The organism is Pseudonocardia kunmingensis, assembly GCF_006716445.1.
In the GTDB taxonomy this organism is placed as follows: Bacteria; Actinomycetota; Actinomycetes; order Mycobacteriales; family Pseudonocardiaceae; genus Pseudonocardia; species Pseudonocardia kunmingensis.
Genome location: NZ_VFPA01000003.1, coordinates 854,949 through 911,254, shown reverse-complemented (window position 1 = coordinate 911,254; position 56,306 = coordinate 854,949). Strand labels below are relative to the sequence as shown.

The window sequence follows — 56,306 nt, the reverse complement described above, 5'->3', positions numbered from 1 at the left end:
CCGGAACCCGCGCGCCGCTAAGCTCGTTCGCGGTAAAGGGCGGGTAATGGAGCCGGTCGTGGCGCGGGTCGGTCGATGCGGAGGAACGAGTGCTCGAGATCAGCACGCTCACCTGGCTGGTGACGATCGGGATCATCGTGGCGCTCCTCGCGCTCGACCTGATCCTCGCGGCGGCGCGCCCGCACCGGGTCGGCTTCAAGGAAGCCACGGCGTGGTCGGTGTTCTACATCCTGGTGGCGGTCGCGTTCGGCGTCTGGTTCGCCATGGCCTACGGCGGTGACTTCGGCACCCAGTACTTCGCCGGCTACATCGTCGAGAAGAGCCTCTCGGTCGACAACCTGTTCGTCTTCGTGATCATCATGACGACGTTCGCGGTGCCCGAGGAGCACCAGCACAAGGTGCTGACCTTCGGCATCATCCTGGCGCTGATCATGCGCGCGATCTTCATCGTGCTCGGCGCCACGCTGCTGTCGCTGTTCTCGTTCATGTTCCTGCTGTTCGGCCTGCTGCTGATCTACACCGCCGTGCAGCTGTTCCGGCACCGCGACGAGGACCCCGACGTCGAGGACAACCCGGTCGTGCGCACCGCGCGCCGGGTGCTGCCGATCACCGACGAGTACGTCGGCGGGAAGCTCGTCACCCGGGTCGACGGGCGCCGGATGGTCACGCCGCTGCTCATCGTGCTGATCGCGATCGGCAGCATCGACCTGCTGTTCGCCCTCGACTCGATCCCCGCGGTCTTCGGCGTCACCGCGGAGCCCTACATCGTCTTCGTGGCCAACGCGTTCGCGCTGCTCGGCCTGCGGGCGCTGTACTTCCTGGTGAAGGGCCTGCTGGACCGGCTCGTCTACCTCTCGACGGGCCTGGCGATCATCCTCGCGTTCATCGGGGTCAAGCTGATCCTGCACTGGGCGCACGTGGACATCTCCCCGGCGGTCCCGGAGATCTCCACCACGGTCAGCCTCGGGGTGATCATCGGCATCCTGGTGATCGTCACGGTCGCGAGCCTCGTGAAGACCCGCAACGACCCCACGGCCACCGCGCACGCGGGCTCGCTGAAGGCCCACAAGCCCAGGCCCGCGGAGCAGGAGCGCGACTGAGATTCGCATGACGAACGGCACTCTCGTCGGCTAGGTCCCGACGAGAGTGCCGTTCGTCGGGTGGGAGCCTGGCGATCACGCGGTCGGCAGGCCCACCCCGCCGAGCGGGCGCACCGCGATCAGCTCCGGCGGCGCCGCGAGGTGGGCGACGACGTCCTCGAGGCCGACCTGACCCAGCTCGCCGCCGAGCGCGCGGTCCGACGACTGCTCGTCGGACCACAGCTCGGTGACCCACACGACGTCGGGTTCGTCGGCGGACAGGTTCACGAGGTACATCTCGCACCCGGGCGCCTCGCGCATGTTGGCGGCGACGTGCAGGAGGGCGTCCGCCAGCGCGGCGCCCTCACCGGGGTGGGCGGCCATCCGGACGTAGCGGCCGACGCGCTCCTCGTCGGTGCCCGGCTGCTCGCGGCCCGCTCCGTCGATGCTCATCGGGAAACCCTCGCACAACCCTCATCAACCCGCCCCAAGGCGTCATGATCGTCGGTTGAGTGTGCTGAGCGTGGTCGGCGGTGCAGTGAGCGCACTGAAACGGCGATCATGGGCGCGGATTCGTGGCCGTCCGCCGACCGGTGATCGACAGATCCCGCTCGGAGGGCCAAGCTGGGCGCCGGCCGCCAACGCGCGAGGAGGGGCGTGGACGGATCGAGTGCCGGGCAGCCGCTGCTGCAGGCCCGGGAGCTGCGCAAGAGCTACGGCTCCGTCGAGGCGCTGCGCGGGGCGTCGTTCGACCTGGCGGCGGGCGAGGTCGTCGCGCTGATCGGGGACAACGGGGCCGGCAAGTCCACGCTCGTCAAGTGCCTCAGCGGGGTGGAGGTCCCGGACTCGGGGGAGATCCGCATCGAGGGCAGGCCCGTCGTGCTGGACTCGCCGACCGCCGCCCGCGCCCACGGCATCGAGACCGCCTACCAGGACCTCGCCGTCGCGCCCGACCTCGACCCGGCCGCCAACCTGTTCCTCGGCCGCGAGCTGCGCAGGCCCGGCCTGCTCGGCGCGCTCGGCATGCTGGACAAGGCCGGGATGCGCCGCCAGGCAGCCGAGCAGTTCGCCCGGCTCGGCGTCACGCTGCAGGACCTGGACGTGCCGATCGGGTCGCTGTCGGGCGGGCAGCGCCAGAGCGTCGCGGTGGCCCGCTCGGTGGTGTGGGCCAGCCGCGTCGTGTTCCTCGACGAGCCGACGGCCGCGCTCGGCGTCGTCCAGCGCGAGCGGGTGCTCGACGTCGTGCGCCGCGTCCGCGACACCGGCGTCGCCGTCGTGCTGATCAGCCACAACATGCCCGAGGTGCTGGCCGTCGCCGACCGGATCGAGGTGCTGCGCCTCGGGGCGCGGGTGGCCCGCTTCGCGGCTGCCGACGCCACGCTCGAGCAGCTCGTCGGCGCGATGACCGGCGCGCTCACCCCCGAGGAGGAGGACCGGTGACCGGGACCGACGTCCGGGCTGCCGCCCCGCGGACGACCGTGCAGCGGATCGCCGGAGCCTCGACGTTCTGGATCGCGCTGGTGCTGGTGGCCCTGTGCGTGCTGTTCAGCGCGCTGCGCCCGGACGCGTTCCCCACGCTGTTCACGCTCCAGACGCTGCTCATCGAGGCGTCCGTGCTGCTGGTGCTGGCGGTCGGGATGACCTTCGTCATCATCACCGCCGGGATCGACCTGTCGGTCGGGTCGGTGCTGGTGTTCTCCGGCGTCATCGGGGCCACCGTGATGGAGGCGCTGAGCCCCGGCGGCGACGCCACCGGCGCCGGCCCGGGCGTGGTGCTGCTGGGGCTGCTCGGCGCGCTGGTCGGCGGTGGCGCGTGGGGCCTGCTCAACGGGCTGCTCGTCGCCGTGGCGCGGCTCCCGCCGCTCATCGTCACGCTGGCCTCGTTCGGCGCCGCGCTCGGGGCCGCCCAGCTGATCACCGACGGCGTCGACGTCCGGACGGTGCCGCAGCTGCTGCGCGACGGGCTCGGCTTCGGCCAGACCGCGCAGGTACCGCACATGGTGGCGCTCGCCGCCGTCGTCACGCTGGCGGGCGCGTGGCTGCTGCACACCACGCGTTTCGGGCGCCGCACGTACGCGGTGGGATCGAGCGCGGAGGCCGCGCGGCGCGCGGGCATCCCGGTGCGCGGGCACCTCGTGCGCGTCTACACCGGCGTGGGGCTGCTGGCCGGGCTCGCGGGCTTCATGTCGCTCGCCTACTTCGGCACCACCACGATCAGCGGGCACTCCACCGACAACCTGAACGCGATCGCCGCCGTCGTGCTCGGCGGCACCAGCCTCTTCGGGGGTGTCGGCTCGGTGTTCGGCTCGGTGATCGGGGTGTTCATCCCGGCGGTGCTCACGAAGGGGTTCGTGATCATCGGCGTGCAGCAGTTCTGGCAGCCGGTGGCGATCAGCGCGGTGCTGGTGGCGGCCGTGTGGTTCGACCAGGTCCGGCGGCGGTCGCGGGACCGCCGGTGAGGAGGAGCGCGATGGGGCGCACACGGGTGGGCAGCGTGGCGGCGGCCGCGGCACTGGCGGTGCTCGCCGCCGGCTGCGGGGGCGGCACGATCGGGCAGGGCGCGGGCGGGGACCCCGCCGCGCCACCGGAGAACAAGAACCTGGTGCTCATGCCGGGGGTCAAGGCCGAGCCGTTCTACATCTCGATGCAGTGCGGGGCGCAGGAGGAGGCGGCGAACCTCGGCTACCAGCTCACCACGCAGGCGCCCGACCGGTTCGAGGCCGCGCTGCAGACCCCCATCGTCACCGGCGTGCTGGCCACGCGGCCGGCGGGCGTGCTGATCGCGCCGACCGACGACGTCGCGATGGCCAACCCGATGTCGCAGCTGAAGGACGCGGGCATCAAGGTCGTGGAGGTCGACACCCGGCTGCAGGACGAGTCGATCGCCCTCTCGACCGTCTCCTCGGACAACGAGCAGGGCGGGGTGCTCGCCGCGCGGACGGTGGCGGAGCTCGTCGGCGGACAGGGCGAGGTACTGGTCCTCAACACCAAGGCGGGCACGTCCACCACCGACGCACGCGCGCGCGGCTTCGAGCAGGAGATCGCCAACCACCCCGGCATCACCTACCTGGGCCAGGAGTACACCGAGAACGAGCCCGCGGTGGCGGCCCAGAAGGTGTCGGCGACCCTGGCCGCCCACCCGGATCTCGCCGCCGTCTTCGCCACCAACCTCAACTCGGGCGAGGGCGCGGCCACCGGCCTGCGCAACGCCGGCAAGACCGAGCAGGTGCGCCTGGTCGGCTTCGACGCCAGCCCCAACCAGGTGGAGGACCTGCGCACGGGCGAGGTGTCGGCGCTGATCGCGCAGGACCCGGCGACGATCGGCAGGCAGGGCGTGCAGCAGGTGGTGGCGGCGATCGAGGGCAGGCCGGTCGAGCGGGAGATCGAGACCGACCTGGTGGCGATCACGCAGGCCGACATGGAGTCGAAGGCGCAGTACTTCTACCGCACGGAGTGCTGATGCTGCTGGTGATCGGGCGGTCGTGATCCGCTCTGACGATCCTCGATGGCTCACGGCCGTCGAGGAAGCGCGGAGCTTCACAGACCGGCTCGGGCGCGGTATGGATCCCGGGATCGTTCCCGTGGTCGCCGCGCTCCGCCTGGGCGGACTGTCCACGTCGGCCAGCTGCTGGGGCCACGCGCACCGGGCATGTCCCGGCCCCTGGGTCCACGTGGGCCCGGGAGGGGGGTTCCCGGAGCTGTGGGATCGCGTCGAGGGTTTGCTGAACGGTTTCAACGCCGGCCGGGCGCGAGTCCGGACCGAGCGCCGGCTGGCGGCGTCCGTGGTGCACGGCCACATGACACTCCAGCCGGAGATCGCGCGCATCGAGGCCGCGAGCACCCGCCAGGTGTGGGTGGAGGGCCGCGTCCCGCGTCCCGCCGACCTGCGCGCAGCGCGCCGCGAGATGCGTGCGTTCGCCTCGTACCTGCTCGCGTCCTGGTGAGGTTGCTTCTATTAGTGCAACTTGCAATACTGCGTCCTGCACTAGGAGGTGGAGAGATGGCTCTGCGGCGCTCGGACCGGGACCTGCCGGCGCTCACGGTGCTCGCGCTGCTGCTGGGCGGGCCGCGCCACACCTACGAGATGCACCGGCTCATGGTCGACACGCACAAGGACTTCGTGACCGGCCTGCCGCGCAGCATGTACCACGCCGTGGACCGGCTGCTGCGCGACGAGCTGATCCGCGTGGTCGGCACCGACCGGGAAGGCGGGCGTCCCGAGCGCACCGTGTACGCGCTCACCGACGCGGGGCGCGCGGAGCTGGGGGAGCGGGTGCGGCGGCTGCTCGCGCACCCCGAGCCGGACGCCACGCTGTTCGTCGCGGCCCTGTCGTTCCTGGGGTGCCTGCCGGTGGCGGAGGCCCGGGCCGCGCTCGACGCGCGCCGTTCCGCGCTCGCCCACCGGGCCGACGCCACCCGCGCCGGGATCGCCGAGGTGACGGGCCTGCCGCGGCTGCTGCTCGTGGAGGCCGAGTACGAGATCGCGCGCCTGACCGCCGAGCACGACTGGGTGGTGGCGCTGCTCGCCGACCTCGACACGGGGCGGCTCACCTGGCTCACCGAGGAGCTGTGGGACCTGGAGGGACCGCCGATGACCTGACCGCAGCGGCCCGGGCGGCGGCGTTGCCGCGCCCCCGCCCGGGCCGGAACCGCTTCGGCGACGGCCGTCGCGCTCCACGGGAACTGCACCGGTGAGCGTACGGCGTCCGTCGCGCCACACCCACTCACCGGAAGGATCTGTCATGCCCGCGTCCGTCCCCATGTCCGTCGAGGACGTCCTGACCCGGCTCGCCGCCGCCTGGAACGACAGCGACGCCACCGCCTACGCCGACCTGTTCACCGACGATGCCAGCTACGTGATGTTCAACGGGGCGGTCGCCCGTGGCCGGGCGGCCATCGAGGACGGGCACCGGGTGCTGTTCGCGGGCCCGCTGCGCGGGTTCCGGATGGAGTCGCCCGCCGCGCCCGTCCCCGCCCGGTACCTGCGTCCCGACGTGGCGCACGTCGTGCTCGAGGGCGGCACCCGGCCGCCGGGCGGGGACGAGGTGCCGGCCGACCGCGCGTCGGTCGTCTCGTTCCTGCTGGTCCGCGACGACGACGGCGGCTGGCGCATCGCGGCGTTCCAGAACACCCGCGCGCAGGTTCGGTCGTGATCAGACCGGTGTGACGGTCCCCGGGTCCGTCCGCTGCGGGCGGCGACGCCGCTGCCCCTAGCGGCTGCGGCCCGCCGCGGAGGATGGAGGGTGCCCCGGCTGCATCGCGGAGGGCACGAGGCGCAGTACTTCTACCGCACGGAGTGCTGACGCACGGCCCGACTGGGGCGCCAGAGGACCTCGGCGGATGTTGTCCGGCCCCGGCCGCGGTCCTACGATGCCGCGGCACGGCGAGCCCAGCTCGTCTGGCCCTGGTCGAGCACGCTCGGACGCGATGGGGGAACCGCCATGACTCCGTACCGACTCGACCGCGGCGAGGGCGAGGCCCTGTGGATGTTCGACTCGCTCGATGTGATCAAGGCGGGTGCGGCGGAGACCGGCGGGGCGTTCACCCTTGTCGAGTTCCGCGAGTCCGAGGGCTCGGCCGTGCCGGTGCACGTCAACGAGCGCTCCGACACAGGGTTCTACGTCGTGGACGGGGAGTTCGATTTCGTCGTCGGTGACGAGCGGATGCGGCAGACCGCGGGGAGTTGGCTGTTCGTCCCCCGCGGCACCGGGCACGGGTGGCGGTGCCGGTCGGCGGAGGGCCGGGCGCTGCATCTCAGCGTGCCGGGCGGGCGCGACGGGTTCTACCGGGAGGTCGGCGAGGCGGTGCCTGCAGGTGCGCCGCTGCCCCGTCGCCAGGAGCCGGACGTCGAGGCGCTGGCAGCCACGGCGGCGCGGCACGGAATCGTGATCGTCGGCCCTCCTCCCGAGGCGTGACGGGTCGTCCCCTGGTCGACAGGATCGGGGCGTCAACAGGGTCGCGGTCGCTCGTGCCGCCGGAGCGTGGAGGGTGCCCCGGCCGGGAGGGCCACCAGTTCGCCCGGCCGAGCAGCTGCATCGCGGAGGGCACGATGATCGAGCGGACCACGGTGGCGTCGACCACCACCGACAGCGTCAGCCCGATTCCGATGGTCATGACGAACAGCGATGTGGCGCTGGCGCCCATCGCGGCGAGCACGACGACCATGAGCAGCCCGGCCCGGGTGATGACGGAGCCGGTGCTCCGCAGGCCGACGACGACGGCACGCTGGTTGTCGCCGGTGGCCCGGTACTCCTCGTGGACGCGGCTCACCAGGAACATCTCGTAGTCGGTGACCAGGCCGAACGCGATGGTGATGATGACCGCCAGGGCCCACACGTCGGTCGTGCCGACGGGGTGGAACTCCAGCAGGCCCTGGAACCCGCCCTCCTGGAACCCCCAGACGACGAGGCCGAGCGAGGCGCCCAGCGAGAGGAAGGCGACGAGTACGGCCTTGACCGGCACGAGCACGGACCGGAAGCAGACGACCAGCAGGAGCAGGGTCGCCAGGCCGACGAAGGTGAGTGCCCACGGGAGTGCGGCCGTCGTCGCCTCGTTGTTGTCGAGGCTGGTCGGCGGGCTGCCGTCACCGCCGACGAGGACCTCGTGGGCGCCGGCCGGGGTGTCGAGGGCCCGGATCTCGCGCACCATCTCCAGGTTGTGGGGGTCGTCGACCTCGCCCCGGTAGCCGACGGCCACCCACGTCAGCTCGTCGTCGGCGCGGTGGACGACGGGATCGAACGCCCCGTCCACACCGTCGACGGCCCGCAGGTAGACCGCGAGGTCCTGCGGCGGCACCGGGCCGGAGACGGCGATGTCGAACCGCCCTTCGCCCGCATGGCCCGCGGCGAACTCCTCGTCCAGCATCCTCGGCACCACCTGGGCCTCGTTGTCCTCGGGCAGGTAGCGGTGGTTGGTCAGGCCCGGCTCGAGGGAGAGCAGCGGGACCGCGGCGACCAGGAGCGCCAGCAGGCCGCCGGTCAGCCACGGCACGGGCCGCCGGGTGACCGAGCGGGCCAGCGCAGCCCACGCCCGGTCCTCCCGGGTGACGGTGCCGGGCCGGCGCCGCAGCCGGCGAGGGCTGAGCGCGTTGATCCGGGGGCCGAGCGCTGCCAGCGTGGCAGGCATCACCACGAGCGCGGCGAGGATGGTGAACCCGACCACCGTGATGCCGGCCCAGCCGAACGAGCGGGAGATCGGCTGCGGGAAGAACAGCAGCCCGCAGAGTCCGATGATGACGACCAGACCGGAGAAGGCGACCGTGCGTCCGGCCGTGTTCATCGTCGCGGCGAGCGCCGCGCCCACGTCGCCGTCCCGGTGGTCCAGTTCGTCGCGGAACCGGGTGACCACGAAGAGCCCGTAGTCGATGGCGAGGCCGAGGCCGAGCAGCGTGGTGATCTCCAGGGCGAAGATCGAGATGTCGGTGACGTAGGTCAGGCAGCGCAGCAGCACGAGCGAGCCGAGGATCGCCAGGATCCCCATGGCGACGGGGATGGCGGCAGCCACGAGGCCGCGGAAGGTGATCAGGAGCAGGACCAGCAGGATCGGCAGCGAGACCAGCTGCGCGGCCGCGAGGCTTCGCTGGGCTTCCTGCTGCAGGTGGTACACGCTGGTGGGCCCACCCGCGAGGTAGGTCTCCAGCCGGCCGTCGTCGGCTCGGGCCAGGCCCTCGACCCCGCGGTAGGACTCGAGGCGCTCGACGGTGCCCGCACCGCTCAGGGTGAGCGTGGCGATCGTGGAGGACCGGTCCAGGGAGACGTGCTCGGCGCGCTCCTGTTCCGTGAGCTCCGGGCTCCAGTAGCTGGTCCAGGAGAGGACCTCGGACGCCGGGAGCCTGTCGAGGGCCGCCGTCACCGCCTGTCCGAAGGCCGGGTCGTCGACCGTCAGCTCGCCGGTCGGGTCGGTGTAGACCGCCACCACGTCCCGGTCACCGGGCTGGTGCCCGAAGTGGTCCTCCAGCAGTTCGGTGGCGCGCGTGGACTCCGCGTCCGGGGGCGCCAGCCCGTCCGTGGTCATCACGCCGAAGACCCCACTGCCCCAGGCGGCGGCGAGCACCACGAACAGAGCGGTCGCGATGAGGAGCATGCGCCTGCGCACGTAGGCGAAGCGTCCCAGCCGGGAGAACATGACGGGTCAGACCTCGACGGTCATGTCGGCGGGGAGGCCGACGAGCGCGGCGCTCGCGTCCCACAGGCGATCGGTGCGGGCGGGGTCGGTCGTGTGCGGCGCGGTGTCCACCGCCGCGCGCTCGACGAAGAAGCGCCCGGTGACCCCCTCGACCTCGGGCGCCGTGGCGAGCCACGCCGGCGTGTCGGCGCCCGCGTCCGGGCCGGGCAGGGTGGCGGGGTCGAGCCGGTACCGCTGCGCGACGACCAGTTCGGCGACGACCTCGGCGACCCCGGGCGCCTCGTCGCCGAGTCCGGTGCCACCGATGATGCCCGGATGGGCCCCGGTGACCGTGATGCCGGTGCCCGCGAGGCGGCGGGCGAGCGCCGACAGGAACATCATGTTCATGTTCTTCGTGTGCGCGTAGGCGACGAACGGGCGCAGGGCCGCGGGCTCGCCGAGGCGCTCGGGGTGGTCGAAGACCAGGTCCTCGAGGTCGACGGGCATCCGGGCGAGCCCCACCGGGTCGGCACCGACCACGACGAACCGCGCCCTGCGGCCGCGGCAGGCCTCGGTCAGGCGGCGGAGCAGCAGGTAGGGCGCGAGGTGGTTCACGGCCACCACCCGCGGCAGGCCGTCGGGCGTGCGCCGGTCCAGCGGCGCGACGAGCGCGGCGTTGCTGATCACTGCGTCCGGCGGGGGTCCCGCGACGAGCCGGTCGGCAAGCGCACGCACCTCGTCCAGCAGGGCGAAGTCGGCTCGCTCCAGCACCAGGTCGGCGCCGGGGACCGCTGCGGTGATGCGGTCGTGCGCCGCCTCCAGCCGGGCGTCGACCCGACCCACGAGCACGACGGTGTGGCCTTCCGCTGCCAGCCTGCGCGCGATCGCCTCCCCGATCCCGTTGGTCGCCCCGGTCACGATCGTCCTCATTCCAGCCTCCTGTGGTTGACGCCGTCAACCTAGAGACTGAGGTTGGCGGCGTCAACCGGCTGTAAGGTGCGGGAATGCCCTCAGGAACGCGCGACGCGCTGCTCGACGCCAGCGAGGAGCTGCTCGACGCCGGTGGGGTCGAGGCCGTGACGTTGCGCGAGGTCGGGCGCCGCGCCGGGGTCTCCCACAACGCGCCGTACAAGCACTTCGCCAGCAAGGAGGCGCTCCTCGCCGCCATCGCGGCGCGGGAGCTGCGGCGCATGCGGGACACCCTCCTGGGTGGGCCGGCGCCCGACGTGCCCCCCGAGGTCGCCCTGCGCGCGGCGTTCGAGGGGTACGCGCGGTGGGCCCTCGCCCACCCGCGGCGGTTCAGGCTGATCTTCGGGCCGTGGAGCACCGGTTCTGACGAGCTCACCCGGGCCGCCGACGCGACGAAGAGCCGGCTCCTGGACGTCGTCCGGGCGGCCCAGGAGCGCGGCGCCCTGCCCGCGGGCCCGCCGGAGCGCCTCACCGCCCTGTTGCAGGCCGTGGCACACGGCGCCGCCGACCTGGAGACGGCGGGCCACCTCGCACCGGACGGCAAGGGCGGCACGGACGCCGCGGGCCTCGTGGCCGACCTCCTGGACCACCTCGCGGGCCGACCCGGGCAAGCATGATCATGTCGACGTGGTGGGTCCCCGCGAGCCGGCCGGGACCCGCCACGTCGATGTGGAGCGCACCGGGGGCGTCGCGGGGCCTCCCGCCCTCGTCACCCGATCAGGGACTCGACCACGTCGGCGGCGGCCGAGGCCCCGCCCGCGGCCCTGGCGATCTTCTTCTGCTCGGCGCACCGATCCGCGACGTCCTGCGACGAGGCGACCCGCAGCACGGCCGCGCGCAACCGCTCCGGGGTGACCTCCTCGGCCGGCAGGTGCTCCCCGACACCGAGCTCGGCGAGCCGTGGGCCGTTGACGAACTGGTCGGCCGCCTGCGGCACGGCGACCATCGGGACGCCGTGCCAGAGGCCCTCCGCGCAGCCGCCCATCCCTGCGTGCGTGACGAACGCCGACGCGTGCGCGAGCACCGCGAGCTGCGGCACCCACTCCCGGACGACCACGTCGTCGGGGATGTCGCCGAGCCCGGCCACGTCGACGTACGGGCCCACGGCCAGCACGGTCGTCCAACCGGTGCCGTGCATGGCGGTGATGCAGTCCCGCCAGAACGTTGGCCGGTCGGTGTAGGCCGATCCGAGCGAGACCAGCAGCAGCGGCCGGTCCGGGCTCGTTCCGAGGTCGGCGATCGACCCCTGGTGGGAGCGGTCGCCGATCACCGGCCCGACGAACGTGTAGCGGGTCCGGTCGACGCGGTCGAGGTTCGGCTGCATCGCCTCGGGGATCAGCACCACCGACCGGTCCGGCGGGCCGAGGAACTCCCGGTTCCCGAGCCCGACGCCGACCTCGTCCAGCCAGGCGTCCATCTCGGCCTGCCAGGCCAGGCCCTCCGGGGTCTCGTAGAACGCGTAGGCCTCGGCGAAGTCCTCCTCGAAGGTGTCCCAGGCGACCATGTGCGGGGCGAGCTCGACCCGTGGCAGCCCGTGCACCCGGGACAGCGCGTGCCCGGCCCAGCCGCTGCCGTCGTAGCAGACGATGTCGGGCAGGTCGCCGGCCAGCGCCGCGGTGGTCTGCGCGTACGCCGAGCGCGCCTCGTCCGAGAACAGCCGCATCGCCGCGACCCCGCCCTCGGGCCACTGCTCGCCCTTCGCCGGGTCGGGCAGGTCGGTGTGGATCAGCAGCGGGGTCGCGCCGGTGGCGGCGACGGCGTCGGCGAACCGGTCCGGGACGGGGTAGGTCACGCGGTGGCCGCGGCCGACCAGCTCGGCCATGACCGGGAGGTTGGGGTGCACGTGGCCGTGGGCGGCGGAGGTGGACATGAGGATGTGGCTCATCGGAACTCCTGGTTCGGAACGGGCAGCACGGAGACCCGCGCGCCCTGCGGCGGCGGTGGGGATGCGCCTCGATCAGGCGTACAGGAGTTCGAGCACCACGCAGGCGATCATGCCGTGCCCGCCGCCCGGCCGCATCCGACTTCCGGCCCCGGGCGGGTGACGTCGCCCGCAGGTGCGGCGGAACGTCTGTGACGACGCCGTCCGGTGGATGTCATGTCCGGATCATGGCGATGCTGCAGGTGATGATCCAGGCCGCCCATCCGAGCCGGCCGGCCAGGCCGACGATCGCGATCCGGTTCGTCCCGTCGGCGTTGAACGGGCTGGCCGATGACGAGAGGAAGAGGAGCGCAGCACTGACGAAGGCCGCAGTGACCTCGTCGAGTTGCATTCCCGACACCGGCAACGGCAGCCGGGCGCGGACGAGGACGATGCTGATGGCGACGCCCACCAGTACGAACCCGAAACCGGCCAGTCCCGCCAGTGCGGTGAAGCTCACGGTGCGCCCTCCGTGACGCGGGTGCCCTGCTCGCGACGTCGATCAGATGCCGTGGCTCGGGTACGGGCTGGCGCCGGTCGCGATCGTGCGGAGCGCCGCGTCGAGGTGGCCCTGCACCAGGCGGAACAGCCCGGGGCCGAAGCTGATCCGGGCCACCCCGGCCGCGGCGAGCTCGGCGAGCGACGGGCCGCCCGGCAGGAAGGCGAGGTTGACCGGAAGGCCGATGCCGTCGACGAGCACCCGCACCTCGGCGAGGTCCAGCCGGTCGGCGATCAGCGGGTAGACGCAGTCGGCGCCCGCCGCGGCGTAGGCACGCCCGCGCCGTACCGCGTCCTGGATCCGCTCCTCCCGCGAACCGGAACCGTGGATCAGCGCGTCCACCCGGGCGTTGATCACCAGCTCGGGGGCGGCCGCCCGGACGTCGGCGAGGAGCCGGGCCTGTTCCTCGACCGGGACCAGCTCGCCGGTACGGGCGTCGGAGTCCTCCAGGTTGCACCCGACCGCACCGGCGCTGATCAGCCGACCGGCGATCTCCCCGGCGGGCAGCCCGTAACCGCGCTCGATGTCGGCCGTCACCGGAACCTCGACGGCACGGGCGATCCGGGCGACGGCGGCGAACATCTCGTCCGGCGGCGTGCGCTCGTGGTCGTCGTAGCCGAGGGAGGGCGCCACCGCGGCGCTCGCGGTGGCGACGGCCGGGAACCCGGCCGCCACGACCGCGTGCGCCGTGGCGGCGTCCCACGCGTTCGGAAGGATCAGCGGCCGCCCCGGCACGTGCAGCGTGCGCAGCCGGCCGGCCTTCTCGAGTGCCACTGCGGTCGCGGTCGTGAGCTGTCCCTGTTCTGGCTGGGCTTCGGTCGTCATGCTCCGACCGTAGAACCTGTTGGATCAGCTGCTATGGTCCAATTCCGTGGCTTCACAGTGGGCCAATCGGCCGGCGATCGCGCGCTCCGGCAACCCGGCGGGCGCCCCGGTCTCCACCGCTCCCGACCGCGGCGGCCTCGATCTCCACCTCGACTTCGACCCGGTCGGAGCGGGCGGCCGCCGCAACGGGTTGGAACGCGCGATCCGCGAGGCGATCCAGCGCGGCCGGCTGGCTCCCGGCACGCGCCTGCCGGCCACCCGGACCTTCGCCCGCGAGCTCGGCGTGGCCCGCGGCACGGTGTCCGCGGCCTACGACCAGCTGGTCGCGGAGGGCTACCTGTCCGCGCGCCGCGGCGCGGGCACGGTGGTCGCCGACGTGCCCACCGAATCGCCCCGGCCCACCGAATCGCCCCGGCCCGCCGAGCGGCGGACCCGGACACCCCCGCCGCTCACCGGGCCGACGCGAGCGCCGGGGGTCCGGCACGACCTGACGCCGGGGCGGCCGGACGTGTCGGCGTTCCCGGTGCAGGCGTGGCTGCGCGCAGCACGTACCGTGCTCCCGCAGGTGGAACGACAAGCGTTCGCGCTCGGGGACCCGAGGGGGCGACCGGAGCTGCGCTCGGCTCTCGCGGGCTACCTGGGGCGGGCCCGAGGCGTCATGGCCGACCCGGACAGGATCATCATCACCTCGGGCTTCATGCAGGCACTCGGACTGGTCGCGAGAGTGCTGCACGACAAGGGCTGCGCGGCGATCGCGATGGAGGACCCGTGCGCGCCCTTCCACCGGGAGGTGGTGCGCCGCGCCGGTCCGAGGGTGGTTCCGCTCGCCGTCGACGAGGTGGGCGCCAGCGGTGAGGTACCGGCCGACGCCGGAGCGGTCGTCCTGACACCCGCGCACCAGTCCGCGCTCGGCGTCGTCCTCGGTCCGGAGCGGCGGCGGACGCTGGTCGACTGGGCGAGGACCACCGGCGGGATCCTGGTCGAGGACGACTACGACGGCGAGTTCCGGTACGACCGGCAGCCGGTCGGTGCGCTCCACGGCATGGCCCCGGAGCACATCGTGTACGCCGGAACCGCGTCCAAGGCGCTCGGCCCGGCGGTCCGGCTCGGCTGGCTGGTGGTTCCGGAGCACCTGGTCGGCGCGGTCACGGAGGCCAAGTACTACGCCGACGCGCAGACCGAGTCGATCGGCCAGCTCGTGCTCTCCGAACTCATCCGCAGCCACGACTACGACCGGCACGTGCGAGCGCAGCGGCTGAAGTACCGGCGCCGCAGGGACGACCTCCTGCGACGCCTCGCCCGGGACCTGCCGACGGTCCGCGTGCGCGGTGCGGCGGCCGGCCTCCAACTGGTGCTGGAGCTGCCCGCCGACGGGCCGAGCGAGGACGACGTCGCGCGGGTGGCCGACAGGCACGGCCTGCGGATCGCCACGCTCGGCTCGGCGTGGCAGGGCGACCGGTCGACCAGGCCGTCCCTCATCGTGGTCGGCTACGCCAGCCCGGCCGACCACGCCTGGTCGGGCGCCCTGGACGCACTGGCCGACGTGCTGCGCACCTGCCTCGGGGCTCCGAAATCGGGATCCGCGTGACGAACGGCACTTTCGTCGGCTAGGTACCGACGAGAGTGCCGTTCGTCCGGGTGGGAGCCTGCTAGGGCACGGGGCGGTAGCGGACGTCGAGCTCCGCGTTCGGGGCGCCGTCGTGCACGCGGGCGAGGCGCACGGGCGCGCCGCCGGGGTCGTCGAACAGCCGGACGCCGTCGCCGAGCAGGACCGGCGCGATGTGCAGGTCGATCTCGTCGATCAGGCCGCGCCGGATCAGCTGTGCCCCGATCGACGCCGAGAGCACCTCGACGTTCTTGCCGTCCGCCGCCTCCAGCGCGATCTGCACGGCCTCGGCGACGTCGCAGGTGAGGAACGTGACGTCGGCCGCAGGCGTGGCGTCTTCGGGGTGGTGGGTGAGGACGAAGACCCGGCCCTGCCATTCGTCGCTGTACGGGCGGGATCCGGAGAACGCGTCCCACCCGGCCCGGCCGCCGAGCACGGCGCCGGTGGTCGCGATGTACTCCTCCTCCACGCCGGGCCTGCCCGTGATCCCGGACATCCAGTCCATCGCGTGGTTCGGCCCGGCGACGAAGCCGTCGAGCGACATCGTGAAGTGCCAGAGCACCTTGCCGGCCGCGGTCTGGGGGTCGGGGTGTGGGGTGGTGTTCATGCACGGTGAGACCGCAATGGGCAGCGGGACTCATCGGAGCGACGGTGACCACCAGCTCCGCGGAGCACGAGCACGAGCACGGGGCGTGCTGGAGGTGACCGGATGCATGGACCTGCGCAGTCTCCTTGACCTCTACCTCGATTGAAGTATGAGCATGGGGCGAGCCGGCACGGTGCCGTCACGCTTCCCTGGAGGACTTCATGATCGACATCCGGATCGGCGTCGGGCTGCCCACCATGAACGAGATCAGCGCACTGGGACCATCTGGCGTGGCGACTGTCGCACGGCACGCCGAGGCGCTCGGCATCGACACGGTAGCCGCGCCGATGTGCTGATCGGCGACGGTACCCATGCCCTGGAGCCGATCACCGCGCTTTCGGTGGCCGCCGCGGTCACGGAGCGGATCCGGCTCGAGTTCGGTGTGCTGGCCCTACCGACCCGCCCGGTCGCCATGCTGGCCGCGCAGATCCAGACCCTGCAGTATCTGTCTGGCAATCGGGTCCAGCTCGGCGTCGGGATCGGCGGATTCCCCGGCTCGCCCTTCTGGCAGGCCGTCGGTGCCCCGTCGACAGGACGGGCGCGCCTCGCCGACGAGGCACTCAAGGTGCTGCCGGGCCTCATCGCCGGTGAGCGCGCCGAACTGTCCGACCTGCCAGGACGGCCGGTGGTCAGCCTGGCCCCCGCCACCCCGGTACCGCCGATCCCGATCGGCGGTAGTGCCTCCGAGGCCGTACTGCGCCGCACAGCCACCTACGGCGATGGCTGGTTGCCCTCCGCGCTGACGCCTTCTGAAGTGTCCTCGGCCGCGGCACGCCTGCGCGAGCTGGCCACCGAACGCGGACGCCCGATGCCCGGCGTTCACCTCGGTCTGCATGCGGTACTCGGCGATGGCGTCGCGACGCGTTCCGCCCGCGACGCCATGCTCAAGCAGCTCGGCGAGGCCTTTGCCATGCCACCGGAGAAGGTCACGGAGGTGACCATCACCGGTGGGCCCGAACAGGCCGCCGAGCGGATCGCCGCGTTCGCCGCGGCCGGGGTCACCGAACTCGGCTTCGGCCTGGACGGGCCGGACCACCTGCGCCAGATCGACCTGATCGTCGAGGCCCGCGATCTACTGCACCAGTGACCTGGGTCCGCGACTCCCCCGGGTCCGGTCAGGCGTCACCGGCGGCCGCGGACCAGGCCTGCAGGTCATAGTGGGAACGGAACGGGGCTCACCTGCAGGGGGCTCCGGATGGAATTCCGTGGGGGAGGCGTAGCGCCGGCGGGCTCGGCGTGCCGACGGGACCACGGGGTGGGGGTCCGGGGGCGAAGCTTGCCGGGCGGGGGCTCAGGGGCACCGGATGGGGGTTGCGTGGGGAGGCGTAGCGCCGGCGGGCTCGGAGTGGCGAACGGGACCACGGGGGTGGGGGTCCGGGGGCGAAGCCCGCCGGGCGGGGACTCAGGGGCACCGGATGGGGGTTGCGTGGGGAGGCGAAGCGTCGGCGAGCGCGGCGTGCGAACGGGACCACGGGGGTGGGGGTCCGGGGGCGAAGCCTGCCGGGCGGGGACTCAGGGGACCGGATGGGGGTTGCGTGGGGAGGCGAAGCGCCGGTGAGCTCGGCGTGCGAACGGGACCACGGGGGTGGGGGTCCGGGGGCGAAGCCCGCCGGGCGGGGTCTGGGGGCTGCGCCCCCAGAAAAACGACGAGCGAGGTATGCACGCGCTTTCCGCGTGCACACCTCGCCCAGAGCGAGTGCGCCGCCAGGGACTCGAACCCCGAACCCGCTGGTTAAGAGCCAGCTGCTCTGCCAATTGAGCTAGCGGCGCCCTGCCGTTGCGCCCTACCGCCCGGCGCTCGGAAACGCTAACACAGTGCCTCCGGGCGGCCGTGCGGTGGGGTGCCGCGGCCTGGGGTGAGTGACGGGACTTGAACCCGCGACTTCCTGGACCACAACCAGGTGCTCTACCAGCTGAGCTACACCCACCATGCGACCCCGGCCTCGACCGGGGCGCTGTACCAGCTTAGCGTGGCGGTTCCGGCGCCTCGAAGCGGGTTGCCGACACCTGCGCGGCCACCGCCTGCGCCTGCTCGGTGGTCGGGCCGGGCAGCGGGACGAAGAGGGTCTGCCGGTAGTACGCGAGCTCCCGGAGCGACTCCTGGATGTCGGCCAGCGCGCGGTGCGCGAGCCCCTTCTCCGGCTTGGCGTAGAACACGCGCGGATACCAGCGCCTGCACAGTTCCTTCACCGAGCTGACGTCCACCATCCGGTAGTGCAGGTGGGCGTCGAGCGCGGGCATGTCGCGGGCGAGGAAGGCGCGGTCGGTGGCGATCGAGTTGCCTGCCAGCGGCGCGCTGCGCGGGTCCGGCACGTACCGGCGGATGTAGTCGAGCGCGAGCTTCTCGGCCTCGGGCACCGTGATGACGGAGGCGCGGACGGCGTCGGTGAGCCCGGAGCGCTCGTGCATGTCCCGCACGATCTCGGGCATCCCCGCCAGGGCGGTGTCGTCGGCGTGGATGACGACGTCGACGCCCTCGCCGAGTACGTTCAGCTCGCCGTCGGTGACGAGCACCGCGATCTCGATCAGCGCATCGCGCTTCAGGTCGAGCCCGGTCATCTCGCAGTCGATCCACACCAGCCGGTCCGTCACGCCGTCACACTATGCCCGCCCGGGTCCCGCGGGTCCGGCAGCGCTGCGCGTGTCGATCATCGACGGCGAGCCGGCGGCGAGCAGGGCGGCCGTGGTCGCCACGATCACCGCGAAGGCGGTGACGCCCCACCCGACCTCGCCGCGCAGGGCGTAGGCCATCGCCGCGGTGGTGAAGACCCCGGTCGCCGTGCCCGTCGCCACGAGCAGGACGGGCCGTGCGCGGGCGGTGGGGGTGGCGGCCGCGGCGAGCAGGAGGGCGACCACGATGAGGTCGGGGACGAGGAAGAGGCTGGTGCCCGGGTTCGCCGCCATGCCGGAGGTGACGATGTTGACACCCGTGGCGAGTCCGATGACCGCGGCGACGGCCCGGGCCCGCCGCAGCGGTAGGTGGGGTCGGGGTGTCATGAGGCATCCCAATCAGTAGGCCGGATCGTCAGCGACGCTGACGATATCAGCGCGCGTAGGTTCTGCGCCATGAGCACGTCGGCCTGGATCTCCGCCGCCACCGGGTACCTGATGTTCCGGGTCGGCGACGCGGCGCGGGACCGCATCGAGCAGGAGCTCGCGCAGTGGGGGCTCGCCGGCAAGGAGCTACGGGTGCTCGCGTTCGCCCACGAGGGCGCCTGCTCGCAGCAGGACCTCACCCGGCTGACCGGCATGGACCGCACGACGATGGTCGCCGTGGTCGACAAGCTCGAGCGGCTCGGCTACGCGCGGCGCGAGCGCAGTGCCGCCGACCGGCGCAAGTACGTCGTCGCGGTGACCGGGGCCGGCGCCGACGCTCTCGGGGCGGCCGCCGCGCGCCTGGCCGCGGCGGAGGCGGAGTTCCTCGCCCCGCTCGACGCGGACGAGCGGCGGCAGCTGAACGGGTTCCTCGCGCGCCTGCACGCCGCGCACGACCCGGCCTGTCCGTCGGATGATCACGGGATCTGACCGGGAGTAGCGCTAGGCTCCGGCCCCGTGGACACCCAGGCTCCCGCCCAGGAGATCGCCGCCGGATACGCCACGGAGGGGGCCGCTCTCGAGCTGGGCAGCGTCCTCGTCGACGGCACCGTCGACCCCGCTGCCCGCGTCCGCATCCCGCTGGCCACGCTCAACCGCCACGGACTCGTCGCCGGCGCCACCGGCACCGGGAAGACGAAGACGCTGCAGGGGATCGCCGAGCAGCTCTCGGCCGCGGGGGTGCCGGTGCTGCTGGCCGACGTGAAGGGCGACCTGTCCGGGCTGGCGCGGCCGGGCGAGCCCGGCCCGCGGATCGACGAGCGGGCGCGCGACACCGGCGACGACTGGGCGCCCACGGCGTACCCGGTGGAGTTCCTCTCGCTCGGCGGTGGCAGCTCCGCGGTGCCGATCCGGGCCACGCTCACGCAGTTCGGGCCGATCCTGCTCAGCAAGGTGCTCGACCTCAACGACACCCAGGAGTCGACGCTCGGCCTGATCTTCCACTGGGCCGACCAGCGCGGGCTGCCGCTGCTGGACACGAAGGACCTGCGAGCCGTCGTCCAGCACCTGACCTCCGACGAGGGCAAGGCCGACCTCAAGGGCATCGGCGGCGTCTCCCCGGCCACCGCGGGCGTCATCCTGCGGGCGCTGGTCAACCTGGAGGCGCAGGGCGGCGACGACTTCTTCGGCGAGCCGGAGTTCGACCCGGCCGACCTGATGCGTCAGGTCGACGGGAAGGGGGTCGTCACCCTGCTCGAGCTGGCCGACCAGCAGGCCAACCCGCGGTTGTTCTCGACGTTCCTGATGTGGCTGCTCGCCGAGCTGTTCGAGGAGCTGCCCGAGGCGGGTGACCTCGACAAGCCGAAGCTGGTGTTCTTCTTCGACGAGGCGCACCTGCTGTTCAGCGAGGCCTCGAAGGCGTTCCTGGAGCGCATCGAGCAGACCGTGAAGCTGATCCGCTCCAAGGGCGTCGGCGTGTTCTTCTGCACCCAGCTGCCCACCGACGTGCCGAACGCCGTGCTCTCCCAGCTGGGTGCGCGGATCCAGCACGCGTTGCGGGCGTTCACGCCCGAGGACCAGGCGGCGCTGGCCAAGACGGTGAAGACCTACCCCACCACCGCGCACTACGACATGGAGGAGGCGCTGACCTCGCTCGGCACCGGCGAGGCGATCGTCACGGTGCTGTCCGAGCGGGGTGCCCCCACGCCGGTCGCCTGGACGCGGATGCGGGCACCGCGCTCGCTGATGGCGGCGATCGGTCCGGAGGCGGTCACGGCGGCGGCACGGCAGTCCCCGTTGCACGGCAAGTACGGCGAGACCGTGGACCGGGAGTCGGCCTACGAGAAGCTCACGGCGCGGATCGCCGAAGCGCCCGCCCCGGCCCCGGCTCCGGCCCCGGCCGACGCCGCGCCGCCGCCCGCGCCCGAGCGGGCCGAGGCCGGGTTCGTGGAGAAGGCGTTCGAGTCGCCCGTCGTCCGCTCCTTCCTGCGCTCGGCGGCCAGCGCTCTGGGGCGGGAGATCACCCGCGGCCTGTTCGGCACCCGCCGCCGCCGTCGCTGACGTCGCCCGGCGGCACGAGGAACGGCGTGAGCAGCCGCGGCACGGCGGCGTCGGCCAGCGCCACCCCGTCGGGTGCGGACACGTCCAGCACCGTGTAGCCGCCTGCGCCTGCCGCGGTCACGGCCTCCACCTCGACGAGCCCGGCGCGGCGCTGGAAGACGCTCTGCCGGAACGTCCAGCCGATCACCCCGGCCCGTTGCAGCGCGACCGTCCGGCGCTGGACGCTGCCCTGCCGTGCGACGAGGTGGCGGGCGGTGAGCTCGTGGCCGAGTGCGCGGAAGCGGTCGAGGGCGAGCAGGGCGGCCACCGGGAGCAGGGCGAGGCTCGCCGGTCCGAGCCAGGGCAGCGGCACCGCCCAGCCGGCCGCGAACGCGAGCACCACGACCGCCGCCGCCGGTCCCACGGCCCGGGTCAGCCGCCGCTGCAGCGCCGCGCGGGGGTGGCGGCGCAGCGGCGCGAGGGTGACCTCTTCGGGATGCTCCCGCAGGGCCAGCGCCGCCACCCGGTGCGCCTCGGCGCGCGGGACGGGCGGCTGCAGCGCGCCGCCCTGGGCGTCGCGGGAGAGCCCGGTCGACAGCGCGTGGCACTGCGCGCCGCGTCCGGCCCGCAGCAGCAGCGGCTCCACGACCTCCGCCCCGCGCAGCCGCCGCTCCGACACCGACAGCGACCGGCGCGTCAGCAGCCCGCGCTTGACGCGCAGCGTGCCTCCCGGTGCGGCGTCCGGATCGGCGGCGGCCTCGCGCGTGAGCCGGTAGTCGTACCAGCGCTCGGCGAACAGCAGCACCGCGCCGACGACGGCGACCACGAGCAGCGCGAGCGCCAGTACCGCGATGCCGAGCCAGAGCGGGGCGGTGGTGAGCCGCTGGGCGGCGTCGTCCACCGGGGGGAGCTCGCGCGGGTCGAGGCCGAGGTCGTCGAACAGGTTGAAGCCGGCGGCGCCGACCGCGCCGATCCCCGCGATCGAGGAGAACGTCAGCGGTGCGAACCGCAGCCACGACCAGCGCAGCCGCGCCAGCTCCTCGCCCGGCGCCGGCGCGGGCGCGGCCGGCAGGTCCGCACGGGGCCGGTCGAGCAGCTCGCGGCGCAGCCGGTCGGCCTCGGCCTTGCTGACCGCGTCCAGGCTCAGTCCCGAGCTCTCCGACGCCGACCCGGACGCCGCGCCGACCTGCACCACGCTGAGCCCGAAGACGCGGTGCAGCAGCTTCGCGGTGAGGTCCACGGTGCGGATCCGGTCGCGCGGCACCGAACGGCGTTGCCGGCGCAGCCAGCCGGTGTGCAGCTCCACGCGCTCGTCGGTGATGCGGTACCGCGTGGTGCGCCACCGCACCACGCCGCCGGCCACGAGCAGCACGGCGATGCCGAGCGGGACCCACAGCCGCCCGACCACGTCGCCCTGACCCGTCAGCAGCAGGACCACCGCCACGGGCAGGAGCCGGATCACGCCGGAGAGCGGCGTCACCGCGAGCATCCGCGGGTTCAGCCGCCGCCACGGCGCCGCCCCGGCGACGTCGGGCGTCACGTGGCGTCCCCGGGCGTGGCCTGAGTGGTCTCGGTGAGCACGCGGGCCAGCTCGGCGGCGCCGCGCTCGTCGAGGCCGCGGATCTTGACCGGCCCCCGCGCCGAGGCCGTCGTCACCGTGACGCTGGCGAGCTTGAGCAGCTGCTGCAGCGGGCCGTGCTCGGTGTCCACGGTCTGCACGCGCGAGATCGGGGCGATCCGCCACTCGCGCACCAGCCAGCCCGACAGCGTGTACACCGCCTCCGGGGTGACCTCCCACCGGTGGATGCGGTAGAGCAGCGGCGGCACGACGACGCCGTACGCGAGCACGAGCACCGCCGTGGCGATGGTGGTGGCGACGAGCCAGCCCGGGGCGTCGCCCGAGAGGAGGATCAGCACCACCAGCTGCGGCCCCGCGAGCGCCACCAGCGTGAGCAGGGCGCGCAGCTGCCACCACCGGACGGCGCGCGGGCTGACCTGGTGGGCGGGCGGGCGCAGCGGCAGTGCGAGCGGCGCGGCGGCGGACATGGCCCCGAGTCTGCCCGCCGAGCCCCTGAGCCCCCGGTCGCGACGCGGTCTTCCTCCCGACGAACGGCACTTTCGTCGCTACCTAGCCGACGAGAGTGCCGCTCGTTGCGTTGATGTCACGGGAGTGCGCGGACGTTCTTCGCGTGTAGCGCCGTCATCGGGGCCGGGTCGGTCCCGCAGGAGAGTGGGCGGGGCGCGCCGTCCAGGGCTGCCACGTCCACCTCCCAGCGCCGCCCGTCGCGCGCGGTGACGACGGCGCCTCCGGGCGCGTCGCTGACCTGCAGGGTGTCGGCGTCGCGCAGGCCCGTGGCGGCGCGCACGGCGAGCTCGGCGACCTGCCCGGCGGGTGACCAGGTCGTGCGCCCGCGGCACTGCGCCGTGTCGACCTCGCCGGGGAACGCCGCCTTGCGCGCCGCGATCGCGGTGGCGGGGTCGAGCCGGCCGTAGGCGTAGCCGGTGGGCAGCACGAGCGCCGTGGGCGCGAACCGGTGGCCGCCGAGGTGGCTGCACTCCCAGACGTGCTGCTCGCCGGCGTCGACGACGGCCAGCGCGAGCGCGCGCCCGTCCACGGCGCAGCAGCGGTCGCGCCGGCCGTGCGTGCACACCAGCAGCAGGGGGTCACCCACCGGTGTGCCGGGCAGCGGCTCGTCCTCGGCGGGCAGGTCGAGCTCGGCGAGCTGCTCGGGCCCGTCGACGGTGAAGGTCGTGACGCGGGTGGCCCCGGGGGCGGTGTCGGCGAGGAACACGCGCAACGGCGCCCCGCGCTCCCCTCGGCGTCCGGGCCTGCGGATCAGCAGCAGCCGCCAACCGGGCGTGGCGGCGAGGGCGGCGAGGGCGGGCTCGGGGTGGGCGGTCAGGTCGCTGGGCCACGAACCGCGCTGCTCCACGCACACCCAGCGCCGGGCGACGGGCGCGGAGCCGGCCAGCGGCTCGTCGCGCGCGAGGGCGAGGAGGCTGCAGCGCTGCCATCCCGGTTCCGTGCCCATCCCGGCACAATACCTAAGCCTTACCTAACTCGACGGGGTGACTCCCCTCACCCGGTGCGGGGCAGCTCCCGGTGCACGATCTTGCCGGTGGCGTTGCGCGGCAGCGCGTCGAGGAACTCGACGTCGCGCGGCACCGCGAAGCGGCTCAGCTCCGCGCGCACCCAGCCCCGCACGTCGTCGGCGTCGACCCGGGCGCCCGGCTCCAGTACCACGTAGGCGGCGAGCCGCTGCCCGTACTGCTCGTCGTCGACGCCGGTGACCGCGGCCTCGCGCACCTCGGGCCGGGCCGCGATCAGGTCCTCCACCGGTCCGGGGTGCACGTTCTCCCCGCCCGAGACGATCATGTCGTCGGCGCGGCCGGTGAGGTGCAGGAGCCCGTGCTCGTCGAGGCGGCCGATGTCGCCGGTGCCGAGCATCCCGCCGGACCGCCCTGCGCCACTACTGGCGCGACTCCGCCTGGCGGCGTTGTCGTGCCAGACAGGCACTGGGTCCACGCCCTCGCGCGTGTAGCCCTCGAACGGCATGTCGTTGCGGACGAAGACGCGCCCCTCCTGGCCGCGGGGAACGGGCCGGTCGTCGTCGCCGAGGATCACCAGCCGGGTGCCGACCGGGGCGCGGCCCGCGGTGCCGGGCGCGGCGCGCAGGTCGGCCGGGCCCGCGATGCTCACCCAGGACACCTCGGTGGAGCCGTAGAGGTTGTAGAGGACGTCGCCGAAGCGGTCCATGAACGTCGTGGCCAGCGCGGCGGGCAGTGCCGACCCGCTGACGGCGACGATCCGCGGCCGGTGCCGCGACCAGGCCGGGGCCAGCTCGTCGCCGGGCAGCTCCAGCACCCGTTGCAGCATCACCGGCACCGCGAACACGGCGTCGACGCGGTGGTCCTGGGCGGTGCGCAGGAACTCGGCGGGCGTGAACTTGCGGGCGAGCACGATCGGCGCGCCGTGCAGCACGGCGAGCTGCAGCGCCGCGAGCCCCCAGGTGTGCAGCAACGGCGCCGCGATCAGCACCGGCTCGCCCGCCCGCAGCGGGATGGTCGACAGGATCGCGGCGGCGGGCGAGATGCTGTGCAGCGGCGGGCGGCGCGCGCCCTTCGGCGTGCCCGTCGTGCCGGAGGTGAGCACGATCGTGTGGCCCGCCGTCGGGCGGCGCGGCAGGGGACCGGGGCCGTCGAGGTCGGCGAGCTCGGCGTCGGTGACGACGCGGCAGTGCGCGGGCAGCCCCTCGAGCGCGGGCCGGAACTCCTCGTCGGCGATCACCGTGTGCAGATCGAGCTCCCCGGCCACCTCGCGGAGCTGGCCCGCCGAGAGCCCGGTGTTGAGGAGCACGGCGTCGGCGCCGATCTTGCCCGCGGCGACCTGCGCCGCGATCGCGCCCCGGTGGTTGCGGCACAGCACGCCGAGCCGCGCTCGGGGCCCGAGCCCGCCGTCGGCGAGTCCGCGGGCGACCGCGTCGGTCCAGGTGGACAGGGTGGCGAAGGTGAGGGCGCCGTCGTCGTCGACGATCGCGGTGCGGTGCGGGTGCCGCGCGGCGCCTGCGGCGTAGCCCGCGGTGATGGTCAGGCCGTAGCGGACGAGGCCGGCCAGCATGCCCAGGAGGCGGTCCGGGCGGACCGGGCGCACCACCCCCGAGCGGGTCAGCGCCACCACGGCCCGCGCGGAGCCGAGAACCTGCTCGGCTCCCGCGCGCGCACCCTCGACCATCCGTCCCACGATCACGGCGCCCAGTCTGGCAAGCCCGTCCCGCGCTCGCAGCCCGGTCAGGGAAGCGGCTGCGTGAGGTCGTACACGGTGCGGCCGCCGACGGTGGCGGGGGTGAAGTTCTCCTGCACCCAGGTCGTGATCTCCGCGTTGTGCCGCGGCCCGCGGTGCTGCCCGCCGCCCTGTGGCTGGCCCTGTGGCTGCGCCTGCGGTGGCGGCCCGTCCGGCCCGCCGCCCGGACCCATCCCGCCCCCGACGAACCAGTGCACCTCACCCGCGGCGACGAGCGCCTGGAACTCCTCGAGGGTGGGGGCCGGGTCGCCGCCGGAGAAGCCGCCGATGCCCATCACCGTGGTGTCGCTGGCCAGCGCCAGCGCTGCGCTGCTCTGCGCGCCCGTCGTGGCGGCCGACCACGTCGTCCCGGCGGAGCGGAGCAGGTCCACCAGCTCGGCGTCGACGTCGTCCTGGCCCGCGGGCCCGCCGACGCGGGCCACGTCCGGCGGTGCCGACGCCCCCGATCCTCCGGGCCCGCCCGGTGCGCCGCCCACCAGCGCGGGGCCGGCGCCCGGCAGCGCACCGCCCTTGCCGCCACCGGCCGCGGTCTGCACGGCGTGGGCGGCGGGCCCGGCCAGCGTCGTCAGCACCAGCGCGAGTGCCAGGACGGCGGCCGCGCGCCGTCGGGCGCCCACCCCGAGCAGCAGCGCGAGGACCACGACGGCTGCCACCGCGACGACCATCCAGCGCAGCCACGGGAGGAACTCCGGCGTCCGGCCGAGCACGACCCACGCCCAGGCCGCGGTGCCGGCGAGGATCGCGGCGAGCACGGTGCGCCCGGCCCGCGTCCGCCGCTGCCGCCACAGCAGCGCACCGCCGATCCCGACGAGCGCCGCGACGCCGGGTGCGAGCGCCACCGTGTAGTAGGAGTGGAAGATCCCCTGGGCGAGGCTGAACACGAGCGCCGTGACCACCGTCCAGCCGCCCCACAGCAGCAGGGAGGCCCGGGCGGCGTCGGTGCGCGGGGCCCGGCGGGTCAGCCAGAGACCTGCCAGGAGCAGCGCCAGCGCGGCCGGCAGCAGCCACCCGGCCATCGCACCGATCTGCGAGTCGAACATCCGCAGGATCCCCGGCTCGCTGCCGAAGCCGGCGCCCAGCTCCTGGACCTGGCCGTTCGGGCCCATCAGGAACGCGCCGCCTGCGGCACCGCTCTCGCGCTCGAAGATCCGCCCGAGGCCGTTGTAGCCCAGCGCCAGCTCCACCGCGCTGTCGGTCTCGGAACCGCCGATGTACGGGCGGCTCGCGGGCGGCCACAGCTCGACGACCGCGTACCACCAGCCGCCGGCCACGACGATCGCGGCACCCGCGGCGAGCAGCTGCCGCACCCGCCGCCTGATCCCGGTCGGCGCGGCCACGAGGTAGGCGAGCGCGAGCGCCGGCAGCGGCACGAACGCCTGGGCCATCTTCGTCAGGAACGCGAACCCGACCAGCGCGCCCGCGAGCAGCAGCCACCGGGTCGAGCCGGTCCCGGTGGCGCGCACCGTGGCGTACGCGGCCCCGACCAGCAGCAGCACCAGCAGCGCGTCCGGGTTGTTGTACCGGAACATCTCGACGGCCACCGGGGTGAGCGCGAGCGCCGCCCCGGCGAGCAGCCCGGCGCCCGGCCCGGCGACCCGGCGCACCGCCGCGAACAGGAGCGCGACCGTGCCCACGCCGATCAGGGCCTGCGGCACGAGCATGCTCCAGGAGGACAGCCCGAACAGCCGCGCCGACAGCGCCATGACCCACAGCGACGCGGGCGGCTTGTCGACCGTCACGATGTTGCCGGCGTCCACCGAGCCGAAGAAGAACGCCGTCCAGTTCTGCGTCATCGCCTGGACCGCGCCGGCGTAGTAGGTGTTGGCCCAGCCCGCCGAACCGAGGTTCCACAGGTACAGGACGGCCGTGGCGAGCAGCAGCCCCGCCAGTGCGAGGTGTTCGCCGCGCCGGGGCCGTGCCGGCGGCGCGGGCGGGGCCGGGTCGAGGGCGGGGACGGTGGTGGTCACGCGGTGCTCTCCTGACGGGTGGGGGTGGCCGCCCGGCGGCGGAAGATCCATGATCTGAGCGCGACGAAGCGCAGCACGGTGGCCAGCGCGTTCGCGGCGACGAGCACGACGACCTCGACGGCGTGGCCCGCGGCCGGCGCCCACGCGGCGAGCGCGGCCAACGCGCCGCTGGTGAGCCCGAGCCCCAGCGCGAACACCACGAGGCCCTGGGCGTGGTGCCGCAGGACGTGGTTGCTGCCGTGGACGCCGAACGTCAGGCGCCGGTTGGCTGCGGTGTTGGCGACGGCGGTGAGCACCAGCGCCACGAGGTTCGCCCCGTACGGGCCGAGGCCGGCGCGCAGCAGGCTGTACAGCGCGAGGTAGGCGAGCGTGCTGCACACCCCGACCAGTGCGAACCGCACCAGTTCGGCCGGCATCCCGGTCGGGACGCCCGGTAGCTCACCCCTCCCGAGGGTGCCGCGCAGCTCCGCGAGCGGCAGCCGTCCGGTGGCCAGCGCCCGGGCGACGCGGGCGATCCCCTTCAGGTCGGCGATCGCGGTGGCGACGAGGTCGACGCGGCTGTCCGGGTCGTCCACCCAGTCCACGGGCACCTCGTGGATGCGCAGCCCGCTGCGCTCGGCGAGCACCAGCAGCTCGGTGTCGAAGAACCAGCCGGTGTCCTCCACCAGCGGCAGCAGCCGCCGCGCGACGTCGGCGCGGATCGCCTTGAACCCGCACTGCGCGTCGCTGAACCGGGCGGCGAGCGCGCCGCGCAGCACCAGGTTGTAGGCCAGCGAGATCAGCTCCCGCTTCGGACCGCGCACCACCCGCGACCCGCGCCCGAGCCGGGTGCCGATCGCGAGGTCGGAGTGCCCGGAGATCAGCGGGGCGACCAGCGGCAGCAGCGCCGCGAGGTCGGTGGACAGGTCCACGTCGCAGTAGGCGAGCACCGCGGCGTCGGAGGCCGTCCACGCCGTCCGCAGCGCCCGGCCCCGGCCCTTCTGGGTCAGCCGCAGCGCCGTGACGTGCGGCAGCTGCGCGGCCAGCCGCGCCGCGACCGCCGGGGTGTCGTCGGTGCTCGCGTTGTCCGCGATCGTGATCCGGAACGGGTACGGGAAGTGGCCCGAGAGGTGCTCGTGCAGCCGGCGCACCGACCGCTCGAGCACGGCCTGCTCGTTGTACACGGGCACGACGACGTCGAGCACGGGTCGCTCGGTTCGTCCGGTGTCGCCGGCGTTCGGCGGGCTCGGCGCGGTGTCGACGCTCATGGCCTCGACGCTCGTCCCGGGCGCTGTCGCCGCGGTGTGCCCGGCCTGTGCGGCCCCTGTGGACCCGCGGCGGCCCGGGCGAGTCGCGCGTCCGGGCGCGGGGAGTCCGGGGTCCGGGCCCGGCGAGTCGGGCACCCGAGCGCGGTGAGCCCGTCGTTCGGGTCCCCCCGGGTCGGGCACCCGCGCCCGCCCGACTCCGGGTCCGTGCCCGGTCGGAGGTGTCGAGATGCGCGACCCGCCGTACCGGAACGCGCGACTCACCGTGCCGAGATGCGGGACTCGCCGTGCTCGTTCGCGGGACTCGCCGGACAGCGGGCGAGTCGCGCATCCGGGCACGGGGAGTTGCGCGTCCGTGCTCACCGGGGCCGCGTCAGATCGTAGACGGTGGTGCCGTCGATCGACACCGGGGTGAACGTGGCCTCGACCCAAAGGCCGATCCGGTGGGCCTCGTCGCTGCCGCCGCTCGCGGTGTTGCTGCGGCCGGCGTCGCCGACGAAGTAGTGCACCCGCTGCTGCGCGACGAGCTGCTGGAACTGCTCCAGGGTGGGGGCCGGATCGGTGCCGTTGAACCCGCCCAGCGCCATCACCGGCTCGCCGCTGCCGAGCTGTAGGGCGGCGGCGCTGTTGGAGCCGATGGTCGCCGCCGCCCAGGTGAAGGCCGCGGCGTCCTGCTGCAGGAGCGCGTTCACCGCGGCCGGCGGGGGTGGGGCGCCGAGCAGGTTGCCCCCGAACAGGACCCCGTCGCCCGGGATCGCCCCGCCCTGTCCGGCCCCGCCCGGTCTCGCACCGGCCTGTCCGGCACCGGGCCCGCCGGGCCCCATCGGGTCCGGGCCATCGACCGCGGCGCCGTCGCGTGGACCGGTGCCGCCGTCGGGCGGCCCGCCGCCGATGCGGATGCCACCGCCGCCCGGTCGCCCGTCCGCCGGTCCGGCGAAGGGGATGGCGCCGCGGTGCGGGCTCGCCGCCGTGGCGAGCGACCATGCCGCCGGCGCGGCGAGCGCCGCCACCACGGCGACGCCGAGCACCCCGGCCGCCGCCGCGCGGTTCAGCCGGTGCACCGCGAGCAGGCCTGCGGCGCCGCCCGCCCCGAGGGCGAGCACCGTCCAGGCGAGCCACGGCTGCCAGTCCGGGGCGCGGCGCAGCAGCACGAACGCCCACCCCGCCGACACCGCGAGCACCGCCGCGAGCACGACCCGCGCCGCGAGCCCGGCCCGCCTGCGCCAGAGCACGACCGCCCCGATACCGACCAGCGCCCCGACCGCCGGCGCGAGCACCACCTGGTAGTAGCCGTGGAAGATCCCGGCCATCAGGCTGAACACCGCGACGTGCACGACGAGCCAGCCACCCCAGACGAGCGCCGCCGCACGCACGCGGTCGGTCCGCGGCGCGCGGCGCGTCCACCACAGCAGCGCGACGAGCAGCACCAGCGCGGCCGGGAGCAGCCAGGACGCGTCCCCGGCGAGGTTGCCGGTGAGCAGGCGGGTGAGCCCGGTCCGGCCCCAGGTGCCGCCGGTCGGGGAGCCGCCCGGGGTAGCCACCACCCCGCCGACGCTGCCGACCTCGTCACCGGTGAGGCGACCGATGCCGTTGTAGCCGAACACGAGCTCGAGCACGCTGTTGGTCTGCGACCCGCCGATGTAGGGCCGCGCGTCGGCGGGCCACAGCTCGACCACGAGCACCCACCAGCCCGCGCTGACGAGCACCGCGACGCCCGCCGGCAGCAGGTCGCGCACCCGCCGCCCGACCGCGACCGGCGCGGCCGCGAGCCACACCGCCGCGAACACCGGCAGCACGAGGAACGCCTGCAGCATCTTCGTGAGGAACCCGAACCCGACGAGCACGGCGGCCAGCAGCAGCCAGCGGGTCCGGCCGGCCTCCACCGCGCGCAGGGTCGCGTACGCCGCGCCGACCAGCAGCAGCGTGAGCAGCGCGTCCGGGTTGTTGAACCGGAACATCAGCACGGCCACCGGCGTGAGCGCGAGCACGGCGCCGGCCAGCAGCCCGGCCGCGGTGCCTGCGGTGCGCCGCACGGTCGCGTACAGCAGCGCGACCGTCGCCACGCCCATCAGCGCCTGCGGGACGAGCACGCTCCAGCTGCTCAGCCCGAACAGCCGCACCGACAGCCCGGTCACCCACAGCGCGGCAGGCGTCTTGTCCACGGTGATCGCGTTCGCCGGGTCGGAGGAGCCGAAGAACCAGGCCGACCAGCTCTCGGCACCGGCCTGCGCGGCCGCGGCGTAGAACGCGTTGGCCCAGCCGGACGCGGACAGGCCCCACAGGTAGAGCACCGCGGTGCCGGCGAGCAGGCCGCCCACCGCGGTCCGGCGCGGCCACGGCGAGCGGTGGGGGAGCGGGGCGGGAGGTTCTCCGGTGCGGGTGTCGATCGTCGTGGCCACGCCGCCCGAGGGTGCAGCGGGGCGCTGTGCCGGCCCGGTGGGCGAGCTGTGCAAGACCTGTGTGCGACCGCGTGCGCCCACTCACACACCGATTCCGGTGCTGTCACATCGACTGCAGTCGGTGTGTGAGTGCAGGAGTCGGTGTGTGAGCGCGTCAAGGGCGGGCGGCCGATCGTTGCCCCGGGGCCCGCGGTGGGCCGGGCCGTTGCGTCCGCTCACACACCGATTTCGGTGGTGCCACATCGACTGCAGTCGGTGTGCGAGCGCAGGAGTCGGTGTGTGAGCGTGTCAGGGGCCGGTGGGGAGGCGGACGGTGAACTCGGTGCGGCCGGGGTGGCTGGTGACCGCGACCGTGCCGCGGTGCGCCGTCACGACCGCGCGCACGATCGCCAGGCCGAGGCCGGTGCTGCCGTTGTCCCGGGAGCGGGAGGTCGAGCCGCGGGCGAACCGCTCGAAGACGTTCGGCAGCAGCTCGGGCGCGATGCCCGGGCCGTTGTCCGCGACGGAGATCAGGGCGTCGCCCCGCTCGGCCGCCAGCGCGACCGTCACGGAGGTGCCGGGCGGGGTGTGCGCGCGGGCGTTGGCCAGCAGGTTGGCCAGCACCTGGGCCAGCCGCGAGGCATCGCCCGGCACCACCAGTGGGTGCTCGGGCGCGGCGAGCCGCCAGTCGTGGTCCGGGCCGGCCGCGTGGGCGTCGGCCACGGCGTCGACGACGAGCCGGGTGAGGTCGACCTCGCCGCCTTCGAGCGGACGCCCCGCGTCGAGCCGGGCCAGCAGGAGCAGGTCCTCCACCAGCGTCGTCATCCGTTCGGCCTGCGAGGCGATGCGGGTGAGCGAGTACTCGGCGTCCGCGGGGAGCTCGCCGCGGCGGGTGAGCTCGGTGTAGCCGCTGATCGCGGCGAGCGGGGTGCGCAGCTCGTGGCTGGCGTCCGCGACGAACTGCCGCAGCCGCATCTCGCTGGCGTGCCGCGCCTCCAGCGCGGACCCGACGTGGTCGAGCATCCGGTTGAGCGCCGCGCCGACCTGGCCCACCTCGGTGCGCGGGTCGGCGTCCGGCACCCGGTCGGCCAGCGAGACCTCGCCGCGGTCCAGCGGCAGCGCGCTCACCCGCGCGGCGGTGGTCGCCACCCGCTCCAGCGGGCGCAGCTCGTGCCGGACGGCCATCGCGGCCGCGGTGCCCGCCCCGGCCAGCGCGACCCCGGTGACCACCAGCTCGATGAGCACCAGCCGGGTCACCGTGGCCTGCACGCCCGCCTCCGGCATGCCGCTGACGATGACGTCCCCGATCGGCGTCCGGGTCGCGACCACGCGGTAGTCGCCGAGCTCGCCGAGGTCGACGCTGCGCGGCGGCGCCCCGGCCGGCACCCCGGCCAGGTCGGGGTACTCCACCGCAGGCACCGGCAGCACGTCCTGGCCGAGGGGGAACACGCCCGCGGCGAGCACGTTGCCGTCCCGCACGACCGCGGTGAGGCTGTCGGGCGGCCGGGGGCCGGGGTGGGCCAGCGCCACGGTGGGCGGCGACCCCGGCTCGGCGCGGATGAGCACCCGGTTGGACGCGCGCAGCTCGTCGTCCAACCGGTCGATCAGGAACTCGCGCAGGGCGACCGCGGTGACCACCGCGATCACGGTCGACGCGATGGCCAGCAGCAGCAGCATCGCCGCCACCAGCCGGGTCCGCAGGGACCGTCCGGTCACCCCTCCGCCGCCGGTTTGAGCACGTAGCCCGCTCCACGGACGGTGTGGATCATCGGCGAGCGCCCGGCGTCGATCTTCTTGCGCAGGTAGGACACGTAGAGCTCGACCACGTTGGACTGGCCGCCGAAGTCGTAGTTCCACACGCGGTCGAGGATCTGGGCCTTGGACAGCACGCGGCGCGGGTTGCGCATCAGGTAGCGCAGCAGCTCGAACTCGGTGGCGGTGAGCTCCACGAGGTCGTCACCGCGGCGGACCTCGTGGCTGTCCTCGTCGAGCACCAGGTCGCCGACGACGAGCTGGGACCCCTGCCGCGCGGCCGCCATCCCGGAGCGGCGCAGCAGCCCGCGCAGCCGCGCGATCAGCTCTTCGAGGCTGAACGGTTTGGTGACGTAGTCGTCGCCGCCCGCCGTCAGCCCGGCGATCCGGTCCTCCACGGCGTCGCGTGCGGTGAGGAACAGGACCGGCACCTCGGGGGTCTCGGCGCGCATCCGGCGCAGCACCTCGAGGCCGTCGAGGTCGGGGAGCATCACGTCGAGCACCACGGCGTCGGGGCGGTGCTCGCGCGCGAGGCGGACGGCGGTGGTGCCGTCGGCGGCCGTCCGCACGTCCCAACCCTCGTAGCGCAGGGCCATCGAGAGCAGCTCGGCGAGGGCGGTCTCGTCGTCGACCACGAGGACGCGGATCGGGCCCCCGTCCGCGCGTCGTAGCTCAGGAGCCGTGCCTCGCACCGTCGCCATGCTAGTCAGCCTCGCCCGCGCGGCTGTGGCCCCGATGGGCGGATCCTGTGCGCGAGCTGTGCGAGAAAGGACGGAACCGCGCAGCCTCCGCCGTCGTCAATGCCGGTATTTCCACCGACAGGAGGACGGCATGACCACGTTCGAGGGCTGGCCGGGCGACGCCACCGCGTTCCTCGCCGAGATCGCGGCCGACAACACCCGTGAGTTCTGGTCGGTGCACGGGCACCGGCACGCGGCGGCGCACGCCCCGATGCGCGCGCTCGCGGCCGAGCTGGAGCCGGAGTTCGGCCCGGTCCGCGTGCTGCGGCCTTACCGCAACCGCCGGTTCCGGCCCGACGTCCCGCCCTACCGCACCGACGTCGGCGGTGTCGCCCGCAGCCCGGGCGGGTGCGCGCTCTCGGTCGTGCTGTCGGCAGGCGCCTTGTCCGCATCGGCCGGGCACTGGTCGTTCGACGGCCGGCAGCTGCGCTGCTACCGCTCCGCCGTGGACGGGCCTGCGGGCGACGAGCTGGCGCTGCTGCTCGCGGGGCACACCGTCGATCGCGGCCGCGCGTTGCGCGGCACGCCGCGCGGGTTCCGTGCCGACCACCCGCGCATCGGGCTGCTGCGCCACGGCGGGCTGCAGGTCGTCACCTCCTGGCCGGTGGGGGAGTGGCTCGCCACCCGGGAGCCGCTCGAGCGGGTCCGGCGCGCCTGGCGGGCCGCCGCGCCGGTGGTGGTGTGGCTGGACGCGCACGTGGGTCCGCCCGAGCCGGTCGCGCCGCGGCCGCGGCCGTCCGCGGTGCCGGAGCCGGCCGGCTGACCGGCCACGCCCCGACGCCACGGGCGGGTGTCCGCGGGCCCGGTTCTGCGCCCGGCTCGGTGGCACCTGCCCGCGGCCACGCCGAAGGAGGCGCGCTGCCGACACTCGGCGGAACTCGCCCGTCGGGACGGGGGACTCGGGCTGTCGGGACGGGGGACTCGGGCTGTCGGGACGGGGGACTCGGGCTGTCGGGACGGGGGACTCGGGCTGTCGGGACGGGGGACTCGGGCTGTCGGGACGGGGGACTCGGGCTGTCGGGACGGGGGACTCGGGCTGTCGGGACGGGGGACTCGCGCTGTCGGGACGGGAGACTCGCCCGCGGCCGGCGAGTCTCCCGTTTGGGCAGGGCGAGTCCCCCGTTCGGGCAGGGCGAGTGCACCGGGGCTGATGGGCGGGGTCAGCGCGCGCGCCAGTACCCCGTGGCGTAGACGCGGCGGCGGTCGAGGCCGCGCTCGTCGAGCAGGTGTTTGCGCAGGTCGCGCACGCAGGCCGACTCGCCCGAGAGCCACGCCTGCCCGTCGCCTGCCGGGAACTCCGCGGCCCGCACGGCGGCGGCCAGCGGCGCGCCCGGCTCGGCGTCTCCGCGGTGCACCCAGTGCAGCTCCGCGGCGCCGGGCAGGTCCTGCTCCTCGCCGGCGTCGGCGACCTCGAGGAACGCGAACGCCGGTACCCCCGCGGGCAGCGCCGCGAGCACGGTGGCGACGGCGGGCAGGGCGGTCTCGTCGCCGATGACGACGTGGAAGGCCGCGGCGGGGTCCGGCTCGTAGCGGCCCCCTGGCTCGGACACGCCCACCCACGCCCCCGGCTGCGCGTCCCGCGCCCACGCGGCCGCCGGGCCGTGGCCCTCGTGGAGCACGAAGTCGACGTCCAGCTCGCCGGCCGCCGGGTCGAAGCGGCGGACGGTGTACGTGCGGATCGCCGGGCGCGGCTCACCCGCCGGCCACACCGGGCCGCCCGAGGCCGCCCGCGGCACGGCCGGCCGCTCCTGCCCCTCCACCGGGAAGAACATCTTGATCCGCCGGTCCGGACCCTCGCCGCCGAACCCGGCGAGCTCCTCACCGGCGAGCGTCACCCGGATCATCCGCGGGGTGACCTGCTCGCTGCGCCGGACCTGCAGCAGCCGGGGTGCGGTGGTACTCACGGCCCGTGATTGTGCCGTGCGGACCGGGAGGCGGCGCTCGCGGCGGCGGCATCGGCCGTACGAACGGACCTATCGTCCGACACTCGCCGCGCGCCCGTGTGCGCCGCCCACTGGTCCCGTCGTACGAGCTGGCCGTTCGTGAGGACCCATCGGACGATGGTGCCGGTCGTACGAGTGCCTCGGGTGCTACGCGCGCCTCGTCGGGCCGGCCGCCGCGCCTGCCAGTCCCGTCCAGACCAGGTCCATCAGGTAGTCGGTGGCCTGCTCGCTGCTGACGTCGGCGCGGGCACGCCAGAGCGCCAGCCGTTCACATGCCCCGACGATGATCTGCGCCCACCCGGTGAGGCGCTGGGCGTCGGCGTCGGGGGCCTGGGCGGCGAGCAGCGCGGCGATGAAGTCGGTCTGCTGGGCGCGGATCTCCTCGATGGCATCGCCCGCGATGGCGGCCTCCGAGTAGAGCAGGGTCCAGGCGGGCGCCTGGCGCTGCAGGTACTCGAAGAACGCGAGCGTGCCCCGCCGGAGCATCTCCTCGGGTGTGGACGCGCCCGCGGCGGCCGTCGACGTCACCTCGAGCAGCTCCGCGCGGGCCCGGGCGATGCAGGCGAGCAGCAGGCCGTGCTTGGAGCCGAAGTGCGTGTAGAGGACCGGTTTGGTCACCCCGACCCGCTCGGCCACCTGGTCCATCGACGCGTTCTGGTACCCGCGCTCGCCGAACACGGCCACGGCCGCGTCCAGGATCTGGCGTTCGCGTTCGGCCCGGCCGACGCGGCGGCGGGGCGCTCGGGTGTCCACGGACCGACCCTACCGGCCGTAACTTACTCGTGGTAACTTACTGGCGGTAACCCCTCGGGAGGAGAGCGCCGATGCACGAGACCGAGACCCACGTGGACGTCGCGATCGTCGGAAGCGGGTTCGCCGGGCTGGGGGCCGCCGCCCGCCTGCGCACCGCGGGCCGCGAGGACTTCCTCGTGCTGGAGAAGGGCGACACCCTCGGCGGCACGTGGCGCGACAACACCTATCCGGGCTGTGCCTGCGACGTGCAGTCGCACCTCTACTCGTTCTCGTTCGCGCCCAACCCGGAATGGACGCGCACGTTCGCGCGGCAGCCGGAGATCCGGGCGTACCTGGAGCGGGTCGCCGACCGCTACGGGCTGCGCGACCGCATCCGCTTCGGCGCCGAGGTCACGGCGGCACGCTGGGCGGGGCGGCACTGGGACCTGGACCTCGCGGACGGTTCCCGGGTGGTCGCGCGCGCCGTCGTCTGGGGCACCGGTGCGCTGCACGAGCCGTCCGTGCCCGACATCCCCGGCCTCGACGAGTTCGCCGGCACGATCTTCCACTCGGCGCAGTGGCGCCACGACCACGACCTGACCGGCCGCCGCGTCGCCGTCATCGGCACCGGCGCGAGCGCGATCCAGTTCGTGCCGGCGATCCAGCCGCAGGTGGCCTCGCTCGCGCTGTTCCAGCGGACGGCGCCCTGGGTGCTGCCGAAGCCGGACCGCCCGGTGCCGACCGTGGCCCGCCGGCTCTACCGCGCGCTGCCGGTCCTGCAGAAGCTGCAGCGGGCGCTGGTCTACGCCCGCAACGAGGCGCTGGTCAGCGGGTTCCTCAAGCCGCGCCGGATGGCCGTGGTCGAGAAGTTCGCCCGCGCCTACCTGGATCGCGTGCTCACCGGGCACCCGGAGCTGAAGGCCAAGGTCACGCCGGACTTCACGATCGGCTGCAAGCGCATCCTGATGTCCAACGACTACTACCCGGCCCTCAAGCAGCCCAACGTGGACGTGATCACCGAGAAGGTCGTGCGGGTCACCCCGAGCGGGGTCGTCACTGCCGACGGGGTCGAGCACGCCGTCGACACGATCATCTTCGGGACCGGGTTCACGGTGGGCGCGGGGCTGGGCAAGTCGGTGCCGATCACCGGACGCGACGGCGCGCGACTCGCGGACACGGGCGTCGTCGAGGGCTACCTCGGCACGACGGTCGCCGGCTTCCCGAACCTGTTCGTCCTGACCGGGCCGAACACCGGGCTGGGGCACAGCTCCATGGTCTTCATGATCGAGTCGCAGCTGAACTACGTGCTCGACGCCCTGCGCCTGCTCGACGTCCACAGGGCGACCGCGCTCGACACCCGTCGCGACCGTCAGGACGCCTACAACGCGCGGCTGCAGCAGCGGCTCGAAGGCTCGGTGTGGACCGCAGGTGGCTGCGCGAGCTGGTACCTCGACGACGACGGCCGCAACCGCACCCTGTGGCCGGGCTACACCTTCGACTTCCGCCGCCGCACCCGCAAGGTCCGCGCCGCCGACCACGAACTGGTGGCGTAGCCCCGAACTCGAACGGGAGACTCGCGGGGTTCGGACGGGAGACTCGCCGGGCGTCGTGCGCCTCGACTGCGCGAGTCTCCCATCTGGCCCCGGCGAGTCTCCCGTCTCGACAGCGCGAGTCTCCCGTCTCGGCCGGGTGAGTCTCCCGTCTCGGCTTGGTGAGTCTCCCGCTCGGGAGGGGCATCGTGCGCGTCCCGACGCGGAGAGCCGCCGCACCGGGGATCCGTCGTGCGTAGGGTCGGCCGGTGCCCGACGTCTACGCCATCCCCCTGACCACCCGGTTCCGCGGGATCACCGTTCGCGAGGGGATGCTGCTGCGGGGGCCGGCCGGGTGGGGGGAGTTCTGCCCGTTCGCCGACTACGACGACCGCGAGTCGGTGCCGTGGCTCGCCGCGGCGCGCGAGGCCGCCGAGGAAGGCTGGCCGGCGCCGGTGCGCGAGCGGGTGCCGGTGAACTGCATCGTCCCGGCCGTCGGGCCGCAGCGGGCGCAGGAGATCGTGCGGGCCTCGGGGTGCGCCACGGCCAAGGTCAAGGTCGCGGATGCGCCCGGCTCGCTGCCCGCGGACCTGGAGCGCGTCGCGGCGGTGCGCGACGCCCTCGGTCCCGCGGGGGCGGTGCGCGTGGACGCCAACGCCGCGTGGACGGTCGACGAGGCCGTGGCCGCGATCCGGGAGCTGGACCGTGCCGCTGGCGGGCTGCAGTACGTCGAGCAGCCCTGCCGCAGCGTCGAGGAGCTCGCGGCGGTGCGCCGACGGGTCGACACGCCGATCGCCGCGGACGAGTCGATCCGCCGCGCCGAGGACCCCCTGCGGGTCGCCGTGGCCGGTGCGGCGGACATCGCGGTGCTGAAGTGCGCGCCGCTGGGCGGTGTCCGGCGGGCCCTCGCGGTCGCGGAGGCGTGCGGCCTGCCGTGCGTGGTGTCCTCGGCCCTGGAGACGAGCGTGGGCATGGCCGCGGAGCTGGCGCTGGCCGGGGCGCTGCCGCAGCTCGACATGGCGTGCGGTCTGGGCACCGGCGCCCTCCTCACCACGGACGTCGTCGCGGAGGCGTTCGTCCCGCGCGACGGCTGGCTGCCGGTGCCCCGCAGCGCGCCGGAGCCGGTGCTTCGCGACCGCGTGGCCGCAGTGCCCGAGCGGGAGCTCTGGTGGCGGGAGCGGCTGGCCCGAGTGGACGCGCACACGCGGGGCTGAACGGCGATCGCCGGCGCCGCCTGCCGGCTCGATACGCGACACCGTCCGCGCCGCCGGGCGGGCGGGCGGACCGCTCCCGGCCGGTCGGGCTGCAACCCCTGGGCGACCCGCTCCGGCACCGGTTCGCGCTGGAACGCGGGTGAGCGGAACACCAGCGCAGTTCGATCACGGTCGGAGAACCCTGGTGTTCCGTTCACCCGTCGACCGCAGGGAGCGGCGAGGCGGGCGCGCTCTCGGCGGCACCGGCTCCCGCCATCATCGCCCGCGGCCGTCGAGCCGCCGTCGTGTGAGTTGCCGTCGTGTGAGCTGCCGTCGTCGAGCCGCCGCCGCTCAGACCGGCCCTCGTCCAGGCCGCTCGTTCGAGCCGCTCGGGATCTCCGACACCGGCGGCGGAGAGGCCGGGGCGTACGGTCCGCCCGTGTCGGTCGTGGTGGTCGGGGCGGGGATCGCCGGCGTGGCGTGCGCCGCGGAGCTGGCGCGTGCGGACCTGCCGGTGCGCGTCGTCGAGCGCGCGGCCGGCGTCGGGGGCCGGATGGGCGGGGCGGTCGTCGAGGGGCGGGCCGTCGACCTCGGCGCCGCCTACTTCACGGTGCGCGATCCCGGTTTCGCCGCGGTCGTGCAGCGGTGGCGGGCCGCCGGACTCGCCCGGCCGTGGACCTCGGAGCTCGCCGTGCTGGCGGGCGGGACGCGCGAGCGGGCCCCCGGCCCGCAACGCTGGGCGGCGCCCGCGGGGCTGGGTGGTCTCGTCGCGGAGCTCGCCGCGGGCCTCGCGGTCGAGACGAGCCGGGAGGTGCGCCGGGTCGGGCCCGGTCCCACCGTCGACGGCGAGCCGGCCGATGCCGTCGTGCTCGCGATGCCCGACCCGCAGGCGCTGGCCCTGCTCGATCCCGGCCACCCCGCGGCCGCGCACCTGAACGGACGGGAGTGGCGGCCCGCGATCGCCGTCGCCGCCGGATGGGACGCCCGCGAGTGGGACGAGCTGCCGGCCGCGTTCGTCAACGACCACCCGGTGCTCACGCTCGTCGCCGACGACGGCGCCCGCCGCGGCGACGGCGCGCCCGTCCTGGTCGCGCACACGACCGCGGACCTCGCGCGCGCCCACGCCGCCGATCCGGACGCCGCGGTCGCGCCGGTCCTCGCCGCGATCCGCGACCTGCTCGGCGTCGGCAGCCCGCCGCGGTGGACGCTCGCGCAGCACTGGCCGCACGCGAGTCCCGCCGACGGGCAGGAGGAGCCGTTCCACCTGGGTGCGGACGGTGTCGCCCTCGCAGGCGACGGCTGGGGCAGCCCGCGGGTGGAGACCGCGTGGCGCTCGGGCCACCTCCTCGGGCGGGCACTGGCCGCCCGGCTCCGCCGGTCGTGAGCCGGTCCCGCCACAGACAGGTGCGGCGGGGGCGTCCGGCGGGTTAGCGTCCTGTCCCGTGTCCGACCCCCTCGTCGCCGAGCTCATGGCCGCGCTCCCCGCCGACCGCGTCCTGGTGGATCCGGACGTGGTTGCGCCCTACCTGCACGACGAGGCCGAGTGGGCGGTGCACGGGCGCGCGGCGGCGGTGGTGCGCCCGCGCAGCACCGACGAGGTCGCGGTCGTCGTCCGCGCGTGCGCCCGGCACAGTCGCCCGCTGGTACCGCGCGGGGCGGGCACCGGGCTGTCGGGCGGGGCGAACGCCGTCGACGGGTGCGTGGTGCTGAGCACCGAGCGGATGCGGGAGATCGTCGAGATCGACGAGGCCGAACGGCTCGCGGTCGTGCAGCCCGGCGTCGTCAACGACGACCTGCGCGCGGCCGCCGCGGAGCGCGGCCTGTGGTACCCGCCGGACCCGGCCAGCTCGCCGTGGTCGACGCTCGGCGGCAACGTCGCCACGAACGCGGGCGGGCTGTGCTGCGTCAAGTACGGCGTCACCCGCGACTACGTGCTCGCGCTCGAGGTCGTCACCGCGTCCGGCGAGGTCGTGCGGGTGGGGCGGCGCACCGCGAAGGGCGTGGCCGGCTACGACCTGGCCGGGCTCATGGTCGGCTCGGAGGGCACGCTCGGGGTGATCACCGAGATCACCGTGCGGCTGCGCCCGCTGCGCACCGGGACACCCCGGACGGTCGTCGGGTTCTTCGACACGTTGACGGCCGCGGGCGACGCCGTCTCCCGGGTCACCGCGCGTGGCCTGCAGCCCTCGGCGTTCGAGCTGGTCGACCGGGTCTGCCTGCACGCGGTGAACGCGTGGAAGCACGCCGGCCTGCCCGAGGACGCGGCCGTGCTGCTGCTCGCCCAGACCGACCTGCCCGAACCCGCCGCCGAGCAGGAGGCCGCGGCGATCCTCGCCGAGTTCGAGGCGGCCGGGGCGCGCGACGCGGTGTTCTCGACCGACCCGGTGGAGGCCGACGCGCTGTTCGACGCCCGCCGGCTCGCCTACCCCGCGCTGGAGCAGCGGGGGGAGGCGCTGCTGACCGAGGACGTCTGCCTGCCCCGCGGCCGGCTCGCGGAGATGCTCGCGCGCGTCGAGGAGATCGCCGCGCGGCACGACGTCATGATCGCCAACATCGCCCACGCCGGCGACGGCAACCTGCACCCGCTGCTGCTCACCCCGCACGGCGACGAGGCGGCGAAGCGGCGCGCGCAGGCCGCGTTCGACGACATCGTCGACGCCGCGCTCGCCCTCGGCGGCACCGTGACCGGCGAGCACGGCGTGGGGCTGCTCAAGCTGCCCGGCATGCGCGCCGAGCTCGGCCCCGAGGTGCTCGCGCTGCAACGCGCCGTGAAGCAGGCCCTGGATCCGCAAGGGATCCTCAACCCCGGAAAGGTGGTCGGATGACCCCGTTGCTGCCCGCGCTGCTCGATCCCCCGGACCGCACCGCGTTGCGGTTCCGCACCCGCGAGGGGGACGACACCGAGCTGAGCTACGCAGGCCTGGCGTCCGCGGCGGGGGCGCTGGCGGCGCAGCTGGCCGGACGGCAGCGGGTGGCCGTGCTCGCCACGCCCTCGATCCACACCGCCGTCGGGGTCACCGCCGCACTGCTGGCCGGCGTCACGGCGGTGCCGCTCAACCCGAAGCTGGGGGAGCGCGAGCTGGGGCACGTCGTCGGCGACTCCGCGCCCGAGGCCGTGCTCGCCGCCCCGGGCGTCACGCTGCCGGGCCCGCTCGCGGCGCTCCCGCGGCTGGACGTCGACCTGGCTGCCGAGGGCACGGTGCCCACAGGCGAGCCGGCACCCGACGCCACCGCCTTCGTGATCTACACCTCGGGCACGACCGGGCCGCCCAAGGGGGCCGTGCTCACGCGGTCGGCCGTGGCGTCCAACGTCGACGCCCTCGCCGAGGCGTGGGAGTGGACCGACGCCGACCTGCTCGTCCACGCGCTGCCGCTGTTCCACGTGCACGGGCTGATCCTCGGCGTGGTCGGCCCGCTGCGGCGCGGCGGGCGGCTGCACCACATCGGCGCGCTCGACCCGCGGGCGCTCGCGGCCGCCGCGCCCACGCTGGTGTTCGGGGTGCCGACGCAGTACCACCGGCTGGCCGACGCCCTCGAGGACGATCCGGAGTCCGCCGCGGCGATCGGCCGCGCGCGGCTGCTGGTGTCCGGTTCCGCCGCGCTCACCGCCGTCGACCACGCCCGGCTGCACCGCCTCACCGGCCTCGCCGTCCGCGAGCGCTACGGACTCACCGAGACCCTCATCCTCACCGCGCAGCGCGCGTCCGACGAGCCCGAGCCCGGCACCGTCGGCCGTCCCCTGCGCGACACCGAGGTGCGGCTCACCCCGCTGCCGGGCGACGACGGCGAGGGGCTGGGTGCGGTCGAGGTGCGCGGGCCCGGCCTGTTCACCGGCTACCTGAACCGGCCCGACGCCACCGCCGCCGCGCACACCGCGGACGGCTGGTTCGCCACGGGCGACATCGGCAAGTGGAGCGCCAGCGGCGCGCTCGCGCTCGTCGGGCGCAGCGCAACCGACCTGATCAAGTCCGGCGGCTACAAGATCGGGGCGGGCGAGATCGAGAACGCGCTGCTGGAGCACCCCGGGGTGGCCGAGGCGGCCGTCGTCGGCGTGCCGGATCCGGACCTGGGCGAGCGGATCGTCGCGCACGTCGTCGCGGTCGGGGAGGCGCCGGAGGAGAAGGAGCTCGTCGACCACGTCGCCACGCTGCTCGCCCCGCACAAGCGCCCGCGGGAGGTGCGGTTCACCGACGCGCTGCCGCGCAACGACATGGGGAAGGTGCAGAAGTCGCGGCTCCCCCGGGGATGAACAGCTGGTGAACCGGGCATGACGGCAGCCCGCTGCGGGCACTCGATCGGATGACCGACACGACGACCCGCACCGAGAGCCGGATCCACCGCGGAGCCGCCGAGGCCGGCGCACCCCGACTCACCGCGCTCCCCGGCGTCGCCCACGAGGACACCGCACCGCAGCGGGTGCTCGAGGTCGAGCGCTACGACACGCCCGACCACCGCCTGGCGGCGGCGGGGATCGCGCTCGCCCTGCACCGCGGGGACGACGAGCAGGGGTACTGGCTCCTGGAGCTCCCCGACGGTGACAGCGCCGAGCAGCTGCGCGTGGCGCTCGCGCCGGACGCCCCGCCGAACCCCGAGGTGCCCGGCGAGCTGACCGAGCTGGTGCGCGGCGTCGCGCGCAAGGACCCCCTGCACCCGGTCGGGCGGGTCCGTCGCGTGCGCACCGAGACCCGGCTGCGGGGCGACGGCGAGCGCGCGCTCGGCACCGTCGTCCACGACCACGTGACGATCGCGACCCAGGGCCGCTCGACCCAGGGAGTGGCGTGGACCGAGGTGGAGCCGCGCGACGTCGCCGACGACGGACTCGGTGCCGCGCTGCGGCAGCGGTTCGCCGAAGCGGGGCTGCGGCCGGCGACGAGCGCCGCCGAGGCCGAGCTGGACCGGTTGCTGCGCCCGGTGGCGCGGCCGTCGCGCGGCTCCCGCGGTGGGGGGAAGCGCGGGAAGCCCGGTTCGGCCGGCGCCGCGCTGACCGAGTACCTGGCCGCGCACGTCGAACGGATCGCCGCCGAGGACCTGCGGGTCCGGCGCGGTGAGCCGGACGCGGTGCACCAGCTGCGGGTGGCGGCGCGCCGCGTCCGCAGCGCCCTGCAGGCCTACCGGCGGCTCCTGGACCGGGACCGCACCGAGCCGCTGGTGGACGGCCTGCGCGAGTTGGGCCGCGCCCTCGCCCCGGCCCGCGACGCCGAGGTGCTGCACGAACGGATCCGCACCTCGCTCGCCGACCTGGAGCCCGAGCTGCGTCTCGGGCCGGTGCAGGCGCAGGTCACGCGGCACTACGCGCGCGTGGAGGCGGAGGCCGCGGCCGCCGTGCTGGCGACCCTCGACGGCGAGGCATACGCCCGGCTGCGCACCGCCCTCGACGACCTCGTGCAGCGCCCGCCCCTGACCAAGCGCGCCGCCCGCCCTGCCCGCAAGGAGCTGCCCGCGCACGTCGGACGCACCGCGCGGCGGCTGGACCGCGCCGTCACCACCGCCGTCGACCCGGGCCGGCCCGACGACGAGCGCGACGTCGCCGTGCACTCCGCCCGCAAGGCCGGCAAGCGGCTGCGCTACGCCACCGAGGTGGCCCGGCCGGCGATCGGCAAGGACGCCAAGCGATTCGCCAAGTCGCTCAAGGGCTTGCAGAAGGCGCTCGGCGAGCACCAGGACACCGTCGTCGCCCGCGACGCGCTGCGCGAGCTCGGCGCCCTCGCCCACGCCGACGGTGAGAACGGCTTCGCCTTCGGCGTGCTGCACGGCCGCGACACCGCCCGCGCCGCCCGGATCGAGGAGGACCTGCCGCAGATGTGGGCCGAGGCCTGGCAGCGCCGCAACCGCCGCTGGCTCCGCTGACCCGCGAGTCCCCCGCCCGGACAGCGCGAGTCTCCCGTTCGGACAGGGCGAGTCTCGCGTTTGGAAAGCGCGAGTCTCCCGTTCGGACAGGGCGAGTCTCCCGTTCGGACAGGGCGAGTCTCCCGTTCGGAAAGCGCGAGTCCCGCGTTCGGAAAGCGCGAGTCTCCCGTTCGGACAGGGCGAGTCTCGCGTTCGGGCGGGCCGCACCTCACGGTCCCGCCGGGCACGTTCGAGCACGGCTCGGAACGATCGCGCTCGCCCAGGTGCGCCTTCCCTGCCGGAGCGCCGGACGCCTCGTGATACCCAGTCCGTCCGGAGGTGGCACACGCACGTCGGGAGGCGATTCGTACCCGTTCGAACGCGGGGCTCACCCCTCCGACACGGGGAGCGGGGCCCGCCCGAGCGTGAGGCTCACCCTGCTCGATCACGAGGCCTCCCCGTCCGGCCGCGAGACTCGCGCTGTCGAGATGCGGGACCCACCCTGCTCGGGCGGGAGACTCGCGCTGTCTGGACGGGAGACTCGCGCTGTCTGGACGGGAGACTCGCGCGGCCGTCGCCGTGGCGTGCTGCTCGAAGGGATCATGCGGCTGTGATCGGTCTGAGTCGTACCGCCTTGTCATCGTGGGGACCGTGCTGTGCTCCTCGGAGCGATCACGGCACGCCGGATCCCGGACGTGCGACGATCCGGGCGTGACCGAGACCCGGGATGCCGTCGCGGACCTGCGCCGGATCGCCTTCCTGCTGGAACGGGCCCACGAGTCGACCTACCGGGTGCGGGCGTTCCGCACCGCGGCCGCCGTGCTGCGCCGTCGTGACCCCGACGAGATCGCGCGGCTGGTGCGCACCGGCGAGCTGGTGCGGCTCAAGGGCGTCGGAGACGTCACGGCGCGCTGCGTCGCCGAGTCGGTGGCGGGGGAGCCGCCCGCCTACCTGCAGCGGCTGGAGGCGATCGAGCCCTCGCCGCTCGACGAGGCCGCCGAGGCCCTGGTCGAAGCCATCCGCGGGGACTGCCACACCCACACCGACGCCTCCGACGGCGGGTCCCCGCTGCGCGAGATGGTCGAGACCGCGCAGGCGCTCGGCCACGACTACCTGGTGATCACCGACCACTCGCCGCGGCTCACGGTGGCCAACGGGCTGTCGGCCGACCGGCTGCGCGCGCAGCTCGAGGACATCGCCGAGCTCAACGCCGAGCTGACCGGTTTCCGGGTGCTCACCGGAATCGAGGTCGACATCAACGAGGACGGATCCCTCGACCAGGACGAGGACCTGCTCGCCGAGTTGGACGTCGTCGTGGCGTCGGTGCACTCGAAGCTGCGGATGCCGCGTGCGGAGATGACCGAGCGGATGCTCACGGCGATCGACAACCCGCACGTCGACGTGCTGGGGCACTGCACGGGCCGGATGGTCACCGGGAGCCGCAAGCGGCCGGAGTCGCAGTTCGACGCCGCCGAGGTGTTCGCCGCCTGCGCGGAGCGGGGCGTCGCCGTGGAGGTCAACTCCCGACCCGAGCGGCTCGACCCGCCCCGGCGGCTGCTGCGCCTCGCCGCGGAGGCCGGTTGCCAGTTCACGATCGACACCGACGCCCACGCCCCGGGCCAGCTCGACTGGCTGCGCAACGGCTGCGAACGTGCCGCCGAGTGCGCGGTGCCGGTCGAGCGGATCCTCAACACCTGGCCCGTCGACAGGCTTCTCACTCGTACACGCGACTGACCTTGCGCGGCCGCCTTTCCCAGATGCTGACGCCCGCCGCCGAGTCCCGCCTTCCCAGGCCGGCTGATTCGCCGGGAACCCGCCTGAGCCTTCGCGGAGCGACGAGCGGCGCTCTCTCGCACTCAACGTGCGACGCCCGGGCTGTTCCGTTGCGCCCGAACGGTGGGGGCGATCAGCCGGGCCGGTGGCCGACCGGCGGGCGGTCGGCCGGCCACCGGGGTTCGCGACCGCCGAGCACGTCGACGATGCCCTCGGCGGCGTGGGCGGCCATTCTGTCCAGCGCCTCGGTGCTGTGCGCGGCCATGTGTGGAGTGAGCAGCACGTTGTCGAGTGCCGTCAGGGGATGGCCCGCGGGGAGCGGTTCGGTCTCGAAGACGTCGAGACCGGCGCCGGCGAGATGCCCGTCGCGCAGCGCGTCGATCAGGGCCGCCTCGTCCACGGTGCCTCCTCGGGAGCAGTTGACCAGGTAGGCGGCACGTTTCATCGAGCGCAGCCCCGCGGCGTCGATCACGTGCCGGGAGCCCGGGGTGAACGGCACGTGCACGGTGACCACGTCGGAGCTCGCCAGCAGCTCCTCCAGAGCGCAGCGGTGCACGCCCTCCGGCCCGGCGTCCTCGGGGAGGTAGGCGTCGTAGCCGAGAAGCCGCATGCCGAAACCCAGGCGTGCCTTCTGCGCGACCAGCCGGCCGATGCGGCCCAGCCCGACCACGCCGAGCGTCTTGCCGTCCAGCTCGATGCCGTAGCTGCGGCTGCGGGCGCCGAAGTCGCCGGCGCGGGTGGCCGCGTCGACGGTGCGCAGGTTCTTGGTGATCGCGGTCATCAGGCCGATGGTGTGCTCGGCGACGGTGACCGTGTTCGACTCCGGCGCGAACGTGACGCGGATGCCGTGGTCGCGGCAGTACCCGGTGTCGATCGCGTCGAGGCCCACACCGTGCCGCGACACGACCTCGAGGCCCGGGGCGGCGCTCAACACGTCCGCGGGCAGGGGCGCGGTGCGCACCAGGACGCCACTGCAGTCGACGATGGCCTGCCGCAGCTCGGCGGCGTCGGTCGTGTCCAGCTCACGGGTCTCGAGGCCTGCCTCGCGGAGTACCTCGAGCCCTGCCGGCGCGATCGGCTGGGGGACCAGTACCCGGGTCGTCACGCGTGCACCTCGGCGGTGTCGGCGGAGCCCCGGGAACGGGCGCTCCGGTGGTTCTGCAGGAGCGTCAGGCCGAAGGTGAGTGCGGCGATCACCAGGAAGACCGCGGAGATCGGGTGGGTGAGGAAGCCGAGTGCGTTGCCCTCGCTCGCCATCATCCCCTCGCTGAAGTTGCGCTCGATGATCGGCCCCAGGACGAATCCGAGGATCAGGGGCGGCAGCGGGAAGCCGTATCTGGTCAGGAGCAGGCCCAGACCGCCGAAGATCGCGAGGGTGATCACGTCGAAGACCCGGTTGTTGTTGCCGTACGCGCCGACGACGCACAGCACCATCACCACGGGGAGCAGCACGTACTTCGGGATCGAGAGCACGCGGACGAAGGCGCGGAGCCCGAGCAGCATCAGCAGCAGCATCACGACGTTGGCGATCAGCAGGGCGGCGTAGACGCTGTAGACGACGTCCGCGTGGTTGGTCAGGAGCAACGGCCCCGGAGCAAGGCCCTGGATCATGAGGCCTCCGAGGAGCATGGCGGTCACGGTGTCGCCGGGGATACCCAGGGTGAGCAGCGGGATCAGGGCACCGCCGATCGAGGCGTTGTTCGCGGACTCGGAGGCCACGACGCCGTCCATCGTGCCCTTGCCGAACTTCTCCGGGGTCTTCGAGACGCTCTTGGCCGCGGCGTAGGACAGCAGGTTCGACGTGCCCCCGCCCATGCCGGGGAGGATCCCGATGCCGAGGCCGATCGCGGTCGAGCGCAGGAAGTTCCACTTCTGGGCCAGCATCTCGCGGAGCCCCAGGCCGAGGCCCGTGACCTTGTGCGCCGGCCTGAGCCGGGCGCTGATGCCCTTCTGCGCCTCCGTCAGGATCTCGGACACCGCGAACAGCCCGATCAGCACGGGCAGCAGGGCGAACCCGGAGCTCAGCGCGTCGATGCCGAAGGTGAACCGTTCGCCGCCGCCGACGGGGGCCGGGCCGACCATGGCGAGCGCCATGCCGAGCACGCCCGCGGCGATCCCCTTGGCCATCGACCTCGACGAGAGGACACCGATCAGGGTCAGCGCGAACACGGACAGCGCGAAGTACTCGTGCGGGCCGAGGGTGACGGCGAACCCGGCGATCAGGGGTGCGAGCAGTATCAGCGCGATGATAGAGACGAGCCCGCCGAGGAAACTGGACCAGATGCCGCCCGCAAGTGCCTTGCCCGCCTCGCCGCGGGCGGCCATCGGGTGCCCGTCGAAGGTCGTGGCGATGCTCGAGGTGGTGCCGGGGATCCTCAGCAGGATCGCGGTGATCAGCCCCCCGCTGATACCGCCGATGTAGAGCCCCATCAGCAGCGCCATGGCCTGTTCCGGGCCCATCGTGTAGGTCAGGGGGAGGCACAGCGCCACCGCCATCGTGGCGCTGAGGCCGGGCATGGCGCCGAAGACCAGGCCCAGGGCCACGCCCAGCACGATGGTGAGCAGCATCGCGGGGGTGAGGGCATTCCCGAAGGCCGTCAGGATCGGTTCGATCATGCTGGTTCCTATCCGAAGAGCCCGACGGGGAGGAGCACGCTGAGCCCGCGTACGAAGGCCAGGTAGACCGGGATCGGCAGCGCGACCGCGACCACCACGGCCGTGATCGTCGGCCTGCGCCCGCGCGGGGCCAGGATGAGCGCCTGGGCGGCGAGGTAGAGCGCGGACGAGATCACGAAGCCGAGCGGAGCGACCAGCAGCACGTAGAGCGTGATCGCGAGCAGGGACGCGCCGACCCGGAGCCAGTCGGCAGGGGCGTCGTCGGCATCCTGGGCCGAGCGCGTCTCCGACCGTGACAGCGCGATGACCAGGCCGGTCAGGATCAACAGGCCGGTGACGACACGTGGCAGGAACGACGGGGGAAGGCCGTGCGTGGTCCCGCTGACCCCCTGGACCGAGCCGGCGGAGACGAACCCCACCGCACCGACCAGCATCACGGCGGCTCCGGCGGCCACGTTCCCGAGCCGGTGCCGGCGAGACCCGAGCAGACCCCCGCTCGCTCGTTCATCCACGGAACTCGTCCTCGAACTGGATCACGGTCTCCCTGGTCCGCTGCAAGTCGGCCAGTCCCTGGTCGGTACGGCCGAAGACCGGCTCCTGCCGGTAGGCCCCGAAGATGTCGGTGCGGTAGTCCTCGCGCTGGTTGACCTTCTCCATCGCGTCGGCGAACGCGTCGACGATCTCCTGCGGCGTTCCCGCGGGGAGCGCCAGGAAGTAGTGGTTCGTCCAGTTGATCTGCGGGACGCCCTGCTCGGTGGCGGTCGGGATGTCGGAGAAGCCCTCGGCCCGCTCGGGCCGGACGTTGGCCAACGCGGTGAAGTCGCCGTTGTCGAGGTAGTCGGCGATGGTGCCGTACGGATTGATGATCACATCGACATGGCCGCCCACGAGCGCGGCGGTCCGGTCGGAGGAGCCGCCCGACGAGACGATGTTGACGTTCGCGCCGGCCTGCTGCAGTTGCAGTGCGATGACGTGGGTCGTCGCTCCGACGTCTGCGGCGACCTTGAGCTCTCCCGGGTGCTGCGTCGAGTACTCGATCAGGCTCGGGAGGTCGGTGAAGCCGCTGTCGGACCTGACGGCGATGATGTCGCCCGGCGACGAGGCGGCCGTGGCCACGTACTCGAAGTCGTCGATCCCGATGTCGGACGCGCCCGAGACCTCGTTGACCAGGAGGGCGGCGTGGAAGAACAGGGCGGTGTACCCGTCGGCTGCCGCCCGCGCGGCCTCCGCGGTACCGGTCGCGCCCCCGTTGCCCTCGATGTTGACCACCGTGACGGTGGTGCCGAGGTCCTCCTCGAGGTAACCCGCATACGCACGGGCGTTGAAGTCGGTGTCGCCGCCCGCCCCGAAGGGGACGATGATCTGGATGTTCCTCGACGGCCAGGTGTCCGCGGCGCCGACGTCCCCGGTGAGGACGTTGCCGCAGGCGGACAGGAGCAGAGCGGCCGTGATGGCGATGGCGCTGAGGGAGCGCTTCTTCATGGTGCGTTCCTCACTCTCCGTTGAGTACTCGGCTGCGGGATCCGACCGGGCGCCCGAGGGCAGCCGCGGTCTCGTCGGGCCGGGTGGGGTCAAACGTCGGAAGCGGTGACGGTCTGGCTGCGCAGGATCTGCTTCTCGATCAGCTCGGTGTCGTACTCGACGCCGATGCCCGGCCCCGACGGGACCGCGACAGTTCCGTCGGCGGCGATGCTGGCCAGGTCGTCGTCGTATCCGCAGGTGTAGATCGCGGGGGAGGGATCGCTCATGGCCGGAGAGGTGTTGGCGATCTCGTACCACGTCGTGTTCTGCATCGCGGCGATCAGGTGTCGGTGGACCGGGCTGGGGCCGTGCACCTCGACGTTGACCCCGAGCGCCTCGGCGAACTTGATGGTCCGCAGGCAACCGGTGACTCCGAGGTCGAGCTGGGCGTCCACCCGCAGCAGGTCGGTGCCCCCGCCGAGGAGGAAGTCCGCCTTGGCCTCCGGGCCCGGGACGTGCTCGGTCTGCAGGATGGGGATGTCGAGCGCCTCCCGTAGCTGCTTGTGCGGGAAGGCGCCCACGCCGAGCGGCCGGAGCGGGTCCTCGTACCACTTGAAACCGGCGTCCTGCGCCGCCTTGCCCACGAAGATCGCATCGCTCACGGAGTCGAAGACGCAGGCCGGGTCGAGCATCAGCTCGGTGCGGTCACCGAGGACCGACCGCAGGTACGCGACGTTCTCGGCCTCCTCCCATTTGTCGCCCTCGTGCCAGCTGTGCATCTTGAACCCGCGCACGCCCTGGTGCTGCAGCCCGCCGAAGAACTCGGCGACGCTCTCCTTGGTCGAGAGGCTCCCGAGCCGGTCGCCGTTGTGGCAGGAGACGTAGCAGGGAATGGTCGTGCGGAACCCGCCGAGCATTTCGGTGAGGGAAGCGCCCCATGCCTTTCCGGCGAGATCCCACAGCGCGTTGTCGATCCAGCTCAGCCCGTAGGAGTGTTTGGGTCTGGCCTGGCGGCGGGCGACCCGGTAGATCTGCTCCCTGCTGTGCCAGTGGCGCCCCACCGCGATCCGTGCCGCATCGATCGCCTGCTCCACGGTGTCCGGCCGGGCCCAGTAGGCGAACTCCCCGACGTGCCCGTCCTCGGTGTGGATCCGGGTGAGCAGCGCCGGGCGTCGGGTCAGGGCGCCGGGGGAGTAGACGAGGGAGCCGGCGACCGCGTCGTCGGTGTACCGGCGGGCGAAGTCGCGCAGCTCCACGGAGAAGCTGGTGACCTCGACCCGGTCGATCCTCGCCATGGTTGGCCTCCTCTGGCGCCCAGGGCGCCGTCGCGTGCCGTATGGCGAGGGAACGTACATCAGATATGACACACCGTACAGTGATGCCGCGGGTTCACTCCTCCGCGGCCATGGCGGCCAGCGTGCGGTCGAGGAAGCTCTGCACGTGGTCGCGGAGCAGGAGGGCGGCCCGTTCCGCGTCGCCCTCGAGGGCGGCCCCGAGGATCTTGCGGTGCTCGCGCCACTCCTCCTCCCACGTCGGCGACTTCTCCCATCCGACGATGCTGATCAGTGCGGCGCGGTCACGCAGGTTCTCCAGGATGTCGATCAGCACGGGGTTGCCGCAGTCGGCGTAGAGCAGCCCGTGGAAGGTCCGGTTCAGCAGGCTCAGCCTGGCCCGGTCGCCCGCCATGCCCGCCTCGCGGGCCTCTCCGAGCACCGCTGCCGCCCGGTCGAAGGCCGACTTGGCCTCGACCGCCCGCTTCAACCCCTCGGGTTCCAGCAGGATTCGGACCTCGTAGACCGAGCGGGCCAAGTGCTCGTCGACGGTGCGCACCGAGGCGCCCTTGTACGGGGTGAAGGTCACCAGGCCGGACAGCGACAGCATCTTGAGCGCCTCGCGTACCGGCGTCTTCGAGACGCCGAGCTCCCTGGCGAGCTCCGCCTCGACCAGCGGCCGGCCCGGCGCGAGGCGCTGGGTCAGGATCCCGCTGCGGATCTGCTCGAGCACGTGGTCGATGCGGGACTTGGGCAGCTCGAAGGAGCGCGCGAACACGGGGTCGTCCGCCATGGCCTGCCGTTCCTGGGGTCTCGTTCGGGACTGTTCCGGATCGGCTGTTCCGGAGCCTGCGGCATCGTACTCGATTCGCGGCCGTCGTATGATGTATCGTATATGAAGTACGGCGCTTTCACCGACGTCGAGAGGTTTGTCGCATGGATCTCACCCAGCTCCGCCGGGAGTTGGCCGCGGTCGTCGCCATCCCCGTGGCGCCCTTCGCCGAGGACGGTCACCTGGACGAGCAGGCGTTCCGCCGCGTGCTGGCGCGGATGGTGGACGGTGGGGTGCGCGTCCTCACTCCCAACGGCAACACCGGGGAGTACTACGCGCTCTCGACTGCCGAGCGGTGCCGGGTCCTCGACCTGACCGTGGAGCTCGGCCATGACCGCGCCGTCACCATGGCCGGGGTCGGCGGTTCGGTCCCGGACGCGATCGAGGCCGCCGTCCACGCGCGCGGGGCCGGTGCCGAGGCCATCATGATCCACCAACCTCCCCACCCCTACGTGAGCTCGGCGGGGTGGGTCGAGTACCACGCCCGGATCGCCGCTTCGGTGCCCGAGCTGGGAGTGATCCCCTATCTGCGGAACCCCGCGATCTCCGGCGCGGACGTCGCTGAGCTCGCGCGGCGGTCTCCGAACTTCGTCGCCGTCAAGTACGCCGTTCCCGACGCCACCTGCTTTGCCCGGGTCCGCCAGGACTCGGGCGACGCCGACCTGGTCTGGATCGCAGGCCTCGCCGAACTGTCCGCCCCCGGATACTTCGCCTACGGTGCCACGGGCTTCACCTCGGGGCTGGTCAACGTCGCACCGCGGCTGTCGCTGGACATGCACAAGGCCCTGAGCTCGAGCGACCGCGACGCGGCTCTGCGGTTGTGGGAGAGCATTCGTCCCTTCGAGGAGCTGAGGGTGGGAGCGAACTCCGAGCACAACGTGAGCATCGTCAAGGAGGCGCTGGCCCAGCTCTCCCTCTGCCGGCGCGACGTGCGTCCGCCCATCTCGGTCCTGCCCGAGGCGCTGCGGGCCCGCGTTGCCGCCTGCCTCGCCGAGTGGGAGCTCGACGCGGCGGCCTGAGCGGCGCAGGTCGGCCGGGGAGCGCGACACCGCGGACGCCCCCGGCCCCGACTCGCAGCACGGTGGCCGTACTCCGGGAGAGCCGGAGCACTGCCACCGTGTTGGTTGCGGCCCCTGTGGGACCGCTCAGGACGCGACGCCGAGGGACTCCGCGGTGCGGAGGATGGCGGCCCAGGTGTCCACCGGGAGCGGCACGCCTTCGGCGAGCCGGACGGCGCGCGTGGCGGCCTCGGGGTCGCCGGGGGCGAGGACGGGCCGCGCCGGGTCGATCGGGCGCGCCGCGAGCACCCAGTCCAGGTACTCGCGCGCGGTCCGCTCGAACTCGGCCTGCGTGCCGAAGTGGGCGGGGGAGAGGTAGATCGACAGCATCCCGTTCGCGATGCCCTTGCGCGGCCCGTCGAGCGGGCCCGCGCAGCCGCCGCCGGTGAACGCGCCGGCGAGCAGCTCGCACATCAGCGCGAGGCCCGATCCCTTGTGCTCGCCGAACGCCCTGATGGCGCCGGCGCCTTCTGCCGGGCTGCGCAGGTCGGCGGGCCCGTAGTCGCCGTAGAGGACGCGCGGGTCGGCGGACATGCGTCCGTCCGGGGAGACCAGGGCGTCCGGCGGCAGTGGCTTGCCGCCGTAGGAGGCCACCTGCACCTTGCCCTCGGCGACGAGCGACGTCGCGAAGTCCAGCACGAGCGGGCGCTCCGGCAGCGGGAGTCCCACCGCGAACGGTGCGGTCGAGAACCGCCGATCCACCGCGCCGAACGGGGCGACCAGTGGTGATCCGGCGACGTTGACGAAGTGGATCGAGATCAGGCCTGCGGCGAGCGCGGTGTCGGCGTACGTGCCGACGCGGCCGATGTGCCCGGCGTTGCGCAGCGCGACGATGCAGCTGCCGTTCTCCCGCGCCCGCTCGACGCCGAGCGCGACGGCCTGCGTGGCGACCGTCTGGCCGAAACCGCTGTTCCCGTCGAGCACGACGAACGCGCCACCGTCCGTGACGATCTCCGCTTCCTGTCCGGCCCGCACCCAGCCCCGGCGCACCCGGTCGACGTAGATCGGCACGCGGACGACGCCGTGACTGTCGTGACCGGCCAGGTTCGCGCTCACCAGCTCCCGAGCGATGAGCTCGGCCTCCACGCCCGCACACCCAGCGGCGGTGAAGATCGCCGCAACGAGCCCTTCCAGCTTGTGGACACCGACCAGTCGAACCGCTCCGTCACTCGTCACGGTGCAAGCATGACCGACTGTTCGGCACGCGACCCGCCGCTGAGACGGACTGCTCACATGCCGGTTGTCGTTCCGGCACGCCCATCGCTGTCGGTGTGAGCACCCGCTGTCGATCTATGAGCGGTGGCCGGCGGGAAGCTCGAGATACGCCTCACCCGTACGCGTGGCTGGCTTCGCGCCGCGCGCTCCGCCCGGTTCCAATGGGACTGGAGGTGATGATGGTGCGGATGTCCGTTCTGCCCCGAACGTTCGTCGGAGTGGTGAGCGCGTTGACGTTGATCGCGGCGGGCAAGGCGCCACCCGCGCCCCCCGACCCGTCGGAGTGCGCCACCACCGCCGCGGAGCGGTACGGCTGGGGCGACCCGACGCGGCGCTCCGACTTCACCGACGGCCTGCCCGGTGACTGGCACCCCTACGGCCCCGAGCCGGGGCATGACAAGGAAGGGATCCGCACGCCGGAGGCGATCACCGTCGCGGACGGCGTGGTCACGATCAGCGCCACCGAGGACGGCACGACCGGCGCCATGAGCTGGCACCCCGGGCAGCGCCACGGCCGGTGGGAGGCCTGCGTGCGCTCCGAGGAGGCGTCCGGCGGGCTGAACGCGCTGCTGCTGCTCTGGCCGGTGGCCGAGGACTTCCCGGTGGGCGGGGAGATCGACTGGATGGAGATCATGTCCGACGACCGGCAGGAGACGAGCTTCTTCCTGCACTACGGCCCGGACAACGACCAGGACTACGGGTCCGTGCAGCACGACTCGACGCAGTGGTCGGCGTACGCGCTCGAGTGGACGCCCGAGAAGATCACCGCCTACGTGGACGGCGAGGAGTGGTACTCGACCACGGAGACCGACCACTTCCCGCCCCGGCCGATGAACATGACGATGCAGCTGGACTACTTCCCGCCGGCTGGCGGTCCCACCGCCATGCACATGGACTGGGCGATGCAGTGGGCGCTGCCGGAGAGCGAGCCTGCCGAGCTGTCACTGGCCCCCGGAGACCCGGCGACGGGCCAGCCGGAGGACTACCCGGACCGGGCGCCCCGCCGCCTCACCCCGTGACGACACCCCGCCGGGCGCCGCACACACCGTGCCGGCTCGGCACACACGCCAGAGCGTCTGTGCGGGGCCGTTCCGGTGTGTGCGGCCCGGCGGTCACGCCGGGCGGCGCGCCTGCAGGTCGTCGGCGGTGGGCGGGTCGGCGCCGCGGCGGCTGCAGGTGATCGCGGCGGCGAGGGCGGCCTCGTCGAGCAGGGCGTCGAGGGTCTCGGCGTCGACGGCGCGCAGGTCCGGGCGG

52 protein-coding genes, 2 tRNA genes and 1 pseudogene (2 of these 55 cut by a window edge) are annotated in these 56,306 nt (G+C 74.0%); 25 read left to right on the top strand and 30 right to left on the bottom strand.

What is annotated here, in order from left to right:
- On the top strand, positions 1–21 hold the final stretch of the coding sequence (locus FB558_RS27205) for an SCO6745 family protein (RefSeq protein WP_425468082.1). It extends 861 nt beyond the left edge of the window; 21 of the gene's 882 nt are visible here — the last part of the coding sequence; its start codon lies off the left edge, out of view; the stop codon is at positions 19–21.
- Positions 22–89: 68 nt separating this feature from the next.
- On the top strand, positions 90–1,100 hold the full coding sequence (locus FB558_RS27200; RefSeq protein ID WP_142058128.1) for a TerC family protein: 1,011 nt from the start codon (positions 90–92) through the stop codon (positions 1,098–1,100).
- A gap of 75 nt (positions 1,101–1,175) precedes the next feature.
- Here FB558_RS27200 and FB558_RS27195 read toward each other — a convergent pair whose 3' ends face one another.
- Entirely contained in the window at positions 1,176–1,532 is a 357-nt protein-coding gene (locus tag FB558_RS27195) for a putative quinol monooxygenase (protein ID WP_142058126.1), read from the bottom strand.
- 204 nt (positions 1,533–1,736) lie between these two features.
- On the opposite strand from FB558_RS27195, the gene FB558_RS27190 reads away from it, so the two are divergent.
- From FB558_RS27190 to FB558_RS45550, 7 genes and pseudogenes are all read left to right on the top strand, one after another.
- Positions 1,737–2,519 (top strand): ATP-binding cassette domain-containing protein, encoded by a 783-nt coding sequence (locus tag FB558_RS27190; RefSeq protein WP_142058124.1) that lies wholly within the window; start codon positions 1,737–1,739, stop codon positions 2,517–2,519.
- Positions 2,516–3,538, top strand: coding sequence for an ABC transporter permease (locus FB558_RS27185; RefSeq protein ID WP_142058122.1), 1,023 nt, complete (start codon positions 2,516–2,518; stop codon positions 3,536–3,538). Before FB558_RS27190 ends, FB558_RS27185 begins: the two co-directional genes overlap by 4 nt.
- 11 nt (positions 3,539–3,549) lie before the next feature.
- The gene (locus FB558_RS27180; RefSeq protein ID WP_142058120.1) at positions 3,550–4,539 is read left to right on the top strand and encodes an ABC transporter substrate-binding protein; all 990 of its coding nucleotides are present in this window, start codon (positions 3,550–3,552) and stop codon (positions 4,537–4,539) included.
- A gap of 337 nt (positions 4,540–4,876) precedes the next feature.
- Positions 4,877–5,023 carry a hypothetical protein gene (locus tag FB558_RS43435; protein ID WP_170231542.1) on the top strand — a complete coding sequence of 49 codons (147 nt, stop codon included), beginning with the start codon at positions 4,877–4,879 and terminating at the stop codon, positions 5,021–5,023.
- A gap of 56 nt (positions 5,024–5,079) precedes the next feature.
- Positions 5,080–5,679: a PadR family transcriptional regulator gene (locus FB558_RS27175; protein WP_142058118.1), complete on the top strand. Its 600-nt coding sequence runs from the start codon at positions 5,080–5,082 to the stop codon at positions 5,677–5,679.
- A gap of 142 nt (positions 5,680–5,821) precedes the next feature.
- Positions 5,822–6,232, top strand: a complete 411-nt coding sequence (locus FB558_RS27170) for an SgcJ/EcaC family oxidoreductase (RefSeq protein WP_142058116.1) — start codon at positions 5,822–5,824, stop codon at positions 6,230–6,232.
- Between the two features lie 288 nt (positions 6,233–6,520).
- Positions 6,521–6,817: pseudogene (locus tag FB558_RS45550) on the top strand (cupin domain-containing protein); the annotation flags it as partial.
- 16 nt (positions 6,818–6,833) lie between these two features.
- Here the strand turns inward: FB558_RS45550 and FB558_RS27160 are convergent.
- Complete coding sequence (locus tag FB558_RS27160) at positions 6,834–9,203, bottom strand: MMPL family transporter (protein WP_142058112.1); 2,370 nt, start codon at positions 9,201–9,203, stop codon at positions 6,834–6,836.
- A gap of 6 nt (positions 9,204–9,209) precedes the next feature.
- A complete protein-coding gene (locus tag FB558_RS27155; protein WP_142058110.1) occupies positions 9,210–10,112 on the bottom strand; it encodes an SDR family NAD(P)-dependent oxidoreductase in 903 nt (300 codons plus the stop codon).
- A 74-nt stretch (positions 10,113–10,186) separates the two neighbouring features.
- On the opposite strand from FB558_RS27155, the gene FB558_RS27150 reads away from it, so the two are divergent.
- Positions 10,187–10,768: a TetR/AcrR family transcriptional regulator gene (locus tag FB558_RS27150; RefSeq protein ID WP_142058108.1), complete on the top strand. Its 582-nt coding sequence runs from the start codon at positions 10,187–10,189 to the stop codon at positions 10,766–10,768.
- Between the two features lie 92 nt (positions 10,769–10,860).
- On the opposite strand, the gene FB558_RS27145 is transcribed toward FB558_RS27150, so the two are convergent.
- From FB558_RS27145 to FB558_RS27135, 3 genes are all read right to left on the bottom strand, one after another.
- Complete coding sequence (locus tag FB558_RS27145; RefSeq protein WP_142058106.1) at positions 10,861–12,036, bottom strand: macrolide family glycosyltransferase; 1,176 nt, start codon at positions 12,034–12,036, stop codon at positions 10,861–10,863.
- Positions 12,037–12,247: 211 nt separating this feature from the next.
- Positions 12,248–12,484, bottom strand: a complete 237-nt coding sequence (locus FB558_RS27140; protein ID WP_142058104.1) for a hypothetical protein — start codon at positions 12,482–12,484, stop codon at positions 12,248–12,250.
- A gap of 90 nt (positions 12,485–12,574) precedes the next feature.
- Positions 12,575–13,396, bottom strand: coding sequence for an isocitrate lyase/PEP mutase family protein (locus FB558_RS27135; RefSeq protein WP_142058102.1), 822 nt, complete (start codon positions 13,394–13,396; stop codon positions 12,575–12,577).
- 46 nt (positions 13,397–13,442) lie between these two features.
- On the opposite strand from FB558_RS27135, the gene pdxR reads away from it, so the two are divergent.
- Positions 13,443–14,984 carry a MocR-like pyridoxine biosynthesis transcription factor PdxR gene (gene pdxR / locus FB558_RS27130; protein WP_246106769.1) on the top strand — a complete coding sequence of 514 codons (1,542 nt, stop codon included), beginning with the start codon at positions 13,443–13,445 and terminating at the stop codon, positions 14,982–14,984.
- A 61-nt stretch (positions 14,985–15,045) separates the two neighbouring features.
- On the opposite strand, the gene FB558_RS27125 is transcribed toward pdxR, so the two are convergent.
- The gene (locus tag FB558_RS27125; RefSeq protein ID WP_142058101.1) at positions 15,046–15,609 is read right to left on the bottom strand and encodes a dihydrofolate reductase family protein; all 564 of its coding nucleotides are present in this window, start codon (positions 15,607–15,609) and stop codon (positions 15,046–15,048) included.
- Positions 15,610–15,809: 200 nt separating this feature from the next.
- Between FB558_RS27125 and FB558_RS45295 the strand changes: the two genes are divergently transcribed.
- Both FB558_RS45295 and FB558_RS27120 read left to right on the top strand, forming a co-directional pair.
- The gene (locus FB558_RS45295; RefSeq protein WP_281288687.1) at positions 15,810–15,944 is read left to right on the top strand and encodes a hypothetical protein; all 135 of its coding nucleotides are present in this window, start codon (positions 15,810–15,812) and stop codon (positions 15,942–15,944) included.
- Positions 15,938–16,735 carry an LLM class flavin-dependent oxidoreductase gene (locus tag FB558_RS27120; RefSeq protein WP_211366869.1) on the top strand — a complete coding sequence of 266 codons (798 nt, stop codon included), beginning with the start codon at positions 15,938–15,940 and terminating at the stop codon, positions 16,733–16,735. The genes FB558_RS45295 and FB558_RS27120 overlap by 7 nt, the downstream gene beginning before the upstream one ends.
- 610 nt (positions 16,736–17,345) lie before the next feature.
- On the opposite strand, the gene FB558_RS27115 is transcribed toward FB558_RS27120, so the two are convergent.
- From FB558_RS27115 to FB558_RS27100, 4 genes are all read right to left on the bottom strand, one after another.
- Positions 17,346–17,418 (bottom strand) — tRNA-Lys (locus FB558_RS27115).
- 82 nt (positions 17,419–17,500) lie between these two features.
- Positions 17,501–17,576 (bottom strand) — tRNA-His (locus FB558_RS27110).
- A gap of 37 nt (positions 17,577–17,613) precedes the next feature.
- Positions 17,614–18,240, bottom strand: a complete 627-nt coding sequence (gene orn / locus FB558_RS27105; RefSeq protein ID WP_142058099.1) for an oligoribonuclease — start codon at positions 18,238–18,240, stop codon at positions 17,614–17,616.
- Positions 18,241–18,249: 9 nt separating this feature from the next.
- The gene (locus FB558_RS27100; RefSeq protein WP_142058096.1) at positions 18,250–18,645 is read right to left on the bottom strand and encodes a hypothetical protein; all 396 of its coding nucleotides are present in this window, start codon (positions 18,643–18,645) and stop codon (positions 18,250–18,252) included.
- 69 nt (positions 18,646–18,714) lie between these two features.
- Between FB558_RS27100 and FB558_RS27095 the strand changes: the two genes are divergently transcribed.
- Positions 18,715–19,173 (top strand): MarR family winged helix-turn-helix transcriptional regulator, encoded by a 459-nt coding sequence (locus FB558_RS27095; RefSeq protein WP_142058094.1) that lies wholly within the window; start codon positions 18,715–18,717, stop codon positions 19,171–19,173.
- A 27-nt stretch (positions 19,174–19,200) separates the two neighbouring features.
- Positions 19,201–20,742: a helicase HerA-like domain-containing protein gene (locus tag FB558_RS27090; protein WP_142058092.1), complete on the top strand. Its 1,542-nt coding sequence runs from the start codon at positions 19,201–19,203 to the stop codon at positions 20,740–20,742.
- Here the strand turns inward: FB558_RS27090 and FB558_RS27085 are convergent.
- From FB558_RS27085 to FB558_RS27045, 9 genes are all read right to left on the bottom strand, one after another.
- Positions 20,702–22,261: a PH domain-containing protein gene (locus FB558_RS27085; protein ID WP_211366868.1), complete on the bottom strand. Its 1,560-nt coding sequence runs from the start codon at positions 22,259–22,261 to the stop codon at positions 20,702–20,704. The two genes, FB558_RS27090 and FB558_RS27085, sit on opposite strands and share 41 nt — an antisense overlap.
- Positions 22,258–22,767: a PH domain-containing protein gene (locus tag FB558_RS27080; protein WP_142058090.1), complete on the bottom strand. Its 510-nt coding sequence runs from the start codon at positions 22,765–22,767 to the stop codon at positions 22,258–22,260. The genes FB558_RS27085 and FB558_RS27080 overlap by 4 nt, the downstream gene beginning before the upstream one ends.
- 116 nt (positions 22,768–22,883) lie before the next feature.
- Positions 22,884–23,753 carry a ferredoxin family protein gene (locus FB558_RS27075; protein WP_142058088.1) on the bottom strand — a complete coding sequence of 290 codons (870 nt, stop codon included), beginning with the start codon at positions 23,751–23,753 and terminating at the stop codon, positions 22,884–22,886.
- Between the two features lie 47 nt (positions 23,754–23,800).
- On the bottom strand, positions 23,801–25,468 hold the full coding sequence (locus FB558_RS27070; protein ID WP_246106768.1) for an AMP-binding protein: 1,668 nt from the start codon (positions 25,466–25,468) through the stop codon (positions 23,801–23,803).
- Between the two features lie 41 nt (positions 25,469–25,509).
- Positions 25,510–27,489: an ArnT family glycosyltransferase gene (locus tag FB558_RS27065; protein WP_246106767.1), complete on the bottom strand. Its 1,980-nt coding sequence runs from the start codon at positions 27,487–27,489 to the stop codon at positions 25,510–25,512.
- Positions 27,486–28,736: a bifunctional glycosyltransferase family 2/GtrA family protein gene (locus tag FB558_RS27060; RefSeq protein WP_142058084.1), complete on the bottom strand. Its 1,251-nt coding sequence runs from the start codon at positions 28,734–28,736 to the stop codon at positions 27,486–27,488. Before FB558_RS27060 ends, FB558_RS27065 begins: the two co-directional genes overlap by 4 nt.
- Positions 28,737–29,092: 356 nt before the next feature.
- A complete protein-coding gene (locus FB558_RS27055; RefSeq protein ID WP_425468081.1) occupies positions 29,093–31,132 on the bottom strand; it encodes a glycosyltransferase family 39 protein in 2,040 nt (679 codons plus the stop codon).
- Positions 31,133–31,420: 288 nt separating this feature from the next.
- The gene (locus FB558_RS27050) at positions 31,421–32,827 is read right to left on the bottom strand and encodes a HAMP domain-containing sensor histidine kinase (protein ID WP_142058080.1); all 1,407 of its coding nucleotides are present in this window, start codon (positions 32,825–32,827) and stop codon (positions 31,421–31,423) included.
- Entirely contained in the window at positions 32,824–33,564 is a 741-nt protein-coding gene (locus FB558_RS27045; RefSeq protein ID WP_142058078.1) for a response regulator transcription factor, read from the bottom strand. Before FB558_RS27045 ends, FB558_RS27050 begins: the two co-directional genes overlap by 4 nt.
- 130 nt (positions 33,565–33,694) lie before the next feature.
- On the opposite strand from FB558_RS27045, the gene FB558_RS27040 reads away from it, so the two are divergent.
- Complete coding sequence (locus FB558_RS27040; protein ID WP_170231541.1) at positions 33,695–34,366, top strand: DUF2461 family protein; 672 nt, start codon at positions 33,695–33,697, stop codon at positions 34,364–34,366.
- 397 nt (positions 34,367–34,763) lie between these two features.
- Here the strand turns inward: FB558_RS27040 and FB558_RS27035 are convergent, their stop codons facing one another.
- Positions 34,764–35,507, bottom strand: coding sequence for a siderophore-interacting protein (locus tag FB558_RS27035; protein WP_142058074.1), 744 nt, complete (start codon positions 35,505–35,507; stop codon positions 34,764–34,766).
- A 186-nt stretch (positions 35,508–35,693) separates the two neighbouring features.
- Positions 35,694–36,299, bottom strand: coding sequence for a TetR/AcrR family transcriptional regulator (locus tag FB558_RS27030; RefSeq protein ID WP_142058072.1), 606 nt, complete (start codon positions 36,297–36,299; stop codon positions 35,694–35,696).
- Positions 36,300–36,370: 71 nt separating this feature from the next.
- On the opposite strand from FB558_RS27030, the gene FB558_RS27025 reads away from it, so the two are divergent.
- From FB558_RS27025 to FB558_RS26995, 7 genes are all read left to right on the top strand, one after another.
- Positions 36,371–37,831 carry a flavin-containing monooxygenase gene (locus FB558_RS27025; protein ID WP_142058069.1) on the top strand — a complete coding sequence of 487 codons (1,461 nt, stop codon included), beginning with the start codon at positions 36,371–36,373 and terminating at the stop codon, positions 37,829–37,831.
- Between the two features lie 245 nt (positions 37,832–38,076).
- Positions 38,077–39,021, top strand: a complete 945-nt coding sequence (locus FB558_RS27020) for an o-succinylbenzoate synthase (protein WP_142058067.1) — start codon at positions 38,077–38,079, stop codon at positions 39,019–39,021.
- Positions 39,022–39,439: 418 nt separating this feature from the next.
- Positions 39,440–40,384 (top strand): NAD(P)/FAD-dependent oxidoreductase, encoded by a 945-nt coding sequence (locus FB558_RS27015; protein ID WP_142058066.1) that lies wholly within the window; start codon positions 39,440–39,442, stop codon positions 40,382–40,384.
- Between the two features lie 85 nt (positions 40,385–40,469).
- Entirely contained in the window at positions 40,470–41,825 is a 1,356-nt protein-coding gene (locus tag FB558_RS27010; protein ID WP_142059151.1) for an FAD-binding oxidoreductase, read from the top strand.
- Entirely contained in the window at positions 41,822–43,249 is a 1,428-nt protein-coding gene (locus FB558_RS27005) for an AMP-binding protein (RefSeq protein WP_142058064.1), read from the top strand. The genes FB558_RS27010 and FB558_RS27005 overlap by 4 nt, the downstream gene beginning before the upstream one ends.
- Before the next feature lie 50 nt (positions 43,250–43,299).
- The gene (locus tag FB558_RS27000; protein WP_142058062.1) at positions 43,300–44,847 is read left to right on the top strand and encodes a CYTH and CHAD domain-containing protein; all 1,548 of its coding nucleotides are present in this window, start codon (positions 43,300–43,302) and stop codon (positions 44,845–44,847) included.
- 690 nt (positions 44,848–45,537) lie between these two features.
- The gene (locus tag FB558_RS26995; protein WP_142058060.1) at positions 45,538–46,560 is read left to right on the top strand and encodes a PHP domain-containing protein; all 1,023 of its coding nucleotides are present in this window, start codon (positions 45,538–45,540) and stop codon (positions 46,558–46,560) included.
- Between the two features lie 172 nt (positions 46,561–46,732).
- Here FB558_RS26995 and FB558_RS26990 read toward each other — a convergent pair whose 3' ends face one another.
- The 6 genes from FB558_RS26990 to FB558_RS26965 all read right to left on the bottom strand — a co-directional run bounded on the left by FB558_RS26990 (position 46,733) and on the right by FB558_RS26965 (position 52,740).
- The gene (locus FB558_RS26990; protein WP_142058058.1) at positions 46,733–47,704 is read right to left on the bottom strand and encodes a hydroxyacid dehydrogenase; all 972 of its coding nucleotides are present in this window, start codon (positions 47,702–47,704) and stop codon (positions 46,733–46,735) included.
- On the bottom strand, positions 47,701–49,215 hold the full coding sequence (locus tag FB558_RS26985; RefSeq protein WP_142058056.1) for a tripartite tricarboxylate transporter permease: 1,515 nt from the start codon (positions 49,213–49,215) through the stop codon (positions 47,701–47,703). Before FB558_RS26985 ends, FB558_RS26990 begins: the two co-directional genes overlap by 4 nt.
- An 8-nt stretch (positions 49,216–49,223) precedes the next feature.
- A complete protein-coding gene (locus FB558_RS26980) occupies positions 49,224–49,727 on the bottom strand; it encodes a tripartite tricarboxylate transporter TctB family protein (protein WP_142058054.1) in 504 nt (167 codons plus the stop codon).
- A complete protein-coding gene (locus FB558_RS26975) occupies positions 49,720–50,697 on the bottom strand; it encodes a tripartite tricarboxylate transporter substrate binding protein (protein ID WP_142058052.1) in 978 nt (325 codons plus the stop codon). Before FB558_RS26975 ends, FB558_RS26980 begins: the two co-directional genes overlap by 8 nt.
- Before the next feature lie 89 nt (positions 50,698–50,786).
- Complete coding sequence (locus FB558_RS26970) at positions 50,787–51,971, bottom strand: enolase C-terminal domain-like protein (protein ID WP_142058050.1); 1,185 nt, start codon at positions 51,969–51,971, stop codon at positions 50,787–50,789.
- 94 nt (positions 51,972–52,065) lie between these two features.
- Positions 52,066–52,740: a GntR family transcriptional regulator gene (locus FB558_RS26965; protein ID WP_142058048.1), complete on the bottom strand. Its 675-nt coding sequence runs from the start codon at positions 52,738–52,740 to the stop codon at positions 52,066–52,068.
- 143 nt (positions 52,741–52,883) lie between these two features.
- Here FB558_RS26965 and FB558_RS26960 point away from each other — a divergent pair, with 143 nt between their 5' ends.
- The gene (locus FB558_RS26960) at positions 52,884–53,798 is read left to right on the top strand and encodes a dihydrodipicolinate synthase family protein (protein WP_142058046.1); all 915 of its coding nucleotides are present in this window, start codon (positions 52,884–52,886) and stop codon (positions 53,796–53,798) included.
- 126 nt (positions 53,799–53,924) lie between these two features.
- Here the strand turns inward: FB558_RS26960 and FB558_RS26955 are convergent, their stop codons facing one another.
- A complete protein-coding gene (locus FB558_RS26955; protein ID WP_142058044.1) occupies positions 53,925–55,013 on the bottom strand; it encodes a malate/lactate/ureidoglycolate dehydrogenase in 1,089 nt (362 codons plus the stop codon).
- Positions 55,014–55,240: 227 nt separating this feature from the next.
- On the opposite strand from FB558_RS26955, the gene FB558_RS26950 reads away from it, so the two are divergent.
- A complete protein-coding gene (locus tag FB558_RS26950) occupies positions 55,241–56,071 on the top strand; it encodes a glycoside hydrolase family 16 protein (protein ID WP_170231540.1) in 831 nt (276 codons plus the stop codon).
- 93 nt (positions 56,072–56,164) lie between these two features.
- Here the strand turns inward: FB558_RS26950 and FB558_RS26945 are convergent, their stop codons facing one another.
- A protein-coding gene (locus FB558_RS26945; RefSeq protein ID WP_246106766.1) for a carbohydrate kinase family protein crosses the window boundary here: on the bottom strand, positions 56,165–56,306 show its final stretch. It continues 821 nt past the right edge of the window; the window shows 142 of its 963 coding nt (coding positions 822–963); its start codon lies beyond the right edge, outside the window; its stop codon occupies positions 56,165–56,167.

Bases quoted from the DNA above. Each gene is read 5' to 3' on its own strand.
- FB558_RS45295 (WP_281288687.1), top strand. From the start codon at position 15,810: ATGATCGACATCCGGATCGGCGTCGGGCTGCCCACCATGAACGAGATC.
- FB558_RS27025 (WP_142058069.1), top strand. From the start codon at position 36,371: ATGCACGAGACCGAGACCCACGTGGACGTCGCGATCGTCGGAAGCGGG.
- FB558_RS27000 (WP_142058062.1), top strand. From the start codon at position 43,300: ATGACCGACACGACGACCCGCACCGAGAGCCGGATCCACCGCGGAGCC.
- FB558_RS27170 (WP_142058116.1), top strand. From the start codon at position 5,822: ATGCCCGCGTCCGTCCCCATGTCCGTCGAGGACGTCCTGACCCGGCTC.
- FB558_RS27155 (WP_142058110.1), bottom strand. From the start codon at position 10,112: ATGAGGACGATCGTGACCGGGGCGACCAACGGGATCGGGGAGGCGATC.
- FB558_RS26970 (WP_142058050.1), bottom strand. From the start codon at position 51,971: ATGGCGAGGATCGACCGGGTCGAGGTCACCAGCTTCTCCGTGGAGCTG.
- FB558_RS27080 (WP_142058090.1), bottom strand. From the start codon at position 22,767: ATGTCCGCCGCCGCGCCGCTCGCACTGCCGCTGCGCCCGCCCGCCCAC.
- FB558_RS26950 (WP_170231540.1), top strand. From the start codon at position 55,241: ATGTCCGTTCTGCCCCGAACGTTCGTCGGAGTGGTGAGCGCGTTGACG.
- FB558_RS27040 (WP_170231541.1), top strand. From the start codon at position 33,695: ATGACCACGTTCGAGGGCTGGCCGGGCGACGCCACCGCGTTCCTCGCC.
- FB558_RS26965 (WP_142058048.1), bottom strand. From the start codon at position 52,740: ATGGCGGACGACCCCGTGTTCGCGCGCTCCTTCGAGCTGCCCAAGTCC.
- FB558_RS26985 (WP_142058056.1), bottom strand. From the start codon at position 49,215: ATGATCGAACCGATCCTGACGGCCTTCGGGAATGCCCTCACCCCCGCG.
- FB558_RS27125 (WP_142058101.1), bottom strand. From the start codon at position 15,609: ATGAACACCACCCCACACCCCGACCCCCAGACCGCGGCCGGCAAGGTG.
- FB558_RS43435 (WP_170231542.1), top strand. From the start codon at position 4,877: ATGACACTCCAGCCGGAGATCGCGCGCATCGAGGCCGCGAGCACCCGC.
- FB558_RS27005 (WP_142058064.1), top strand. From the start codon at position 41,822: ATGACCCCGTTGCTGCCCGCGCTGCTCGATCCCCCGGACCGCACCGCG.
- FB558_RS27135 (WP_142058102.1), bottom strand. From the start codon at position 13,396: ATGACGACCGAAGCCCAGCCAGAACAGGGACAGCTCACGACCGCGACC.
- FB558_RS27060 (WP_142058084.1), bottom strand. From the start codon at position 28,736: ATGAGCGTCGACACCGCGCCGAGCCCGCCGAACGCCGGCGACACCGGA.
- FB558_RS27095 (WP_142058094.1), top strand. From the start codon at position 18,715: ATGAGCACGTCGGCCTGGATCTCCGCCGCCACCGGGTACCTGATGTTC.
- FB558_RS27100 (WP_142058096.1), bottom strand. From the start codon at position 18,645: ATGACACCCCGACCCCACCTACCGCTGCGGCGGGCCCGGGCCGTCGCC.
- FB558_RS26975 (WP_142058052.1), bottom strand. From the start codon at position 50,697: ATGAAGAAGCGCTCCCTCAGCGCCATCGCCATCACGGCCGCTCTGCTC.
- FB558_RS27195 (WP_142058126.1), bottom strand. From the start codon at position 1,532: ATGAGCATCGACGGAGCGGGCCGCGAGCAGCCGGGCACCGACGAGGAG.
- FB558_RS27075 (WP_142058088.1), bottom strand. From the start codon at position 23,753: ATGGGCACGGAACCGGGATGGCAGCGCTGCAGCCTCCTCGCCCTCGCG.
- FB558_RS27180 (WP_142058120.1), top strand. From the start codon at position 3,550: ATGGGGCGCACACGGGTGGGCAGCGTGGCGGCGGCCGCGGCACTGGCG.
- FB558_RS27150 (WP_142058108.1), top strand. From the start codon at position 10,187: ATGCCCTCAGGAACGCGCGACGCGCTGCTCGACGCCAGCGAGGAGCTG.
- FB558_RS27175 (WP_142058118.1), top strand. From the start codon at position 5,080: ATGGCTCTGCGGCGCTCGGACCGGGACCTGCCGGCGCTCACGGTGCTC.
- FB558_RS27045 (WP_142058078.1), bottom strand. From the start codon at position 33,564: ATGGCGACGGTGCGAGGCACGGCTCCTGAGCTACGACGCGCGGACGGG.
- FB558_RS26960 (WP_142058046.1), top strand. From the start codon at position 52,884: ATGGATCTCACCCAGCTCCGCCGGGAGTTGGCCGCGGTCGTCGCCATC.
- FB558_RS27010 (WP_142059151.1), top strand. From the start codon at position 40,470: ATGGCCGCGCTCCCCGCCGACCGCGTCCTGGTGGATCCGGACGTGGTT.
- FB558_RS27160 (WP_142058112.1), bottom strand. From the start codon at position 9,203: ATGTTCTCCCGGCTGGGACGCTTCGCCTACGTGCGCAGGCGCATGCTC.
- FB558_RS27145 (WP_142058106.1), bottom strand. From the start codon at position 12,036: ATGAGCCACATCCTCATGTCCACCTCCGCCGCCCACGGCCACGTGCAC.